The sequence below is a fragment of the Phycisphaeraceae bacterium genome (genome assembly GCA_020851465.1).
GTDB lineage: Bacteria > Planctomycetota > Phycisphaerae > Phycisphaerales > Phycisphaeraceae > JADZCR01.
In genome coordinates this window covers 1-57671 of sequence record JADZCR010000014.1, presented here as the reverse complement: position 1 = coordinate 57671, position 57671 = coordinate 1, and the positions used below count along the sequence as shown (strand labels likewise).

Here is a 57671-nt window from a genome sequence, read left to right as displayed (position 1 = left end):
GGCGGACGAATTTCTCGGAGCGCCGCCGCCGGTGCCGACGCGCGAGCGGATCTTCCGTCCATCACTACCATGCACCCGACATGACAGACACGAGCGATGATGTTCCCACCTTTGATTCACCGACGGACGCAACTGCCGGCCACGTGGCGGTGCTGCCGGCGGAGGTGCTCGACCTGCTGCAACCGCGCCCCGGTCAGGTGATGCTCGACTGCACGCTGGGGCGGGCCGGCCATGCGTCGCTGATCGCGCCTCGTCTGGAGCCGGGCGGACGGTACATCGGGCTGGATGTCGATCCGGTCAATCTGGAATATGCAAGGCAGGTGTTGAAGTCGTCGCCGGTGCGGGTCGATCTGGTCAAGTCCAATTTCGCCCACGCCCGTGAAGCACTCGACGCGCTGGAGATCGGGCGCGTGGACCTGGTGCTGGCGGACTTGGGCTTTGCCTCGAACCAGATGGCGGACCCGGCGCGGGGATTTTCCTTCAACCTCGACGGCCCGCTCGACATGCGGCTCGACCCGGAGCTGACACAGACCGCGGCTGATCTGGTGAACAACCTCAGCGAGCGCGAACTGGCGGATTTGATCTACCAATACGGCGAAGAGAGGCTGAGTCGAAAAATCGCACGAAAAGTTGTGGAAGAACGTGATCGTTCTCCGATTCTGACTACACAGGCCCTGGCGCAGGTCGTGCGCCGCGCGTATCCGCCCCTGCCCGGAAAAAAATCGGGACGATTCGGGCGGTCACGCATTGATCCGGCGACGCGGACTTTCATGGCGTTGCGGATCGCGGTGAACGAGGAGCTGGGGGCACTGGAGCGACTGCTCGGCGCTCTGCCGGAGCTGGTCAGGCCGGGTGGGCGGGTGGCGATCATCAGCTTCCATTCACTGGAAGATCGACTGGTCAAACACGCCTTTGCCGACCTCGACCGGACAGGTCGGGCGCGGAAGCTGACGCGGAAGCCGCAGACCGCCGGTGACGCTGAACGCGACACCAACCCGCGCAGCCGCTCGGCGAAGCTGCGCGGGATCGAATGGGCCGGAGATATTTAGATCACATCGGTGAGCAACGCTCACCTCAATCAGGACAGGCAAATGGCACGCGAAACCAAGGTGGGTCTTCTGGTCGGCATGGTCATCATTCTCGTGATCGGGATCATCGTCAGTGACCACCTCTCGGTCGTGCATCATCAGGTCGCCGCGCCGATGGAAGGCTTCGGCAACATCGCGCAGAACAGCGTGGAAGGCCAGCCGAACACGCCGACGACGCCTGTCGCTCAAGGCGATCAGCCGAGCCTCGGCCAGCCGATGCCCGCCAATCGTGTCGTTCCCGTGCCGATGCCCGGCGAGACGATCAACGCCATCGACCGCACCACGCCGCAGGATCAGAACAACCAGCCCACCACGCCGCGCCTTGCCGATGCCAATGAACCGCCCGCCCCGCTGGCGGTTCACGTCGTCAAGCACGGCGACACGATCTATCGAATCGTCCGCACGTACTACAAAAACGACGTCGCCTGGACGGCCAGTGCCAAACTCATCGAAGACGCTAACCGCGGCTCCATCGGCCCCAAGGGTCAACTCCGCGACGGTACCAAACTCGTCATCCCCAAGCCGGCGGTCCCCGATGAACTCAAAAAGACCGGCCTGCTCGTGGATGCTGACCCCAATACGTCCAGCGGGACCGATGGCACCGCCCCCGTGAAACTCGTGGAGGTCCGAAAAGGTCAGACGCTTCGATCCATCGCGCAGGACCGCCTCGGCGACTCGCGCCGCGCCGGTGAACTGCTCCGGCTGAACTCCGATCAGTTGCACAAGGAAAGCGATCTGCGCCCCGGCATGGTGATCCGCCTGCCTGCGACGACAGGCGCAGCGAGCAACGGCCAGCCGGTTTCAACCGTGCTGACGCCGACGATTGAAAACTCGTCCGCGCAGACGACGATCAAGACCACCGACAACGCACCCGCCCGCACCTACACCGTCAAGTCCGGCGACACGCTCGTGAGCATCGCCGCCCGGCAACTCGGCAGTGCCGCCAAGGCCGACGACATCTACCGCCTCAACCGGAAAACGCTGGCCAACAAGAACCAGCTCAAAGTCGGTCAAGTCTTGATCCTTTCCAGCGCGTCAAGCCGATAACAAGCAAACGAAGCTCTCCGCCGGCACGCCCGCCGGAGGAAGCAGCGTGATGTTCCGGCAGCTTCCGCCGTCGCGGTGCGCGCATCGCCCGTCGGAACTGCGGTGTTTTTCCCGTGCGAGGTTTCCATGTTTCTCAAGGGGCTGGCGATCATCGTGTTCATCGTCGGCATCGCGGTGGTGCTCCTGGGCATGCGTCAGGAGCGGCTGACCTCGATGCACGAGATGGCGCAACTGCACGCGAAGATGAACCGCTCACGTCAGGCAATGTGGGACATGCAGGTGCGTGTGGCGGGCAAGACCAGTCCGGAAGCACTCGCCGAGGCGGTTCAACGCGCCAAGCTCCAGTTGGAGCCGGCGACACCTGGCGCGGCAGCGGCACTGGCGCGACCCGCGAATGTGCGCCACGTGCAGGTCCAGAACGATTGACGTGATCTGCAACGCGCCGATTCGTGCGGGAATGGTCCGCATCGAGCCGGCGACATCGCTTGAGTTCAGATGACAACCCGGCCGGCAAACCGGCCGCACCGATAGCCGAGGCCGTCATGGATGATTCGCAGAATTCCACGCTCCCCCACCGCCGCTGGCCTAATCACGACAGCCCCACGATCCGTCCCGAAGACGGCGCGCGCCGCGTCCTGATCGTCGGCTACGTCATCATCGGACTCGTCACGGCGGGACTGCTCGGCGTGCTCGGACGTGTCGTGCAACTCCAGACACAGCCGGATACGAACATCGCGGCACTCAAGGACACGCAGACCAGCACCGTGCCCATCCTGGCGCGGCGCGCCAGCCTCACCGACCGGCGCGGTCGGGTGCTCACCTCCAGCCGGATCAAGCAGCGACTCTACGTGGACCCGTTTGAAATCGAAGACCCCGGCACCTTTTCCGAGCGCGTCGCCTCGCAGCTTGGCTACGATCCCGCATGGATCGAGCAGACCGTCAATCAACGGCTCGACCGTCGCTACGTCGTCCTCGATCGTTACATGAGCGATGACCGCGCCGACAAGATGGCGGGCTTCAAACTCCGCGGGCTGGGCGTCGAGCCGCACGTTATCCGTGATTATCCGCAGGGAAAGCTCGGCGGCGCGCTGCTGGGATATGTCAACGCTGACGGCGTGGGCATCGAAGGCCTCGAAAAACTTTTCGACAAGGAACTCCGAGGCAAACCCGGCAGCATCACCTATCTGCGGGACGCTCGGCGGACGCCGATCTACATCGACCAGCGCGACTACAAGCAGCCGGCGGACGGAAAATCGGTTCGGCTCAGCCTCGACCTGATGATCCAGTCATACGCGGAGACAGAACTGACCAAAGCCTGCCAGGATTTCGGCGCCGCATCAGGTGAGATGGTGGTGATGGATCCGCGCACCGGCGAGATTCTCGCGATGGCGAACTATCCGTCGGTGGATCTGAATGAGTTTGGAAAGACCAAGCCGGAAAACCGCCGCAACCGCTGCGTGACGGACACCTACGAACCCGGCTCGACGTTCAAGCCGTTCATCTGGGCCGGCGCTCTGGAGGCGGGAGTGTTTTCACCCTCCGAGATTTATGACTGCACGACTTCCGGCGCGTATCGCTTTGCCAGCGGTCGTAACCTGCACGACGCGCACCCGGTGGGCACAGTGACCGCGGAGAAGGTGCTGATCATGTCGAGCAACATCGGCATGGGAAAAATCGGCACCGAACTGGGTAACGCAGCGACGCGCCAGGCGATGAAGCGTTTCGGGTTTGGTGATCCGACCGGGGCGAGACTGCCCGGCGAGGTTTCCGGCCGCGTCTGGCCCTTGAGCCGCTGGAGCAAATACTCGATCACTTCGGTCTCGATGGGTCAGGAAGTGTCGGTGACCGCGTTGCAGATGGCGCGAGCGTTCAGTGTGTTCGCCAATGGCGGCCTGCTGCCGACGCCGACGATCCGCGCGATCGATCCGACGGATTCAGCACATCCGCCGATCATGGAACGAGTGCTCAAGCCGGCGACCGCAGCGCGGACCCGCGAGGTGCTGCGTCGCGTCGTGACGGAAGGCACCGGCAAGAAGGCCAACAGCGACCTGTACCCGATCTTCGGCAAGACGGGCACCGCCCAGATCGCCGGCCCGCGCGGCGGATACATCCCCGACGCTTACAACGCTTCCTTCGTCTGCGGTGCGCCGGTCGATCATCCGCGCGTTGTCGTCCTCTGCGTCATTCATCATCCTGATCGCAGAAAAGGGCACTTCGGCGGCACGGTCGCGGCTCCTGCCGCCAAGCGTGTCGTGGAACAGTCGCTCATCTATCTGGGTGTCCCGCCTGTCCCCGCACAGGATGTCGAGCATACGACGCAACTGGCTGCGTGGGATTGAATCGGCTCGCAACGCGCCTGAGGAGATTCGACGCATCTTGCATCTTCACGCTGCGCAATTACGCTGTCGGTTTCCTCGCTCAAGGATGACCGCGTGCTGCGTACACCTTTTTATCAATTTCACGTTGACCACGGCGCGAAGTTCGTGGACTTCCACGGCTGGGAGATGCCGATGCTCTACTCCTCGATCCACGAGGAGCACAAGCAGGTGCGTACCGCCGGCGGGCTTTTTGACGTATCACACATGGGCCGGTTGAAGATTTCCGGCCGACACGCGCGCCGCCTGCTGGAGCGCATCCTGACCCGCCGCATCAGCGACATGGCTGAGCAGACCTGCCGTTACAGCCTCATCTGCAACGAGTCGGGCGGCATCATCGACGATGTGATCCTCTACCGTTTCAGCGAGCACTGGCTGCTGGTGTGCAACTCCTCCAATCGCCAGCGGGTGCTCGATCACTTCAACGCCCACATCGGCGATCTGGTCGTCAAGATCGAAGACCAGACAACCTCGACGGCAATGGTCGCCCTCCAGGGACCTAAGGTCATGGACCACATCGGCCGCTTCTCCCGCGAGGTGCCCACGCTCAAACGCTTCGCCTTCTGCGTCAAAAACGTGCTCATCCTCAAAATGACCATCAGCCGAACCGGCTACACGGGTGAAGACGGCGTCGAAGTGATCCTGCCCGGCTCAATGGCGGCCATGGCAATCAAGCTGCTGGTCAAGGAAAAATCCGACGACCCCAGCGGCGCGGTGCTCAAACCCGCGGGGCTCGGCGCACGCGATACCCTCCGCATGGAAGCGGGCATGCCTCTCTACGGCCACGAGCTTGATGACCAGACCGACCCGCTCTCGGCGGGGCTGGCCTTTGCCGTCACCCTCAACAAGGATCAGGATGAAAATGGCGAAAGGTTCATCGGGCAGGATGCGCTCAAGCAAATTGCCGCCCAGGGACCACGGAAAAACCTCGTCGGCTTGAAACTCGACGGTCGGCGCACCGCAAGACAGGGCATGGCGGTGCTCAAGGGCGATCAGACTGTCGGCACGATCACCAGCGGCTGCATCTCGCCGACGCTGGGTTATCCGATCGCGATGGCGTTTGTGGCAGCGGGAACCGAGGGGGAGTTGAACGTGAATCTCGGCTCGGAACGCGCATCCGCTCAGATCGTAAAGCTGCCCTTCTACTCACACACGCGAAAGGCATAGCGACCATTCACGTGAGCCAGTACGAAGCAAGCGGTAGCGCTTAAGAAAAAAATGCAGGCATCAAGCGATGCGGCGGGCGGGGACGACGGCGCCGGCGTTTCCGCCGCGACGACGCGGGCGAGCCGGGCCGTCAAAAGGCTTGTCGCTGGCGAGGCGTTCGTTGAGCTTGCGGAGCGCATCGATCTCGATCTGGCGTACGCGCTCGCGCGTCAGGCCGATCTCCTGACCGATCTGCTTGAGTGTCAGCGGTTCACGGCCGTCTAGACCGAAGCGGAGTCGAAGCACGATCGCCTCACGGGAATCGATCGCATCGAGCAGCCGCTGAATGGTGTTGAGGTCATCGCGGTTGAGAGCCTGTTCCTGCGGAGAGGGCGTGCGCGTGTCGCTGAGCATTTCGGACAGCAGGGGTCCGTCGTCCTGCGTCACGCTTCCGGTCTGTGCGGGCCGCTGAAAAGCGCGGACTGCTTTACGGATGATGCGCACTTTCTTGGGCGGCAGTTCCATGACTTCAGCCAGTTCCTGAATGGACGGCTGACGACCGAGTTTTTCCTGTAATTCCGAGCTGGCGCGTTTCCATCGCGCGATCAACTCGACCATGTATGCGGGGATGTGGATCGGCTGGACGGCATTGATCAATGCGCGTTTGATCGCCTGCTTGATCCACCACGAAGCGTAGGTGCTGAAGCGGGCCCCCTGCTCAGGATCAAACGCCTCGACCGCACGGAGCAGGCCGATGTTGCCCTCCTCGATCAGGTCGGTCAGAGGCAGGCCGCGATTGTTGTAGCGTTTGGCGATGTTCACCACGAGGCGCAGATTGGAGCGGATCATCGTGTCGCGCGCACAGGGGCAATTTTCGTGCATGATCTTCCAGCAGAGCTCCCGCTCCTGCTCAGCGCTGAGCAGAGGCGAGGCATCGATCTGCCTGAGATAGATCTCCAATCCGTTTTTCACTGCCGATGCGGACATCGACCACTCCCGTTATCCGGCGCAAAAAGGGCCTGAACCGGCCCGCGAGCACCGATACTCCTCCGACTTATCGTCGGCGGTTTGATCGCTTCGCTTAATCCCTGCCCAACACTCTCCCTCGCATCCTGGAAACGGCGGTTTACCCCGACGCTCAGGCTGCCGAACCCGATCCGGACTGATGCGCCTCCCACGCCACCGCGGCAGCCCCGATAAAACCCGCATCGTTACCCAACTGCGCGGGCACGATCTGCATTTTGGTGGGCACCATCTTCCACGAGTGGTCCGTAAACGCGGCCCGCACGCGGTCGAAAAGATATGGCCCGGCCAGAATCATGCCTCCCGCAAAAACGATCATTTGTGGATCGAGCACTCGACATATCGAAACACACGCAATACCCAGCAGCGTCGTCGTCTCCTCGATGACACGGACTGCCAGTGCGTCTCCTTCTTTCGCAGCCTCAAAGATTTCCTTCGTAGTTATTTTATCCACGCCCTGGGAGAAAATCGCGGATAATTTTGATTTCTCGCCGGCAGTGAGCGCCTCGACGGCACGCCGGGCAGTGGAGCTGGCGGACGCATAGGCTTCCAGGCATCCGCGCTGACCGCAGGCACAAAGGCGACCGTTGGGTACAACGATTAAATGCCCCATTTCACCGGCCAGATCGTACGCACCGTGCAGCACTTTGCCGTCGATCACGATCCCGCTGCCGACGCCCGTACCCAGCGTGAGCATGACGAGATTGCGAATACTCGGATCACGACCCGCACCGGCCCAGAACTCACCAAAGCCCGCAGCGTTGGCGTCGTTTTCGAGGATGGCCGGCCTGCCGGTCTGCCGCGCAATATCCGGCGCAAGTAAAACGTTTCGCAAGGCGGGAATATTCGGGGCGGCAATGACTTTGCCCTCTTTGAGATTGAGCATCCCCGGCGAACCGATCCCGATGTAATCGATTTGCCCCAGCGACAGACCCGCCAGTCGGACTGCCTCGTGGGCGGCGGCGACCAGCCCTCCGGTCAGGACTGCCGGATCATTCGTCACCGGCGTGACGCAGGAACCCTTGGATATGATCCTGGCTTTGTCGTCAACCACCCCGTACTTGATATTGGTGCCACCCAGATCAAGACCGATGTAATAACCCATGGTTCACTCGCCGGCACCAGGCTTCGCGGGAGCGCGCGACCAGCCGGGCGCAAAACGGAGGGATTGTAATCGAAACGCCGGAAAATCAAGGTCAACCGAATCGCAATCGCTCCCCGCAGCCTGACGAAGTTGCCGCCACTGATCCATCGGGTTCAACCACGACAGACCGTCGCGAGAGGCACGCGCCGCGGCCTTTACACGCCGCAGATGCGCGGAACGTGGTGTTTCATCAGGGCGCGCTGGGTGATTGGATACTCGTCTTCCCGCTGTTGCGTGCGCTGGATGGTCAAACGTCGGTAGTCACAGCCGGTGACAAAGCGCGACTGGCAGCACGACTGATTCACGGCATCGAGCCGATCGATGTCGAGTCGTCGGACATGACACGTCTGCATGTCGAGGATGGCTGGAAACAGATCAGCGAAGAACGCAAGCGATGGTTCAAGAACATCAACGGCTGGATTGTCAGCTACCTCAGCGACGGCCGCGACCGCTGGGCGGAGAATGTACGACAGCTTGCGCCAACCGCTCGACTGGCGTTTGTCCAGCCGCGACCGCCTGCTGATTGGGATGAACACATCACACGCGCTCATGCGGTCCAGCTCGCGGCGCAGGGATTGCGACTGCGTGAAGTCGTCCTGCCGCCACGCAGCAATCCGCGCGGCCTGGTCGTCATTCATCCCGGCAGCGGCGGTGCAACCAAGTGCTGGCCGCGCCAAAATTACGAGCGGGTCATGGAAATGCTGCGTGATCAGCGCATTCCGTCACAGGCGATCTGCGGCGAAGTGGAACTGGAAACCTGGCCTGCCGATCTGCGACGACACTGGGAAAAAACCTGGAACCTGCGTTGCCTCACCACGCTCGGAGAACTCGCGGATATGACCGCTGAGGCGCGACTGTTTCTCGGCAATGATTCCGGCCCGACACATCTGGCCGCACAGATCGGCGTTCCGACACTCGCTCTGTTCGGCCCCACGTCGGCGACACAGTGGTCCCCGCTGGGGCCTGCGGTTGTCACACTCGCTCCGCCTTCACCACAGGCGATGGAGTGGCATGGCGTCCCGCAGGTCTTCGCTGCGCTGGAGTCAATGCTCGCCGATTGATCTCCGTGTTCATTCTGGCTCGGCGCACTGATCACGGATATCATGTCTTATCCGTATGAAAATCCTCCTCGCCAATCCCCGCGGTTTCTGCGCCGGCGTCAACATGGCGATCCAGTGCGTCGATGAGGCGCTCAAGATCGTCGGCTCGCCGCTTTACGTCTATCACGAAATCGTCCACAACCGGCACGTCGTCGAGCGCTTCGTCAAGCTCGGCGTGATCTTCGTTGACTCGATTGATGAGGTGCCGGCCAATCAGACCGTCGTCTTCAGCGCACACGGCGTCAGCCCCGAAGTCCGCCGCTTAGCACGACAACGCGGCTGCACCATGATCGACGCCACCTGCCCGCTGGTCACCAAGGTCCACATGGAGGCGATCCGCTACGCGAGGCAGGGATTCAAAATCCTGCTCATCGGTCACGCTGGTCACGATGAAGTCGTCGGAACCGTCGGCGAAGCACCCGATGCGATCACCATCGTGCAGTCACCCGCCGACGTGGAAAAACTGCCTTTTTCCGCTGATGAAAAGCTCGTCTATCTGACGCAGACGACGCTGAGCATGGATGACGCGAACGTCATCATCAACGCCATCCGCAAACGCTATCCCAACATCAAAGCTCCTCCGGGCGAGGACATCTGCTACGCGACGACGAATCGGCAGCGCGCGGTGCGCGACGTGGCGACCGAGGCGAACCTCGTGCTGGTTGTCGGTTCGCGGAACAGCTCCAACTCCATCCGCCTGACGGAAATCTCACAGAACTCCGGTACGCCCGCCTACCTCGTGGACGACAAGAGCGAGATCGACCACCAGTGGTTCAGGAATGTCGATACCGTGCTCGTCACCGCCGGCGCGTCGGCACCGGAACACCTCGTCAAAGAGATCATCGAAGACCTCAAGTCGCGCTACGGCGGCGAGGTCGAGGAACGGCACGTCATCGACGAGGATGAGCACTTTGAATTACCGCTGAGCCTGCGCGTGCTGCGCGACGGTCCCCGCTCCGATACCGCTCTTTCCCGGTGACGAACGCGGCTGCGGGCTACTTCAACTCATTGACCGTTTCCGGCTTCAACATCTTTTTGAGGATGTCGAAGTTGAAGATCTTTTCGTTGAACTTGCTGCTGCGATTGGTCATGCGCGAGAGGTAGAGCGTCATCGAGCCGTCGCGGTCGGTCATGGTGATTTCAAATCGTGTGTTCATCGTGGGAAATGCACCGGGCGGCGCGTTTTCGATCTCCACTCGATCGGGCGCGGACAGCCGGGCAATGACTCGGCTGTAACCGCGAGCGTCGAGCAGATCAATGCGGCTGGGCAGCGCGGTTCGAGGATCGACGACCATCCGCATTCGTCCGGGGAAGTCGATGAGCCAGCTCCGCGCATCACCTTTGCCGATCCACTCGACGGTCGCATCGCCGGCTGTCAGCGGAAGCGGCGTCACTCCCAGAATGCGCACGAGGTCCAGGGGGTGAATCGGCAGCGGCGTCTCCGGTGAACGACCATAATCCGTGTGTCGGCCGACATAGGCGGTCCGAGGATCCTGAAGATCAAAAAGCCAGTAACGCTCCTGGTCCGCGCCGGCCCATAAAAGCGTGACGCCTGCTTTGTTGATCTCAAAAGCCATGCGTGACGGCGGAAGCAGGATGACATGAACATCGCCCTGCTCCCAGCGTCGCTGACCTCGATCGGTCCACTTAAGCTCAACCGTCCCGGCGGTCCAGAGCTTGTCGAGTCGAGTGATGTTCTTGTTGTAGCGCGCCGCCACGTCAGCGTAAGTCAACGACGGCTGCGTCTGAGCCGGACGAGTCGTCGCTGCTTTTGTTCCGCTCGGTCGCGTCGTACTCGCCGGCTGAGTGGCAGGCGGTAGCTGGCAACCCGCCATCGCAGACAGCAGCAGGGTGACTACGGTCGCCATCCGAAAAACGATTTGTGTCGCCGCCTTCCGCTCGCCGCTTGTGGTGCGACGGGTGACCTCGGATGATCTTGCAGCACCGGCTGATGGACGTGAGCTATTTCCGCTCGACTTTTCCCGTGAAAAGCAGCGGGGAGATGTAACGCGACCATCTCTGAGCGGTGCGGGCTTCAAAGCTCAGCCTCGAGTATCTCGCCCAACTGTTCCGTCACCTGCTGGATCTGCGCTTCGTCGAGTTGCGGATTGAGGACGCGCAGCGGTTCGGAGTCGCCCCGTGTCAGCACGCGCCACCACTCGCGGGGCGGCTGCGGCTGGCCATCCACCGCGGGAGGAGTCTCCCGATCGGTGCCGTCATATTTGAGAAGTTTTTTCCGCATCAGGATCAGTGCCAGCACAAAGCGGAACGCCAGACGCTGCGGCTGATCGGCGTCGGCGAGGCGGCGGAACAGATTCAAGAGCACTTCATCATCGACGAAGAGTTTTTTCTTTTGATTGGCTGCTGGAACGGTGGACCGCCAGTAGCTGAACATATTTTCCGGTCGATTCCCGCTCTCCCAGGCTTCCATGGAAATATCGAGCCGCTTGAAGCCCAGCCCCGCCGCCGTCGGCTTGTTGCCCGCGCTTGCTCCGTCGGGGATGGGTGCGCTCAGGTCGGTCTCGATCAATGCAGCCATGTAAAGCTCACCGACTTCGAGTTTCCGACCGCTCAGCGCGCAGTGGCCGGTTGGCCGTTCGATGTCGTAAGTTGGCGCGTTGAACTGGGTCATGGTCAAAGACTCGCAGAAGCCGCTGGAGATATTTTCAGTTGCCGAGCCGCGGCGATGGCGGTCTGGTCGATCAGCGTCGCAATCGTCATGGGGCCGACCCCGCCGGGTACCGGAGTGATCAAAGAGGCCCGCGCTGCCGCCGAGTCGAAATCGACATCGCCGATGTTGCCTTCACTGTACCCGGCATCGATGACGACTGAGCCTTGCTTGATCCATTCACCTTGAACAAAGCGTGCCCGCCCCACCGCCGCGACGACGATATCGCCCTGGCGGACGATCTCCGGCAGATTTCTGGTTTTCGAGTGACAGATGGTGACGGTCGCGTCCCTGGCCAGAAGCATCATGGCCATCGGTTTGCCGAGGATCGGGCTGCGGCCGATCACCACCGCCTGTTTACCCGCAGGGTTGATCTGATACGCATCGAGCAGTCGCATGATTCCCGCCGGCGTGCATGAGCCGTAGCCGCCGGTCGGCAGGCCGAAGGAGATCACACCGAAACTCTGAATCGTGACGCCATCGACATCCTTTTCACCGGGGATCGCCTCGAAGGCGGCGCGTTCGTCGATGTGGTGCGGCACGGGATGCTGCAGGAGGATGCCATGGACCGATCGACTGGAACCCAGCTCACGGATTTTGGCGATCAATTCCGCAGTCGTGGTGCTGCTGGGCATCTCGACGCGCAGCGATTTCATTCCCACGGCTTCGCAGCGCTTGCCCTTCATTTTCACATACGTCGCCGACGCCGGATCATCGCCGACAAGAATCGTCGCCAGACACGGCGTGACGCCGGATGCGGCAATGATTTCCTTGACGCGCAGAGCGCAGCGATCGAGCACCTGCTGGGCGACGGCTTTACCGTCCATGATTTTTGCGGTCGCAATAGACATGCGGGAATTATACGGGATGCGAAATATCTAGGACGGATTTCGACGCTCCGACTCCATCCGTTCGGCGTCCCCTTAAAATCACGCCATGCAAGCCATCATTCTTTCCATCGGCGATGAACTGGTTCTGGGTCAGACCGTGGACACCAACAGCGCGTACCTCAGCGCGGAGCTGGTCGCGCGCGGCATCGGCACGCGATATCACCAGACCATCGCCGACGATCGGGCAGCCATCCGGCAAGCGATCATCGAAGCATCAAAGGCGGCGAAGCTGGTCATCATCTCCGGCGGTCTTGGCCCCACCGACGACGACCTCACACGCGATGCACTGGCGGACGCGATGGGCGTCAACCTCGTCATCCATCTTCCCAGCGTCGAAGTGATCCGCGCGATGTTTATTCGGCGCAGCCGCGAAATGCCCGAACGAAATAAAGTTCAGGCGATGCACCCGGTCGGATCGGAAGTGATCCCCAACTCCTGCGGCACGGCGCCGGGCATCAAGGCTCATCTCAACGGCGCAACCATCTACGTCACGCCCGGCGTACCCAGCGAAATGCTGGCGATGTGGCGACTCTCCATCGGCCCGGATATCGACAAACTTACCCCCGGAAACAACCTCGGAAGTAACCCCGGAAGCAACTCCGGGAATCCCACCGATAATCTTTCGGCAAATCCATCCTCGCGGCGCAATGTCATCCTCACCACGAAGATCAACACGTTCGGCAAGGGTGAAAGCGCTGTGGCGGAAAAGCTCGGCTCGTTGATGGATCGCAAACGTAATCCCGTGGTCGGCACGACCGTCGCAGGCGGCGTCGTCTCGGTGCGTGTGCGGAGCGAATTCCCGGAACACAATCAGGCCCGCGCTGCGATGGACGAGACGATCGCACTCATCGAGAAACAGCTCGGCCCGATCATTTACGGACGCGATGAAACGACGATTCAGGAAACCGTGGTCGCCATGCTGCGCGAGGCACGGCTGCTGCTCGTCACCGCGGAGAGCTGCACCGGCGGCTCGCTGGGCAAGATGATCACCGATGTGTCGGGGTCGAGTGAGATTTATCTCGGCGGATGGGTGACGTACGCCAACGCGATGAAGACATCGCAACTAGGTGTGCCGACGGAGCTGATCGACCTGCACGGCGCGGTGAGTGAACCGGTTGCGCGGGCGATGGCGGAAGGAGCGTTGACGCGCGGTAAGGCGAGTCTGGCACTTTCCGTCACCGGCATTGCCGGCCCGGAAGGAGGAACGATCCACAAACCCGTGGGCACGGTCTTCATCGGGCTGGCGTCAAAGACGAAAGCGACGAGCGTCTTTCGTCTGGACCTCGGCGGCGACCGCGATGCTGTCCGTGACCGCGCTGCCAAGTCTGCGCTGCAATTGCTTCGTTTCGATCTGATGGGCGTGTCGCTGGATGCCCTGGGGTTCGGCAGAATCGTCTCCTGACGGGTGTCGCACCAGCGCGAGGGCGGATCGTCTTTGCTGACTCTCTATACTTTCACGATCATGACTGAGGACGCCATCACATCCGATCCCCTGCCGCCGGGAAAGATCGACATCCATAGCCACCTTCTGCCGGGGATTGATGACGGCTGTCGTGATCTCGACGATTCAGTGGCGTGCGTGGAGCGATTGATCGCCCAGGGCTATGTGGGCACGATCTGCACGCCGCACTTCTGGAGCGCGCAGTTTCCGCTGATTACCACGGAGAGCATCCGCGATCTGACCGAGAGTCTTCAGATTCACCTGAACGCCCGCGGGCTGGACTACCGACTCTGGACTGGCGGCGAAGTGCGGCTGCATAAAAACTTCGTTTCCGAAATGAAGCGTCGTGAGCTGCCAACGCTGGCGGGCAGCCGTTGTCTGCTCGTCGATTTCTGGGGTGACAAGTGGGAGAAGTGGGTGACGCCGACTTTCGAGAAACTGCTCAGCGAAGGCTACCAGCCGATTCTCGCGCATCCTGAGCGGCTCCGCTGCACGACGGAGGTGGGCAAGTGTCTCGATGAGCTGACAAACATGGGCGTGTGGCTTCAGGGTAATTTCCGCTGCATGACCGGCGAGGAGGGTTCGCAGGCTGACGCACTGGTGCGGCAATTTCTGCGCGAGGGGCGGTATCAGTTCATGGCCCTGGACATGCACCAGCCGGAGACGCTGCAAGGCCGACTCGACGGTGCGGAGTTCGTGCTTGCTGAGTTTGGCTCAGACACGCTTGAACGACTGACCGCAACCGCGCCGCGTCAGAAAATCCTGCGCGTGACCTGACGACTCAGACAGCCGCGATCAATGCAACGGGCGCGATCCTCAGCGCAGCCGCCTCGGTGCGAGCTGGTTTCTCAATCAAACCAGCCTTTTTTCCCGACCAGCTTGAGTACCTGAAACTCCCACACGCTGTTGAATCCAGCGACGGTCGGCACCTGGCTGTAATACTTCTGGTGGCCGTAGTCGATTTTGTCGTTGACATCGGACCAGGCCATGACACCCAACAGCGTGTCGCCGACCCGCGGACCATGGCGCATGTTGGGAAGCTGGGACCAGGGAATGGCAATCTCGATGGAGTACCCGGGCTTCTGCTCTGTGTGATCAGCGTCAGGGCTGGAAGAATCGGGTGACAGCTTCGTCGCGACCTTGATGCCTTCGATGTCTTCGCTTGGGTCGGGTTCCCCAAACCAGCCGCGCGACTTTTTCATAATCAGCCGATCGAGGATTTCATTTTTCGGCGTGACGTTGATTTCCCAGTAAGCAGGAAAACGCGGATCGGGTACGAGAAACAACTCCACGCAGTCGTAGAGGAACGTGTTCTTTTCGTTGTCCAGAGCTTCGTTACCCATGATCTGAGCGTCGGGCACGTCGAACGCAGCGTAGAGATTCCGGCTGTCCCACATCAGCCGACAGGTGGCGACGGAATCCGTGGTCGGTTCCGTGTGGGGAAAGATATAAGCAAGCGGGACGACATTCGCCCCTTTCCATTCCTTGGGGTCGATCCGGCCGTCGATGGTGATCTCTTTACGACGCTGGACGATCTCGTAGGGTTTTGCTTCGGGACTGCGGTCGATTTTTTCGAGCATGGAGACGACCCGGCCATAGGACGCGCGGGAGGCGGCGAGCTGTGCATCCGTCGCGGGCAGGTGACCCTTGAGACGCTGGAGCGCCATCTCGCCGGTGTTCTCCTTGGTGAACCCGATCCAGCCCTGGGCATCGGGTGAGTTGTCGCGGGTGAGGTTGATGACTTCGCGTCCCCGGCCTGTGTCGAGCTTTTGCTTGAGGGCCTCGAACTTCGCCGCCAGCGCAAGGTCCGCCGGAGTCGGGTCGGCAGCCAAGGCTGAACCCGCGAAGGCCAGGGCAATGAGAACGGGTGTGATGAACAGCGGTCTGAACATGCTGAAGCTCCTGAGAATGGACGCCACGATATCACGGCTGAGAAACCCCGCACCCCAAGACTTTCTGCGAGGCAGAAAAAGTTAATTTTAATTTGAAAATTGAGTTCGACTTGCCTATAATAGTTCACTGGATGAAATACGTCGGCGGCTGGCCGCCCTCTTCACGTCACGGAGCCTCGCATGAAAAGCCACCAAACAACACCTGTCGGAGCAGCCGTGTTTGATGCGACTCAACGGCCAGACCGTCTTGAACCTGCCCGCGGAGTATTCGCCTACCTAACGCTTTTCCTGTCAATCGCTTACCGACTTTTCGGACGAGATTTGCCGGGATTTTCGCGGCAATTCCTACCGGGACATGCTGCGAGGTGCTGTCTGGGTGAACCGCTCCAGCCGCGTTCGGACGCCGCAGCACGGCAGGGTGAAATCCCGCCGAAGGGAACCTTTCCATTCGCCTGGCGTCTGAGTCATTCAGAGAAAACGGGAGGCCTTGTCATGCTCAGCTTGCGTCACCTTTTCATCGCGGTCGTGATCGGTTTACTGGCAGCGTCCGCGGCTCTGGCGGATGGCCTGATCGTCATCATCGACCCGCCGCCTCCGGTCGATGTCGTCCGGCCGATCCATCCCGTCTTTGCTCCCCTGCACATCCGCAAGCACCTCGTCGAGGTGAAGATCGACGATCAGGTTGCGGTGACTTCGGTCGATCAGGTTTTTTACAACCCCAGCCAGCAGCGACTCGAAGGCACATACATTTTCCCGCTGCCTGAGGGTGGGCAGATCGATCAGTTCACCATGGACATCAACGGCCAGCAGGTCAAAGCTGAGCTGCTCGACGCGACCAAGGCTCGCAGCATCTACGAAGAGATCGTCCGCAAGACGCGCGATCCCGCACTGATGGAATATGCAGGCCGCGGTCTGTTCAAGGTGCGCGTCTTCCCCATCGAGCCGCTGAGCGAAAAGCGGATCACGCTCAAATACACACAGGTTCTCAAGAGCGACAACGGGCTGATATCCTACACCTACCCGCTCAACACCGAGAAGTTTTCACCTGAGCCGATCCCCCAGGTGGCGATCAAGTGCGAGGTGACGACCAAGCAGGCGCTCAAGTCGATCCACTCGCCCAGCCACCAGGTCGAGATCAAAAGACACGGGGAACACTCCGCGACGATCGGATTTGAAGCCCGTGATGTCCGGCCGGACACCGACTTTCAACTCCTCTTTGCCCCGCTGCGCGAGAAGGGTGATATCGCAGTGAACCTGCTGAGTTTTGCAGGCCCGGAAGGAATGGCACGGGCCGGCCAGATGCCGGGAGGCGGCGGATATTTCATGCTGCTGGCTTCGCCGGGCGCGTTGGCGGAGAAGGCGAAAGTGTCAGCCAAGGACGTGGTGTTCGTCGTCGATACCTCCGGGTCGATGTCGGGCGAAAAGATCAAACAAGCGCAGAAGGCTCTCTTATATTGCGTCAACAGCCTCAACACGGGCGATCGCTTTGAGGTGATCCGATTCGCGACCGAGGCTGAGCCGCTTTTCAAGGCCCTGCTTCCGGTCAACGACACCAACCGCGCCACAGCACGCGCGTTCATCGACACCTTCTCCGCCAGCGGCGGCACCGCCATCGATGATGCGCTCAAGGCGGCAGCGGAGGCGATTCTGTCAAAAGGCGCGAAAGACGCTGACGACACCAGCCGGCCTCGTTACATCATCTTCCTCACCGACGGCCAGCCGACCATCGGCGAACGCGACGAGGACGCCATCACCAACCATCTGACCAAACTCGTCGGAGACAAAACCGTGCGCGTGTTCTGCTTCGGTGTCGGCAACGACATCAACACGCATCTGCTCGACAAGATCACTCAACAGACCCGCGCTTCGAGCCAGTATGTCCTCCCCAGCGAAGACATCGAGGTGAAAGTTTCCAACTTCTACGCACGGATCAACCAGCCCGTACTCACCGGTCTGACGCTTTCTTTCGGTGACAAAATCCGCACCAGCAAAACTTATCCGGCTGCCTTGCCCGATCTTTTTGTGGGCGATCAACTCGTACTCTTTGGTCAATACACCGGCAGCGGGCCGACGACCGTGACGCTCGAAGGATTCGTCAATGGCGAAAAGAAAAAGTTCGTCTCCGAAGCGACCTTTACGGATAAGTCCGCTGAGTACGGCTTCATTCCGCGACTCTGGGCGACCAGACGCATCGGCTATCTCCTGGAAGAAATCCGGCTTCATGGCGAAACCAAAGAGCTGCGCGACGAAACGGTTGAGCTGGCGCGCAAGTATGGGATCGTCACCCCTTACACGTCGTACCTGATCATCGAGGACGAGCAGCAGCGCAACATCCCGGCTGCACAGCGGGTTTCCTCCGCGGTGCGGAAGGACGAGGCGGAAAAACTCGGCCGGATGTATCAGGAGTTCCGCACGGAGCGCAGCGGCAATGCGATGCCGGGCGTTGCACAGGACGCGGGCGGCGGCGGCATCCCCATGCCGGCAGGCGGGGTCAAAGCCTCGGAAGCAACCCAATCCATGCGCAACGTCGATGCCCTGGTTTACACCATGCCGACCGATCGTGATCGACCCGGCGCATCGCGACCGACGGGCGGGACGGATGCGGCCGGAGCGGTGCGCGTCCGCTACATTCGCGGGCGGGCGTTTTACCGCAACGGAGATATGTGGATCGACGAAAACGTCCAACAGCAGGAAAACATCAAGCCGATCATCGTGAAGTTCGGCAGTGAGGACTATTTCAAACTCCTCAACGATCATCCCGACACGGCAGCGTGGCTCTCCGTCGGCACGAAAATGCAACTCGTGATCGGCGACAAGGTTTATGAGGTCGTCGATGAACGCTGACGACTTCTAAGGTACTCCGGCCTGCTGATCGGCACGCCATTCATCGCACGAGGTCATGTCATGCCTCGCGGTGAGATTGCGGTTTTCAGTGCGAGCCTTTCTGATTTAACTCACGTAAAATTTTGTTCAACCGGACAGACTCACTCACGGTAAGCTGAAGTATTGAGATGCGGTCCGCCGGATAGTCGGCCGTTTATTCGCACCACATCAGGAGCAGCAGCCTATGTTTTGCAGACACGGTACCTTGACCCTGGTCGTCAGCTTTTTTCTGGTGGTCTGGGGCGGCGATGTGCTGCGGGCGGACTTGACGCCGCCGGGCAGCACCAAAACTAAACAAGAAATGCGGGACATCATCAAGGGGGAGGAGGACTTCGTCGCATCCCTGCGTGCAAAGGAAATCGACACGGCAGGCATCGCGGAGCAACTGCTCAACCGAGGCGTGTCGTACGGCCTGGATGGAGATACCATCCGCGCTTACATCGACTACACGATGCTGATCGAGATGAAGGACGCCCCCGCCCAACAGGTCGCCCTCGCGCTGCTTGTGCGCGGCACAGCTTTCAGCGAAAGCGGTGATGACACCCGCGCGATCGCGGACTTTTCACGGGTGATCGACATGGAGGACGCGCCGGTCGAAACAGTCGGACAGGCACTCTTTAACCGAGGCACGGCGTACCGCAAAGCGGCAGACCATCAACGCGCGATCGCGGACTTCGCCAAGGTGATCGGCATCAAGGATTTTTCGATCCGACAGGTTATTGATGCGCTGATCTACCGCGGCCTGTCGTATGAGCAGTTGAAGGACACCACCAACGCCGTCGCCGATTTCACGCGGGTGATCGACATGGGATATGCTCCGGTGGAAAAGCTCGCTGTCGCCTATCTGAGCCGCGGAGTGTCGTTTGACCACGGGGGCGATGCTGCCAGCGCGATTGCCGACTACACGCGCGCGATCGAGTTGAAGAATGCGCAGGTCGAGGTCGTCGCCGAGGCCTTGGTTCATCGCGGCACGGCTTACCGCAAGGGAGGCGATAAGACCCGCGCTATGGCTGACTACGCACAGGCTATCGAATTGAGCAATGCTCCGGCTGCGTGGGTCGCACAGGCACTGGTCGCGCGCGGCCTGTTGTATGAGGAGGAGAAAGACCCCACCCGCGCGACGGCTGATTACACGAAGGTGATCGAAATGCCGGATGTACCCGCCAACGTGAAACAGGAAGCGCAGTCGTCACTCGATAAGCTCAAGCCACCAGCCGCCACCAGCCAACCCGCAGCAAAGTAACTCCCAAGTAAGCGACTAAAAAAGCGGCGAGGAAGTAAGGTGAATACTCGACCTTACTCCGATCATTTGCGTCCGCAACGTCGCGGGTTGCATCAGCTTGCCACGTCATCGTTTGTCATTTCAACCGTAACTCACCCAACAGACATTCAAGCAATGTTCAAGGTTTTAACTCCTTGCACGCATGTCAGGTGTTCAGCCGAATATCGCTTGCATATGCCTAAATTGACTGGAGTTATGTAGCTATGTTGACGTGCGATGTTTGTTAGTGTTAATATGATACCACGTAGCCTGGTCATAACCTTAAAGCTGGAAGGGGCAACAATGTCAATGCGTTTTATTGAGAAGATTGCTCTGCCGTCCGCGGCTGTACTGTTCCTGGCTGCGATCGCGCAAGGGCAGATGGCAGCCCCTGTAAACCATCCCGGCGCGAGCATCACGGCGCCTACCTCCAGCATCCTGCTGACGCCATCGGATATCACCACGCTCCAGACCTGGTGGAACACTCCGGCAGCAGGCTTTCAGACCACGGTGAAAAGCAACGTGGTGAGCTACGCCAATCAGACCCCCGCCAACTCCGCGCCGAACAACCTCTCCACTTCGGAAACGATGTCGCGCATTCTTCAGGCCAAGGCTCTCCGCTGGGCGATCACCGGCGGAGGGAATACGTCCTCGGCTGACTTCATCGCGGTCCGCGATGCGCTGACCAATTACGCCAAGGTCACCGGCGGCAGCGGAATCACCGGGGCACTCTCATCACGCGGCTTTTATCAGGCGTTCGACCTGATTAACTCCGGGCTTACCTCCTCGGAACGCTCCGCAATCATCTCACGACTCAACAGCAACGTACTCTCCGGCATGGGCTCGCCCACCTCCGGCGGTAATCAGGAATTTCTCAACCGCGGGATGCGCGCTTTCTACGCCCAGCTTGCCGGCAACGAGAGCAACCTCGACACCGCCATGGGGCAGGTCCGCAACGCCTTCACCAACAGCGTCACCAACGACGGGTTCCAGACCGAGGGTGACCGCTACATGAATTACTTTCTGGCTAATCTCAGTACGTTCATGGTTGGTTACGTGAACAACGGCGCGGATGCGACGGGTGCGGCACAGTACAAGAACGCAGCGGTGCAGATGGCTACTTACGGGCTGGCTATCCGCATGCCCAACGGCACATCGCCGAGCTTCCACAACAGCGACAACATGCCGCTGGCGATCCATGAGTTATCGCGTCTGATCGACTCGACCCAGCCGGACGGGAAAAACCTCAAGGCTGCCGTCGTCTGGAACGCGGAGCAGTTGAACGGCCACGACTGGACAAGCTGGGCCAACGCCACGAACAACAACTGGACGATCACCGACTTCATGGTGTTGACGGACTATGCCGACGGCGCGGCCGCTCCCAACTGGTCGCCGACATATCTCTCCGACGGCCAGTCGAAGATCGCCGTATTCAAAAACGACTGGGGCAAGACGAGCAACTACCTGGCGATCACCGGCGGAACGGACGGCGGCAGCTTCACTCATCAGGACACTGCGGCCATCACGCTCGTCGCCAACGGCACACAGGTGCTCGTCGAACCCGGCTACGCCCGCTACAACGGTGTTCCATTCGGCGGTAGTTACTTCGGCGGCGACAGCGCGATGCCCAACACACCGGCGCACAGCGGCGGGGGCAACAACCTCTGGACCAATTACGCCATCGAGCACAACGTGCTCCTGGCACGCACGAACGGCACCTCCACCTGGGGAATGGGTAACAACGCCGACAGTCAAGGCATCACCGGCACCAACACCACCATGACCAACCGGCTCGACGCCCAGGAACGTGGGTCGTTCAAGGGCGTGATGGACTTCTCCACCGTCAGGACCACCTACGGGGGCGCCGGTAATGACGGCGGCGGCATGCAGGAGCGACGGTCCATCGGCATGGTCAACGAGTCCGCCACCGATCACGGCTATATGGTGATGACTGACGCCTTCCGCACCACCAGCACCAACAAGGACTTCGCCCTCAACCTCATCGGCAAGTCCACCGCGGCCAACACGCAGATCATGGCCGACACTTCGACGTACAAAAAAATCCGCTGGTCAGTGGACACCTACCTGGGTACGACCAGCAACAACGTCTCCATCCCCAACGGCTATCCGTATAACCAGCCGGTCAGCGGCCAGGTCATCGCCCACATCGTCGCCAGCACCGCGATGGATGCGGTCGCGCAGGACTCGACGTGGATGGTCGAAAACTACGGCTCGTTCATCCAGACGCAGCGGATGCGAATCTCGACGACCAACCAGAACCGCGGCACATTCCTGACGCTGTTTGAAACCGGAGCGGCGGGCTTCACCAGCAAGTGGACCGTCACGCCGATGTCCGGCACGGACTACGCAGCGGCGCGGATCGTCTCGACCGACGGCTGGAACGACTGGCACATTTCGCAGACGAACAACTCCAACGTGCTGACGACTGCTGCGGGAGTGCAGGTATCCATCGACAGCGGCGCGCTTTCCTCCGACGCGCAGTACGCCTATCTCCGCCGCGACGGTTCCTCGCTCAACAGCCTGATGATCTCACGCGGCACCAACGTGTTCAGCGATGGATTGCAGATCATCGGCTGGAATAACGTCGTGACCGCTTCGCTGCTCCTGGACACCGGCGGCAGCGAGTACCGCGGCTCGCTCTCGGCGGACGACCTGACGAGCGACTCGGTCCTGACGCTCTACTCCAGCAACCTGGGATTCCCGGCGTTTTCCATCACCTCGGCGACACTCAACGGCACGCCGATGGCGTTCACCAATGACGGCGCGACCAGTTCGGTGACGATGGCGGGTAACGGCGGCGGTGACTTCGTCATCTACTTTGCCGTGCCTGAGCCGGCATCGTTCACCCTCGCCTCACTGGGCGGCCTGCTCCTGCTGCAACGTCGCCGCTCCCGCAGGTGAACCCCGCGCTTCGCCGCAGAGCTTTTGGCATCGCGTGACACGACAGAAGTGCGACAAACGGCTTGCAAAAACGCTCAATGCCCCCGGCAGGAGTCGAACCTGCGACCCGCAGATTAGAAATCTGCTGCTCTATCCAACTGAGCTACGAGGGCTGCGATCCTTATTGTACGTCAGAGTGAACTCATCGCCGCAGCGATCACGTTCTCCAGCGTATGATGCTCATCATCAGAACGGCGCGGCGTGCGGCCGTCCAGGAAAAAACCATGAATCGCTCCCTGCGCATCATCCTCATCACGTTCGCCCTCATGCTCGCCGGCGGGCTGTTGGGCGTACTGCTGGCCGGCATGGTACCGGTGAGCTGGTCGCAGCAGTCCGACTCCGCACCGATCCCGCCCGAACAGGTGCTCGTCAGTTACCGCTACTGGGGCGTCCTCGTCGGCTCGCTGGTCGGCCTGCTGGCCGCGGCGATTTTCTTTTTCGTCCGCGCTCGCGGCAAGAAAGACACCGCCTATCAGACGCTCTGAACATCCCGATCACGCGACGGCTGCATCCGTTGACCACCCGGAGATTATCGACTACCCTCGACAAGCGACTTCTCGGACAGCACTGCTTGTCGAGCTGCGGCTGCAAGGATGGGTTTTCCCGAACGGATTTTGTCCGACGCTGCCGCACGATCGCGGTCTATCCGGAGGTTATTCAGTGGTACCTTGTTCCAAATCCACTGCGCCCGTAGCGTAGAGGATAGCGCAGCGGTTTCCTAAACCGCAGGTCGATGGTTCGAATCCATCCGGGCGCGCTTGAGTCCGCCATCTCTGTTCATGCCGTACCGCATCCGCGCGGGCGGCGGCATCCTTCCATACAGGAAAACGGTGATGCGTTACACCAAAGCCGAAGCGGTGCAGACTTTCACTCAGGTTGAGCGTGACGAGGTGACCGATGAGCCGGCGGAAGCATACAACGCGATGAAAGGCGACTGGAACGGCCAGCCGTGGAATCCGCCGGCCCGGATGCAGCCGGGCGTTTACGCCTGGGGCGAGGCGCACCTGTTGCTGGCCTACCTCATCCAGTACGAGGCCACGGGTGACCTGCGCTATCTGTCCACGATGGTGCGCCGCTTCCGCACGCTGCTGAATCTGCGCGATGACAAGGTCGGCCGCCTCGATGAAGTCCGCGGCAGGATGATGCCCGGCTGGGGTTCCGTGCGGTTTTCCGTCGGCACGCCATACGAGGGCAAGTACACCAGTTGGACGGTCCACGTGGGCATGATCCTCTATCCGGTCGCCCGTCTCGTGCATCTGGCGACAAAGGACAAGGCTCTGGCGTCCCGCTTTGCCGACGACCTCGCGGAGTTCCGTACCGCCATCACCGAGTCGCTCGACGCCTACGAGGATCAATGGCACGAGCGGGCCTGTCCGCCCGGAAGCCGTACCGGCGGAGCAGGCGAGATCGAGGGCTGGTACACCGAGCCGATCCTCGGCGATGCGCCGCTGCCCACCAACCAGATGAACACCTTTGGCCGTGTAATCCTGGAGATGGGACTGGCCGGCGGCAAGAGCCGTTACCTCGATCGCGCCGAAAAACTCGCGCGGTTTTTCAAAAACCGGATGGTGCTCCGCCCCGATGGGGCCGTCCAGTGGATTTATCGGCCCGGCATCGAACTCCCCTGCTCCGACGAGTCGATCAGGGCTGAGGACTTCAGCCACGCCGGCATGAATGTCACCTTCGTCGTCCGCTGTTATCACGCCGGAGTCGTCTTCAACCGCACCGACATGGAGCAGATCATCCGCACGCTCAAGACGGTCATCTATCGCGGTAACGGGCAATACGCCGACTTCATCGACGGTACGGGCGCTACCAACCAGTACGCCGACGCGGTCGCCTTCTGGGGTGAGCTGGCAGCCATCGACCGCAGCGTCATCGACCTTATCGCCGAGCGTCGTCGGCTCTCGCCCATTCAAGGCGGCCCCTGTGCGATGTTGGCGGCGGCATTACTGGCGCTGTTCTCCTGAATCCGCCGTCCCTCGCTTGTCTCCCTGCTCCGCGACGGGATGCGACTTTCGCTAAAATAAAATCTCACGCCTGGACAGCTATGATCCCGTCGGCATGAGCGACCGGGAGAAGATGCTGACTCCTCCGAACCCCATGAACCAGACCGCAACCAACGCGATGTACCCTTGCGACCGTGCAGCCCGGTTCACGCCGTGGCTGTGCATCCTTGCGACGCTGGCGGTGGCGTTGATTGACCGCTTCACGCCGAATCTCAATCTCTCGATCCTCTACTCGGTCCCACTGGTGCTCTATGTATTGCTCAGCGACCGGCCGGTCCCCTGGTGGGTGGTGCTGACTGTGGTGCTGCTGACCTTTGCCGGCTATTTCACCAAGCCGCCCGACGGCGTCGATCCGTCGGACTGGCGGGGCCGGCTGATGCACCTGCGCATGATTAACCGCGCGATGGTCGCCGTCGTCGCCGTGATTCTCGGTTTACTCTCCGGGCATTTTGCCGACCTGCGCCGGGCGATCGACCCGGCGCCGCGCAGCGCCAGCGTGGACATCGACGATGAAGTCACCCGGCTGCTCCAGCATTTTCTGGTGATGCTGGCGAGTGTGATCGTGATGGCGGGGATCTTCATCAGCGACATCCTCGTCCCGCCGCGGATCAACATGCCGATCCTCTACGCCGTGCCGATCATCCTGAGTTTCCGCGCGATGAGTCGGCGGCTGCTGTGGCAGCTCACGCCTTTCGCGCTGCTGCTGCCGTTCGTGAGTTATTTCTGGGATTTTCACACGATCGCACCGGACCGGCGGGTCTGGTCGCTGGTCAACCGCCTGATCGCCTCCGGTGCCGTGCTGCTGATCGCGCTGGCGCTGGACTGGTGGCTGCGCGTCAGGCGTCGTCGGACAGCCCCCAGCCGGATCAGTGAGTCCTGACCCCCTGCTGCGCGCGATCTCAGCGAGCCGTCCAGCTCCGACTCAATACGCTGCCCAGGTGTAATAGCTGTGAACACGCGGGATCACCATCTCCGCGGTTTTCCATGTGACGTGTCCGTCGGCATAGAGCACGTTCTCACCTGCCGCGGTCCAGCGATCCGTTCCTCTCGGATGGCTGGGAGGAATCGGCGAGAAGTACGCAATCTCACTGGAATAGAAATACTCGATGATGATGTTGCCCATCCCCGGAAAGCGCGCCAGGTCCTGCATGATCATCGCTTTGCTCGCCTGACGCGGGATGTTGCGTTTGGGTACCGGCCGGTAGTCGTCCGGCTCGCTGGCGCTGTCATAAATCCAGCCGTACCAGCCGGCATTCTGCCCGAAGCCGCCGACATAAAAATAGTTGAGCGTCAGAGGGCCGGCCCAGAAGCTCGGCGGAGGCCAGAACTGCGCCTTGAACGCCCCGCTGGGGCACGAGAGGCTCGGCCACTGGCCCTTGCCGTCATAGGCAAAACCGTAGTCGCTCAGCAGCTTGTCATGCCCCAGGTTGCGCCAGAGCATGAAGTGGTTGATGCTGCCCCAGTTGCCGGGGATGTACCACTCCTGATTGTCCTGCGCGTCGCTGTCCAGAGAGAGCATGGACTGGCGGAGGTTGTTACCGCAGAGCGTCCGCCGTCCTTGTTCCTTCGCCGCCGCCAGTGCCGGCAGGAGCAGCGCGATCAACATCGCAATGATGGAAACCACCACGAGCAACTCGATCAGACTGAAAGCATGACGCTGCCGCATGACGTGATCTCCCGCAGCCCGGAACGACGAGATGCTTACCCTTTCATCCTATCGGTTGAGCAAGCCGCCGGGCAAGTCTAAGTTTTTCCGCGTTCGTGATGCGAAACTCAGCCGGGTCGTTCCGTCACCGGAACCAGGCGGCGAACAAAATCACAATTTGACAAGCCGCGCCTCAAGCGGCTGCGCTGACTGCGGGGACGGTTAAAGGGCAAATCTCATACCCGGTTAAGCTCATCACTGACAAGGGCTTGTCACCTACCCATCCTGATATTTTTCGTTAGGTTTCTATTTGGTTACAAGATTTGCACTTACGAAATTTTCAAATTCGTCATTTTTCTCTTGCATCACAGATTTTTTCGGGTAAGTTTCATTTCGTTACAAACACCGAGTTAATTCTGAGCCATGTGCGCTCAGCGGTGAAGGCCTCATCCCATATCATCCGGGAACAGGAGAAACGCATCATGCTGAACAGAAAACGAATGCTTTTGACAGCTGCGTTGGCTGTCGTCGGCGTCTCAGGCTACGCATCCGCGATCACGTGGACCGGCAGCAGCGGACAGACGATCGATTTTCTTCAGGACTTCTCCGCCGATCCGGGCAAAGCCACCGGCAGCGTCAGCGGCAGCGACTACGACATGGTCTTCACCGGCGATTCCAGCGTCGCCCTGACCAACTACGCAAACTCCAGCACCACCGCTGGCGGCGCCGCATTCTGGACCACCCTCAACGCCAACAGCGCTCCGTGGTTTGAGTTGACCTTCGTCGACAACAAGAACGATGTCGATGACAGTTGGTCGGGTCTCGAAATGTTCATCAACGGCCCGGGCAGCGGCTCCTCTGGCGCACGAGGCAAAATCGGCGCGACCTTCCCCGAAGATGCCGTTGGTAACTCCCGCTGGCGCACCGAGGATAACCCCGGTTCCAACAACGTGACCGGCTTTGGTAATACCTCCAAGCCCATCCCGGACGGCGCGACGGTCAACGGGTTCTTCGCCGAACTCAAGTACAGCAGCGGCGGCACTCGCAGCACCCCCAGCTACGCGGTCACCGCGGGTGACAACAACTCGACCACCAGCTCGCCCAGCTATGGCACCGGCGTTCTGGCGGGCATCGCCAATAACACCGCGGCTGATCTCGAACAGCGTGTCGCCGGCGACCTGATCACCGTCCGCTTCGGCCAGTACAGCAACGGTCAGGTTGAGTTCACCGTGCTCCGTAACAACGTCCTGATGGACCAGTGGACCAACGATTTCTGGGTCAACGCGGGCATCGGCTTCGCCCCGTTCTATCAGGTCGAATGGCGTGTCCTGGGCGGCCAAAGCGGTGAAACCTACGAGTTCAAAGACCTCCGCTACGGCAACGACTATCCCAATGTTCCCGCGATTCCCGAACCCGCCAGCATGGCACTGCTGGCCCTCGGCACGGGTCTGGCTCTCTTCCGCCGTTCACGCGGCTGAGCTTGTCTGACACACTCAAAAGGCCACGGGTGGAAACATCCGTGGCTTTTTTTTGATTGCTTTACGTCTGATCGCAGATTTATAATAGAGAAGTCATTGGCACCAAATGACCGACTCAATGACCGACTCAATGACCGACTCATGGTTCAGGCGTCGATCTGAACCTGACACAAAGAAAAGGGGCCGTGAGTGAATTCTCATCGCAACGCCCGTCGCATCGGTTTTACGCTCATCGAGGTGCTCGTCGTCATCTCCATCATTGCGTTGCTGCTGTCGATCCTGCTGCCGACACTCCGCCGCGCCAAAGATGCAGCCCGCATCGTGCTCTGCAAAACACAGCTCCAGCAATGGGGCCGGTCGTATCACAGCTATGCGGCGGACTTCCGGGAATTTGTCGGCGGGGCGACCTCCGAGCTGCGCGACTGCTACACGAGCATTTACGGCGGGATGGGCTGGTATCAAAACTCGCCCTGGGGCCAATCCACCAACGAGCTGTTCCGCTACGGCGTGATCAAAAAAATCACCGAGTGCCCCAGCCGCAGTGCCAGCGGCTACACCACCACCACCGGCGATGGCGACATCCAGCGCGACGTTCACCAGTCGCTCGATAAAACTTTCCAGTTCGGCTATGTGGACTATTACATCCTGGCTGGCTTTGGCTCAGGTTCAGAACCCGGCAATCCGCTCAACTGGTCATGGAACGGCGGAAATCCCACATGGAATGAGTCCTACGCCCTGGAATGCTGGGGTTTTTACAACGGCTACTGGCAGGAATGGAACTCCACCTCCGGCCCACCCACCCGCGGGCCGGTCACCAGTCTGCGACAGAACAAGTCGCTCAAGACCCCGATGCTCATCGATCGTTCTTTCTATCCCAACAGTGCCTCGTGGTACAACAGCAGCTTTGACTGCGGCGGCATCTCCAACCACGTGGGCAAAGGGCCGCGCACCACGGCGGGGACGGTGCCGCTGGCGGACGGCGCCAACGTCCTCCTGCTCGACTCGAGCGTCCAGTGGACCAAGTACAGCCTGACCAATCGCCTGGACTGGAACGCGACGACCAACCCGGAAGGTAATTACTTTTACTGCCGCGATTATTACAGCAACATCTACCTCGGCGCGAATATGGCGAGGTATTGATGATTGGTTGACGGCGGCGGCTGAGAAGGCAGGCAGCCTCACAGGGCAGAGTCACGGCAGTCGTTAGCCCACCTGTTGCTTTGGCTCGTTCTGGTGTTCATCTCTGTCCCCTTCGGGGTATCGACACTCAGCGCGATTGCTTGCGGTGCACTTTGTCGAACTGCGCGCTTCAGGCGGTTTCGTGGTGACGACGGCGGCGGTGCCCCGACTCGCAAAAGGCGGATTTTGAGCTGGGCTTAGTTCAACGCCATGTTAACCAAGTCTGCAAATATAAGATATTCAGGTGTTTATCTGACAAATAGTGCGAATTTAAAATCAATTATTATTTCAAAATAGATCGAATTTTTCTTGTATTTTAGTCGGATGGTGTTAGTTTTAACTTAGCACTCCGGGTGTTCCGGAGAGCGGGAACCATTTCAAGGCGGGAACCGCCTGACGATCATTATGCGGGGAAAAGGAGAACCTACATGAGCAAGCGATGGGTTTCATGTGCGCTGGCGGCAACCGTGTCCGTCATCGCGGCGCAAGCGGCATCGGCGGCGACGTTTGGCACCGGCCTGGGCGCGTTGACCGGCAAGACCTTCACTTTCCTGGAGGATGACCTCTCATACGGCCTGACCACAGCTACGGTCGGCGGAACCAACCTCAACCTCCAGACGGATGGCGGCGGGGGCGGAGCCAGCGTCTATATGCACGGCGGAATGGGCGGTGACAACGCGGTGCTCTTCGGCACCGGCGCGGGCAGTATCAACGAATTCCAGCAGCCGTGGGTACGCTTCTCGTTCACCGAAGACACCAGCGATCCGGGTTTCCCTGATCGGCAGATCTCGTTGTTCATCAACGGCCCCGGCAGCGAGAGCGGCGGCGCACGTCTGCTGGCGGGAATGTATTTCCAATCTGCCTACGTCGGCACGATGCGACGCACCGCAGCACCGAATGAAGCCAACGTCGCGCCTCCGGGCGGGCCTTACTCCCGCGTCAACGGCGAAACCGTGACGATCACCATGGGTGAGCGGCCTGACGGCACGATCGACTTCGTATTCGATTCCCCGACGTTGGGCGGCCCGGTGATGGTTACCTCGCCCTACTTCCTCACTTCACCCGGCTCGTTCTTCAGATGGTATCAGTTCGAGTTCCTCTTCCGACGCAACAGCGATGTCGGATTCAACATCGACTTCCCTCTTTTTGAGTTCGGCAATAACTGGCTCACCGAGGGCGCTATTCCCGAACCGGCGAGCCTCGGCCTGCTGGGTGCGGGCGGCCTGATGATCCTCAGCCGACGCCGCAAGGCCTGAGAACATCGACGCAGTAAAATCTCACGACAACCGCTCCGCGACGGTTCGCAGCCGCCGCGGAGTTTTTTTAGGTGTACCGCTGACCGCCGAACGCGACGAAAATGCCGCTTGTCCTTGTGAGCCGGAGGTATCGGGGTTTGCCGTCTCAGACATAAGACAGCCATAGGAAAAGCATGTCTCGACCCATCGCGTCTCAAGCGGCTGCGCTCGATGCGGTGACTCGATCGACAAGCCTCTGTTTTTTGGACAGGTTCTTAGAGGTCCGAGGGGTCGGCCGCATCACTTAATCATGCGGATGGTCATCGGGTAGCGGTAGGAGACGCATTCGTTGGCCTTGATCGCAGCGATGATGGTGAAGACCACATCCACGATACCCACCGCGATCAGCAGGAACACCCCCACGCAGACGAACATCAACGGAATGCAGATGAGCGCTGCGATGATCATGGTGATCTGGAAGTTGAGCGATTCCTTGCCCTGCTCATTCACGAAGGGGAATTCCTCGCGTTTGATGAGCCAGACGACCAGCGGGCCGAGGATTTGCCCCAGCGGGACACCGACAAAACCGCTGAACGCAGCCAGATGGGTGAACATCGCCCAGGTACGTTCCTCGGAGGAGTATTTGCTCTTCTGAGGCGCCGGTTCGGCTGGCGTGCCGCCTGCTGCCGATGCGCCGCCAGCGGCAGAATCCGGAGCCGGACCCGCTTGCGGATCAGCCGGAGTGCTGCCTTCCGGGGGCGGCGGTGAGTTGGGGGATTGGGTCATGGAGAATGGTCCTCACGAAGCCTTACCGGCGGACGGCCCCTGATACTGCGCGCTGCCGAAGCCGAGGATCGGATAGAAGATGAACGAGAGGAACCCAAGCCCCAGACCGAAACCGACACCTTTACCGAAAGACTTGGCGATGTCGATGGAGACGATGATGAGCGCGATGAGGCTGACGAGCGGGATGAGGAAGAGGACGATCCACCAGAGCGGCCGGCCGGCAATTTCCAGCAGGACGATGATGTTGTAGATCGGGACGATCGCCGCCCAGCCGGGCTTACCTGCCTTGACGAAGGTTTTCCAAAATCCAGCGATAACCAGAACGATGATGCCGATGTAAACCAACATAATCATGCAACCAACCGCGCCGTTCGCCAGTAGAGCTTGCATAGGGTTCCTCGCTTAGGGATTGGGATATGAATGCGACGCGAAATGTTTTTACCCGATGGGTGAACGGTTCGCAATGGGTCGCATGAAAATTGTGAATAATTGCCTGACTTTTCCAACCGCGCGATCATGCGGATCGCGCCTTCGTAAGATAAAGCCGTCGCTGATCGTTGCAGGTCAGAGCAACTCCTGACCGTACTTTTCACCCACCATGGCGTGGAGCTTCTTGATGTCTTCTGCACGGTCAGCGCGGCAGACGAGCGTAGCCTTGGGTGTGTGGATGACGATCAGGTCTTCGCAGCCGATCGCTGTCACCAGATGATCCGCCTCGCTGGAAGCGACAAGGGTGCGCCGGGTGTCGATGAGCACCTGTCGGCCCCCGCCCAGCGCGTTGTCCTGTGCGTCGTGCGGGCAGGTCTGGGCAAAGGCCGGCCATGAACCGACATCGAGCCAGGAGAGAGGCATGGGTACAGCCGCGACTCTCACGCTGCCGGTGGTGTCTTTCGACGCCGGCTCCATGATGGCGAAGTCCACGCTGATTTTTTTGAGCCTGGGATAAATCTGCGTCAGCAGCGCGTCGCGTGAGTCGGTGCGCCATGCGGCGCCGAGCTGTGTCAGGCCGTCGTAATTTTCCGGCGCGAATCGCTTGATGCACTCCATGAGAGTTGCGGCCCGCCAGACGAACATCCCGCTGTTCCAGAGATATCTGCCCGACCCGGCATCGACATAACGCTGAGCGGTGGCGGCATCGGGCTTTTCCTTGAACTGCACGACGACGCTGGCGTCGGGATTGATCGCCTCGGCCAGCTCCAGATAGCCGTACCCGGTCGCCGGATGGGTGGGCTTGATCCCGAAGGTCACCAGCACGTTGGGCTGCGACTGCGCCAGCGCGTAGCCGCGTTCGACGATTTTTCGGAACTCCTCCGCAGGCTCGATGATGTGGTCCGCGGTGAAGACGGCGATGACGGCATCGGGGTCATCATGCCCGATGACTGCTGCGCCCAGACCGACGGCGTTGAGCGTGTCACGTCCGGTCGGCTCGCCGTAAAAGCGTCCCGCCGGTTCGCCGCCGTGAAGCAATTTCACAATCAGATCGCGGTGCGTCTGAGCGGCACAGATGTGGATGCGCTCCGGGGGGATCAGACCGGCGAGGCGATCCATGGCGATTTCCAGGAGGCTCTTGCCGTTGATGAAGGGAATGAGCTGCTTGGGAAGACTGGCGCGGCTCATGGGCCAGAGTCGGGTGCCTGAGCCGCCGGCGATGATAAGGGCGTGACGCATGGCGACACTGTAAACCAGAGCATGACATTTCGCATCAGGGGGCAGCGGCCTCAGGCGTGCGGCACCATCGCGGCGACCGCCTCCGCCAGCGAGCGGTAGTCGCTCGCGCCGCCGGAGTTGTACGCATACTCGAAAATGCTCTTACCAAAGCTGGGACACTCGGCGAGCTTGATGTTGCGACGGATCGGCGGCTTGAGGACCACGGCATCGCGCCAGGGCACATCCATCTGTCGGGCTGCTTGAAGGAACGATCCCAGGTCTGCGAGCACCTCGCCGGCCAGCACGGTCTGGCCCTCGTACATGCAGAGGATGATGCCCGTCACCCGCAGCGCGGGGTTGACGGATTGTTTCACCAGCGAGACGGTTTCGAGGAGCTTGGACAAACCCTGTAACGCCAGAAAATGCGCCTGCATGGGCACGAAGACCTCATCGGCGAGCGTCAGTGCGTTGAGTGTCAGCAGGCCAAGGCTCGGCGGACAGTCGATGAGCACAAAGTCATAGGCAGCGGGCTGGCTCGCCGCCTGTCCCGCAGTCGGAGCGGAGGCCGCAACAGCACCGGCGGTTTTACCGACCGGCGCTTTTGAGTTCTTCGCTCCATGAATCAACGCGGCGCATTTTTCGCGCAGGACACGTTGGGCCTGACCGGAAGCCGTCAGTGCCGCCATCTCGGACTCGACTCCCGCCAGATTCACTTCGGCGGGCAGGACGGCCATGTTTTCGCCGACATTTTGCGCGATGGATTCGGCGGTGACGGCAGGATCAGTGAGCAGGTGATAGATCGAGCGCTCCAACGCATCGGGGTCCACCCCCAGATGGAGTGTCAGATGCGCCTGGGGATCGAGATCAATAAACAGGACGCGATGGCCAGCATTCGCCAGAGCGGCACCGAGATTGACGGTGGTGGTGGTTTTGCCGACGCCGCCCTTCTGATTCATGAGGGCGATGATGCGCGGTCGCGCCGCATCACGGGTCGCCGCGGTGTGCGGGGTGGCGGCGGGCGTGACGCTGCCGACGGATTGTGTTGCAGCGGCCTGAGTCAAAGTGATTGGCGCCTCCATGCGTTGAGAGCGTGATTGAGAAGCTCTTTCCGAACGACCCGCGACCATTTACGAAGCGGAGCTTCAACCCTCGTCGATAACCGACCGCTCCTTAACAGCCACGGCTCATCAGACTCGGAACTTTCCAATCAACCTCTGAGAAAAGTATAACGACAACCGGGACCGCCGCGTCAGTCTTTTTGGCGGCGCATCCGGGTGCGGTACGCGCGCGGGCTTTCACTCAGCCGCCAGTGTCGCAGCAGGCGCAGAAGGGAACCCGTAAAGCGTGGGCGTTCCAGAGGAGAGAGAGACCGTCGAGGGTACTCAGCGACGGCGACGTTTAAGTGATGCGGCAGCACCGAGACCCAGAATGAAAAGGCTGGCCGGTTCGGGGACGGGGTTTTCGTCGAAGTTAAGGTCGTCGATACCGATGGCACCCCAGTTGTTCGTGCCGGAGAAGTTCACTTCGAGGACGAGCGGGCCGCCGTAGTGGAATCCGGTCATGCCGGTGTTGACGGTGACATCGCTATAGATGGGGAGGTTGCTGAGAGTGCCGGAGTAGAGCACGGTGCCGCCGGTGGAATTGGCACGGAGCCACCAGTTGACGGTAGCGGGGCCGCCGCCGCCGTAGCTGGAGAATGTTTCGACCAGGAAGGAATTGACTTTCGCGCCGTAGGCGTTGCCGGCGCTGCTGAAGGTCCAATAGAACGAGTAACCGTCTTTGAGGTCAAGGTAGTCGAGCAGATCGGGCCATACTGGACTCTGCTTGTAGGTCAAGTGGCCGAGGCCGGCACCAGTGCTGTGGGAGTAGTCAACGACGAGGTTAGGCGTGAAGGCGTTGCCCTGGAGATAGTTGTAGGTCGAGCCGCCGCCGCCGGGGGTGGAGAGAGAGTTGACGTTATCGCCATATCCGGCATGGACGCCTTCGAAGCTTTGGTTGTTCACGTTGGGCGTGATTTCAAAGTTGAGAATGGTCGCGTGAGCAAGCGGCGCAGCGAATGTGAGAGCACCAGCAACAAGGATTGCGGCGGCGAAGGTCCGAAGCGAAAGACGATTGACGGGCATGGGTCCCTCTCCTTTGACCTGTGATATGTTCCAACAAGCTGCGGCTGTTGCTGCCCTCCTGTAGTGCAGCAACAGGTATTACAGCTTCAAGGATTGAATTTAACTCATCACTGATTTAAAAGCAAGATAAGACTGCTAAAAAACTCTATAATCTTCTCGAGCCAAAGCCATATTTACGTCATAAAGCCAGTAGTTAAAAGATCTTGAGACATGGTTGTTCGGACCTGACAGATCGGCGATAACAGAAGAATTGAGCCGCTTCGTCAGGTTTTTTGGCGGCGCATCCGGGTGCGGTACGCGCGCGGGCTTTCGCCTGCCCAACGGGTGAACAGTCGCGTGAAGTAATTGGCGCGGGGAATCCCCACCAGTCGGGCAATTTCGGTCACCGACTTATCGCTGCCGACCAGCAGCCGCTTGGCCTGCTCGACGCGATAGCGGCTCAGGTACTGCATCGGCGGCACACCCACCTCGGCGTGGAACAGCCGGACGAAAGAAAAGAGGCTCCGACCCGCGACTCCAGTGATGTCCTTAAGCGTCTTAGGCTCGTGGTAGTTCCGCGTCATGTAGTCGATCCCCCGGCGCACGATCGGAGAGACCAGGCCCGTTTTTCCGGTCAGGGATACCAGCCAGCCGGCCCGCGCCCGGACGGTGAAACAGTGGCCCAGCACCGTCAAGAGTGCAGCGGCGGCGCGAGGCTCGTACCCCGGCTTCGGACGGCGGATGATCTGCGCCAACGCTGAAAAATGACGCTGAAACTCCGCGCGATGGATCGGGGCGAAAATCGGATCCTGATCGGCGCGCAGCTCGGCGAACATGGCGGGCATCTCTCTGCCGTTGCAGAGCAGCCACCAGTTTTCCGCTGGGCCGCGTTGCGAGTTGCCGTATTCAGTCAGCCGCTGAAGATCCATCAGGCAAATCGCACCGGCACGGAGGATCACCTCGCGGCCGTCGATACGGTGCCACATCTCGCCGCGGCGGAGATAGTGGAGCAGATAGCCGTCACGGTTGACGTGGCGCGAGACGAAATCGCGCGGGGTGGTGGAGACCCCCATGGAGAGCACATTGGTCCAGAAACGCTGGGCGGGCAGGCTGGGGTAGTTGTAGTACTCGACACCCAGCCTCACCTTGCCGCCACGCCACATGAATCCCATGTTTTCATTCTATCTTTGTGCTCTCTTTTGAGCAATTTTGGGAATGTTTCGGGCAAAAGAATTTTGTGCAAAATCCGCAGCGGCTGCGGCTTTCCGAAGTATTCTTGAGTGCATCCTGTCGCATTGTGCAACCGGATTGTTGATTGAATCACCATTCTGACCCCAACTTTTTGCAGGAGGATTTATGAAAGCGAAGCTCGTTCTATTGGCTGGTCTGGCGACCCTGGTTTCCCCCCTGGCGACTCAGGCCTACATCGTTAACGACAGCAGCTCATTCGACGTGGCGTACGGATATACCGACACGTCAGGCGGATGGAATGCGCTGGAAACCTCGTCCACCAACACCCCCGTCACCGCCACCAACGGCGTACCCTTCACCGTCGGCAACTTCAGCATTACCGTGACCGCCACCGGAAGCTTCTTCGCCACCGTCGGCGTACAGTTCCCCGGCCGCGTCCTGACAAACTACGACGGCGCCAACTTCCCGAATGAAAGCAAGACGGCATACAACAACGAGTTCACCGTGTCGGTGACCTACAACGGCCCGGCTGGTCCCTTTGGTACAACCCCCGGCAGCGAACAGGTAAACCTGGCGATCAGCTCCATCTCCATCTACGGGCTGAAAATTCCTTCCCTGGGCACCTTTTCGGTCAACTGGGATGAAACCACCTCCGGTCACACCGGCAGCGGTCCGAGCGTAGCTCTTGTCGAAAGCGGAGCGTCAAACATCGCAGCGAACTACACCAACATCGCCTGGACGACTGCCACGGACCTGAGCGCGCTTGGCTCAACCGGCACCACGGTCACTCGTTACTTTGAGATTCCGCCCGGTTCCGGCGGAACCAGCGGCCAGCAGTCATATGCTTCCTACGACGGCTTTGTCATTCAAGGCATCGCGAACTTCAGCTATGACATCCCTGAGCCGGCCAGTTTGGGCCTTCTCGCACTGGGTGCAGCGGCGATTCTCGGCAGAAAGCGGTCCTGATAAGGCGAGCGTTTCTTTGACTCGCTCCATCGTGTTTCAACCCATACGACGAAGCTCAACTTTGATTTCAATGGAGGATTTATGAAAGCGAAACTCGTTCTATTGGCTGGTCTGGCAACCCTGGTTTCCCCCTTGGCGACTCAGGCCTACATCGTCAACAACAGCAGTTCGTTCGATGTAGCGTATGGTGCCACCTCTTCGGGGTGGAACGCTACGGAAACGTCAAGCTCCAACACCCCCACTGGGGCCGTAAACGGCACGCCGTTTACGCTCGGTGATTTCAGCATCACCGTCACCGCCAGCGGCGCCACCCCTTTCAGTTCCCAAGCGGTAACGTTCTTCAACCGCGTCCTTGCCGGCGATCTGGGTGGCGCTGACATGTACAACAACACGTTCAGCGTGACCGTGACCTACAACGGCCCGGCTGGCCCATTGGGCACAACCCCCGGCAGCGAGCAGGTGACTCTGAGCATCGACAGCATCTCCATTTACGGAATGCGGTACACCGCATTCGGTCCCGCGACGACGATGAACTGGGAGGAGACGACCGCCGGCCACACCGGAACCGGCCCGACCGTCACCGTTCAGAACAGCACAGCCGAAACTAATCCGGCTGCTTTTACAAACATCGCCTGGACGACTGCTACGGATCTGACCGCGCTTGGCTCGACAGGCACCACGATCACCCGCGCGTTCCAGATCCCGCCGGGGGCTGCGGGCAGCCCTGGCGACCCATCGTTCAACCCCTTCGACGGCTTTGTCGTTCAAGGCACCGCGAACTTCAGCTATGACATCCCTGAGCCGGCCAGTTTGGGCCTTCTCGCACTGGGTGCAGCGGCACTTCTCGGCAGAAGGCGGTCCTGATAAGGTGAGCGTTTCTTTGACTCGTTCCATCGTGTTTCTTCAACCCCATACGACGAAGCTCAACTTTGATTTCAATGGAGGATTTATGAAAGCGAAACTCGTTCTATTGGCTGGTCTGGCGACCCTGGTTTCCCCCTTGGCGACTCAGGCCTACATCGTCAACAACAGCAGTTCGTTCGATGTAGCCATGGGATACGCCGTCTCACCTAATACCTGGAAAACGACTGAGTCCGCAGCCACCAACACTCCGAACACCGCTGTGAATGCCACCCCCTTCACGGTGGGCGATTTCAACATCACCATCACCGCCACAGGCTCTGGGTTCAGCAGCAACGGTCCATACTTTCCAAGCCGCGTGATGACCGATGGCGACGGCAACGGCCTCGCCGCTTACAACAACGAGTTCACGATCTCCATCACCTACAACGGCCCGGCTGGCCCCTTTGGTACAACCCCCGGCAGCGAGCAGGTGACTCTGGCGATCGACTCGATCTCCATCTACGCTCTGAAATATCCCGGTTATGGACAAAGCACGATCAATTGGGACGAGACCACCGTCGGCCACACCGGCAGCGGGCCGGGGGTCGCCATCCTGGAGAGCAATGCTCTTACCCTTGCTTCTAATTACACCAATGTCGCCTGGACGACTGCTACGGACCTGACCGCACTTGGCTCAACCGGCACCACGATCACGCGGTACTTTGAGATTCCGCCTGGTGCCACCGGTGGCACTACCGACCAGTCGTACGCCGCGTTCGACGGCTTTGTCGTTCAAGGCACCGCGAACTTCAGCTATGACATCCCTGAGCCGGCCAGTTTGGGCCTTCTCGCACTGGGTGCAGCGGCACTTCTCGGCAGAAGGCGGTTCTGACGCCTAGGATTTCAGGTGTAACCGCTGATAAAGCAGGCATCCTGATCGTTTCGTTGGTCGATAAGGTTTATATCAGCGGGAAGAAAAGCGGTTGAATGAAAGATCCTAAAGGGTCTGAAATGATGTCGAATCAACGAGAATTTAGTTCGAGCAGCGATGAGATCATGAGTGCAACAGCGGAGGTTTTACGCACGAAGATGCCGCGAGATGCGGCAAGTCACCGCGTGCAACCTCACGGATCACGGGGCAGTGCGTTTACGCTTGTCGAACTGCTCGTCGTCATTTCCATCATTGCGCTGCTCATTGCGCTGCTGCTGCCTGCTCTGGCACAGGCACGCGAAGTGGCACACCGCGCCAAGTGTCTCTCCAACACTCGACAGATCGGCATCGCGACTCAGGCTTACTTCAACGACTACAAGCAGCACTTTCCTCCTGACACCACCGGCTGGACCACAGCGGTGCTCATGCCCTATCTGGGCCTGGACTCACTTAACTCGCACACTCATGTCTTTTATTGCCCAAGTGCTGAAGGCAAGCCGGAGGACTTCACCTATGGCAACGGATGGGCGGGCTATGACTACGGCGGAGCCTATGGCAGCGCCTACCGCCGTGAGTGCTACGGCTACAACCGCTCGCCGCTTACCCGGGTGGACTACGGCATTCCGATGATGGTGTATTATCTTGATCGAATCCCGGTGCCGTCGGCGACGTTCTGGGCAGCGGATTGCAGCGGCGCGGAATACCGTGCCGGCTACGTACACTACATCCCCGGCTACCGGCATGGCGGCTCACCTCCGCCGTCATACAACTCGATGATCGAAAAACCAAACGGAGTGGGGTTCAACTCGTCATTTCTGGATGGACATAGCGCATTCGTACAATGGCCTACCTTTTGGACGTGGTACAACGCAGGCAGCCCCACTGCCCAGCCGTACGCTTGGTATTGAAACGCCAACAGAGCCGCAGACTACGCCGCATATAGGACCGGAGACTTTGCCTCCGGTTCTGAGATGCTGACTTGGCAATTGTGCGCGGTTCCTTTATCCTACCCGGCCCAATAAAGCCTCAAACCACCCGGAAACCACGGAACCCCCGGAAAACGCTGACATGAATCAAGGCACGATCACGCAAGTCATCGGTTCGACTTTCGACGCACGATTCCCGGAGAACGCCCTGCCGGAGATTTACAATGCCCTGCACATCAAGAGCACGCACAACGGCATGGAAATCGACCTGACCGGCGAGGTCGCCAAGCACCTTGGCGGCGGACAGGTGCGAGCGGTTGCGCTGGGCTCTACCGACGGTTTGACCCGTGGTATGGCGGTTACAGACACCGGTGCGCCAGTGAAGGTACCGGTGGGTGAGCCGGTGCTTGGTCGGGTGTTCAACCTGCTGGGCAAGCCGGTGGACAAAAAAGGCCCGGTGGCGGCGACGGAGTTCCGATCCATTCACGCGATGCCGCCTGAGTTCACCTCACTCAACCCCAAGACTCAAGTACTCGAAACAGGCATCAAGGTCATCGACCTGCTCTGCCCGTTTGTCCGTGGCGGCAAGATCGGGCTTTTCGGCGGTGCAGGCGTCGGCAAGACCGTCATCATTCAGGAGATGATCGCACGTATCGCCCGTGAGCACGGCGGCTACTCCGTGTTTGCCGGCGTCGGTGAGCGTACGCGCGAAGGTAACGACCTCTGGCTGGAAATGAAGGAAGCGCAATACACCGACGCCTCCGGCAAGACGGCACACGTGCTCGACCGTGTGGCGATGGTGTTCGGCCAGATGAACGAGCCGCCCGGAGCACGACTCCGCGTCGCGCTGACCGCGCTGACGATGTGTGAAGAGTTCCGTGACAAGTCCGGCAAGGAAACGCTGCTGTTCGTGGATAACGTCTTCCGTTTCACGCAGGCCGGTTCAGAGGTGTCGGCACTCCTCGGTCGTATGCCCAGTGCCGTCGGTTATCAGCCGACGCTGAGCACGGAAATGGGTGAGCTTCAGGAGCGGATCACCTCGACCGAAAAGGGCGCGATCACGAGCGTGCAGGCGATTTACGTTCCGGCGGACGACCTGACCGACCCGGCTCCCGCCACCACATTCAGCCACTTGGACGCCTTCGTGACACTCTCGCGCGGTATTGCGGAAAAGGGTATTTTCCCCGCTGTCGATCCGCTGGCATCGACCAGCCGTATTCTCGATCCGGGCATCATCGGTCAGGACCACTACGACGTTTCCCGCCGCGTGCAGACGATTCTGCAACGGTACAAGGGGCTGCAGGACATCATTGCCATTCTCGGTGTTGATGAATTGTCGGAAGAGGACAAACTCATCGTCCGCCGCGCCCGCAAGATCGAACGATTCCTCTCGCAGCCGTTCTTCGTGGCGGAAGTCTTCACGGGTTTCCCCGGCGTTTACACGCCGCTGAAGGAGTCGATCGACAGCTTCCGCCGCATCTGCAACGGCGAGGGCGACGACATTCCCGAAGGCGCATTCATGTACGTCGGAACGCTCGACGACGCCAAGAAGAAAGCCGAGCGCCTGGCCAAGGGTTGATCCGCGGCCATTCAATCGTGATTTTTATTCAAGCCCGGGCGCATGCGCCTGGGCTTTTTTGTGTTTTCTGTCAAGCATAAAGGCGGACACCCGCTAGAATCTTCCGCGTTTCCCCCTAGCTTGAATGGATCAAACATGAATCTTCGAGAGACCGGACGTCAGCGCGGACGCGCCATTGCCGAAAGTTTGAAGAATGGCGGCTTTGCCGACCAGATGACCTACGACCTGACGTGGAATCGCCGGCTGTTCCCCACGCTCGGTGCGGACTTTGATTATGCCGGCGCGGTGATGGAATGGGATCGCAAGCGGCTGGCTGCAGTACCTGACGCGACGAAGTTTCCTGAAACTCGCGGATTGGTGGATCGCCATCTCGGCGAGCGTGAGGGTTTCTGCGAGGGCACGGGCTTTACCCCGGCGCAGGCGGCATGGTACTTCAGCTCGTACCACTACCTGTGGAAACATGTCAACGCACACCATCTGGCGCGTTACGACCTGGCTGATCCCCCGCGTCAATGCACCAACGTCTTCTTTCCGCAATCGCGGGAAGGGGGCGTCGTCATCAGTGATAACCGCGACGACGTCATGCGGCCGTTCCTGGAACCTCATATCCGTGACTGGAAACCGGGTGCTGCGGATAAAGACTCGTCAGTTTACTGGGTGCAGGGCGGCGTCTCGTCGTCGGTACTCCTGGATGAAGAGCCGAAGGAAATTTTCCCCGCCAACCCGCACGACCTGATGCCTCCGGAGTGTCTCAACGACATCAAACAGATCGTGGCGTTCATGGATCGTTACAAGGAATTCTGGGGGCCTGGTAATCAACTCTGGGTGGATAAGCAATTGCGTGGCGTGATGGTGGAAAAGGCCAACGTCCGGGTCGCTTATCGCTGGCCGACAGAGAACGGCGCGATCTGCATCACCGCATGCAGCTACATTGATCCTGAACTCAACGCCTTTAAGCGATCACGGCTCAAGGAAGTGATGAGGCTTAAAGGTGAGAACGAAAAAACGTGTTGCGACTGGGTGTACGCTGCCGGCTCTGATGAGCGACAGCACCGCCTGCTGGCACTGACAAACGCAGAAGCCAAGCGAGGTGCGACGATCTGGGGCGCGCTGGCGGTCGTCGCCGACACCGCAGTGCCGTTCCCCGCCCGCGTCTGTCTGGCCGGAGAGAAAGGAATTCCCGAAAAAGAACCGCAGGCCAACTGGTCGCTCACCCAGCACGCTTCGGTCATCACCGGGCCGAATCGTCGCATCCTCTATCGCTCCATCCAGAGCTTTTCAAATCCACGACCCGTTTACGAGTTGACACCCAAGCTGCGGCTGGGCAAAGGCGTGACGATGCAACCGGCGTGGCAGGCCGATGTCGATGCAGGTCGCTGCGAACTGGTGGAATAAATCCAGACGTGATGTGGAGCCATCACCCTATCGAGTGGTGAGGTAGCGAATCACCGCCGCCGCGGCACATGCTGCGGTTTCAATGCGAAGGATGTGAGAACCCAGCGACCAGGCTGCCGCTCCGCTGCTGACGGCTGCTTTTCGCTCGTCGTCTGTCCAGCCGCCTTCGGGACCGATGAGTACGAGCACGCGCTGCGCTTGCTTGAGTCGTGATTCGAGTTCCTCCCCGCCTCCACCACCCGGTGCTGCGATGAGTTTCACGTCATAGTCCTCGCGCAACAGTTTTTCCATTTCGCCGGGAGAGGCGATCTCCATCAGGTAATCACGGCCACACTGTTTGGCTGACTCAATCGAGGCACGGCTGAACTTGTCCAGCTTTGTCTGCCGCGGATCGACTACTGCTCGCTCAGCTCGCAACGGTATCAGACGATCGACCCCTAGTTGACTGAGTTGGCTGACCATCTCATCAGCGCGCGGCCCCTTGGGTATCGTGACCGCCACATCCAGACGCGGACAGATCCGCGGTGAGTGCGTCGCCCTGAGCAGACGGATCGTTGCCCCACCCGACCAGGAGAGCAACTCCCCTGTCGCTCGGTAGCCGTGACCATCGAAGAGCTCGATTTTTTCGCCGATCTCCATGCGCAACACCCGCCGAGCGTGGTGTGACTCGTCAGCGTCGAGCTGCACCGTCATGTCCGATAATGGGCCTGAAGACGTCGAGGAAGCCAGATTGGGACAGTAAAATCGGTGCATCGATTCGCGATTCATTTCCTGGGATGCGGCGTGGTGTACGAATCGACGCGGGCCGTTTCGGGTTCGCCCGCCAAGTTGATTCGGGGGAGCGCGGCTGACGGATTTGCCCCTTGAGTCACCTTCATAAGGGGTCGATAAAACCTTTCAGTCGCTGTGAGTTTATGACAATCTCGCACGTTACGGCAAGGCGAGTTTGAAACTGGATAGAGGTCCGTGCCGTCGGGGCGTCGAGTTCAGGAGACGCTGTGGAGGAAAAACCCAAACAGACCGCGGCTGACGAGACGGGAGCACTCGACGAGCAGATTGATTCGCTGCTGTCCGGTGACAGCGATACCGCTGCGCCTGACGATGCCACTGCCCCTACGCTCAACGAGCAACTCGATGTGATGATGTCCGCCGACCACACACAGCAAATGGATCCGCAGCGAGCCGTCTCGGCTGATGGTGCAGGTACTGCCGCCGATACCGCCCGAGCGGAGAGTGAATTGGCCGGCGACGATCTGGCAAAACAAATCCAGGAACTACTCGACACCGCCAAGGAAACGGCCGATGGTTCGTCTTCCAAACCTGCGGGAACTGCTACGACGGCAATGATGAGTGATGCCACTGATACATCCACCGAGACTTCCGGCGAATCCGCTGAAACAGAAGCGGTGGTGCAGAAGATCGACGAAGTGCTGGCTGAAAATGCTGATGACGCGATCGCTGATGATTTCGAGACGGTCGCCCAGGTCACAGGCCAGACGACGGATGTTGACCAGTTGAATGCAACCGAAGCCCCGCAGTGGCAGGAGCGATCCGCCGACACGGAGGAAGCAGAACCTGACCTTGAAGGCGCATTCGCCAGCCCGGAAGACCTGCTCAACAGCGAAGCGGCAATGCCCGCGGCCACGGCGAGCTTCTCCGCCACAGCCGCCTCCGTAGCGCGGGAACTCGACGAGCAACCCGAAAAGCACTCCAAGCCCGTCAAAGCACCCAAACCGCCGAAAGTCAGCAAACCGCGAGACCCCAACGCCCCCAGTCTGCTGCGACGGGTGCTGATGATCGTCAACGCGCCGCTGCTTCACGCCAGCAAACCCGTGCGGGATGGCGTGGGCTGGGTGGCACTGCTGACAATCTTCAACGGCTCGATGTTGTTGATGGCCAGAACAGTTTTCCACGTCACCGGCGAGCCGAACCCCAATGCTCCATTAGTGGAAGACCACGGAGCCGGCGGGGGCGGACACGGTGAAAAAGCTGAAACCGGCGAGTCATCCGGCCACGGCGAGACGGATAGCCACGGGGCCAAATCCAAAGTCAAGCCCAAATCAACACCCAAAGCTCCTGTCCGAAAAGTCGCCCGTAAATCCGCAAAAGCGGAAACAGGCGAACACGCCGACGCAGGCGGGCATTGAACGCTCCATGAGACTGAGTTGTTGATCCGTGAATTCGGCGCGTGCGCCAATCCGGCGGGTTAATCGCATCACGACATCAAAGCTTCATTGACTCAGCTTCCGCGAGGAAGCCTTTGAAGAGCCGATAGTGCTCTTCTTCGTCGCCTTTGAGGCCGGTGACGATATCCTGCGTCACAGGATCCACACCATCGCAGAGATCGATGATCTTCTGGTACTGTTCGATTGCGCCTTTTTCGGCTTCGAGCACGCCGAGAATCACCGCTTTGACATCAAGATTGTCGGCAGGCGGCTGGAGCGATTTCTGACAAAAGTTAAGCTCCAGTGAACCGGGGATTCGGCCTTCAAGCACCTTGATGCGGTTGGCAACGATGGTGGCATGTGTCGATTCATCGGCGACCTCCGCGAGGAGATTGTCCTTGATGTGCTTGGCACGGATGCCGTCGAGATGCACGGAATTGGCACGGTAGTTGATGACCGTTTCAAGTTCCATGCCGTAACTCTTCTGGAGTTCCGCCACGATTTCTTTGCGCTTTTTGTCCTGCATCTGGTTTCTCCTGGTGAAAGTTGAACCGCAAGCGCGGCTCACAGCGTCATGGCTGACACCGTCTGAAGCCCTTGTTACTTCGCGAATTCGTCCGCGAAGCGTTTTTCCCGCAACATCTGATCGCTGGGCACCATTATGATGCAATCCCACGGGCACACCTGGGCGCACAACGTACACCCGATGCACCGCGGCAGATCGATCGAGCAGTTCTGAAGCACCCATTGGTGCTCCGGTCCCGGAAGGGTGTCGATGCAATCCACCGGACAAACTGAGACGCAGGCCTCGCACCCCGTGCAGAGGTCTTCGTCAAGCAGAGCCAGTACTTTGGGCGGCTTCTTGGCCATGGGTCCGACATTCTAGGGTAAGAAAAGGTTCAGGGTAAAGTGACTCAGATTTTCTCTTGAAGATCGGGATGATAACTCATCCCAATCACATGATTTTCCCATCGGTTTCCTTTTACATTTGCCTTCGCTGCGGAGACGCATACAGTTTCAGCCAAACCTTATTTCAAAAACCAAGGATCACAACATGCCCGTAACCCCACCCATCGCACCTGATAAAGCCTCCGAAGCCATCCAGAGCATTTACGAACGCATCAAGGAGACCATCGGTAACGGCCAGGTTCCTGTCGGATACCAGATGATGGCGCACTCCGAGGCGTATCTCTCCGACAGTTACAACAACTACAAAAAGTTTGTCCACCATCAGAATCCGGGAAAACTGCTTGACGGCAAACAGCGCGCAGCGTTGGCACTGGCGACCAGTTCAGCGATGAATTGCGTCCACTGTGTACGGGCGCACGCCAAAGATGTGGTCGCGGCCGGCTGGACGGAGGTTCAGGCTGCGGAAATACTCGCGGTCACAGCAACCTGCACGATGTACAACACGTACTTCAAATTCAAGGATCTGGCAGGTGATCCCGCATTTGAGCATCTTTCGCCGGGACTGCGGGCGTTCACGTTTCAGAAAACCAGCCTCGAAGAAACCATGGTCGAGTTGATCAATGTCGTGGTGAGCAACATCAACAACTGCAAGAAATGTACCGCCAGCCACGTCGCGCGACTGCTGGAGCTGGGCGTCACCCATGAGACGATCGACGAGGCGATCAAGGTCAGTGCGACGATGGCGTCGTTCAACACGTATCACCGGACGCAGTAATCAGCGGTTACGCGCCACGGCAGAATCGCTGTTAAAATCCTCGTCTTGCTGACCCACCGAATTATTCCCTGCCTCGATGTCAAAGCCGGCCGCGTCGTCAAGGGCGTCAACTTCGTGCAGCTCCGAGATGCGGGCGATCCCGTGGAGATAGCGCGGCAGTACGATGCAGCCGGTGCGGATGAGCTGGTGTTTCTCGATATCACCGCCAGCCATGAAGACCGCGGAATCATGCTCGACGTGGTCCGCCAGGTAGCGGAGCAATGCTTCATGCCGTTTACGGTCGGCGGAGGAATCCGCACGATCGATGATGTAACCGCGCTGATCCAGGCAGGCGCGGAAAAGGTGAGCATCAACACGGCTGCGGTGGTGAATCCCGACATCATCACGCAAACCGCGCGTCGATTTGGTCGATGTGCGACGGTGGTGAACATCGACCCCAAGCGCGTGCCGTTTGATGAGTTCGCCCAGCGGCGGAAAGAGGGAGCAAGACGCAACCCGCAATCGAGTCATGCAAGATCTGATGTTGTCTTTGAAGTTCACACGCACGGAGGCAGGAGGCCGACGGGACTTGATGCCGTTACCTGGGCAAAGGAAGTGGTGGAACGCGGTGCCGGAGAGATCGTCCTGACGAGTATGGACGCCGACGGCACCAAGGCGGGCTATGACCTGGAGATGACGGCGGCGGTGGCGGCGGCGGTCGATGTGCCGGTCGTCGCATCGGGCGGCTGTGGCGGCCCGGAACACATGGCCCGCATTCTCGCTCCCATCGAGGCAGGAGGAGGCGGTGCTGATGCGGCGCTGGCGGCCAGCATCTTTCACTACGGCGAATACACCATTGGTCAGACGAAGGCATATTTGGCCGAACGCGGATTACCGGTAAGAATGACATAAATTGGGCGGGACCATCACCGGTTCCGGCATGCGGACGGGTTGTAACCGCCCATGAAATCAGCGGGCAACGCCTACTCTACCGAGGTGACATTTGACCACGCAGAGTGCCTCCATCAGCGTCGAGCATGTAACCCAGCGCAAAAGTCCGTCTGATACTCCGCTGCGCAAGTTCTTCAAAGCTGCGGTGGATAACGAAGCGTCCGACCTGCTGCTGCGCGGCGGGCTTTCTCCCAAGCTGCGCATTCGTGGTTCACTTAAAAACCTCGATGCGGTCATTGATCCTGTGGATTTTGAGACCTGGGTGGAAGCCTCGCTGACCGATTTGCAATGGAAGCATTACAGCGAGGCTGGTTCGCTTGATATTGGCTTCGATTTTGACCTTGGTGACAAAGGCAATCATCGCTTTCGTGTGAATCTGTTCCGAACACGCGGTCGCTCCGCGATTGCGGCAAGACGTGTATCCAACAAGATTCTCAGCTTTGATCAGCTCTATCTACCTTCATCGATGGAGACCATCTCGCAGAAGACACAGGGGTTGGTTCTCATCGCGGGCATCACGGGCAGCGGCAAGAGTACGACGCTCGCCTCGATGGTAGATTACATCAACGCCAACCGCGCCTGCCACATCCTCACCATTGAGGATCCGATCGAATATCTCTTCAAGGATCAGAAGGCCATCGTTAATCAGCGAGAGGTCGGCATCGACGTGCCGTCGTTCTCCGTCGGCCTGCGGGCGATGGTGCGGGAAAATCCTGACGTCGTGCTCATTGGTGAAATGCGCGACAAAGAAACATTCGAGGCTGCGCTTCAGGCGGCTGAGACCGGCCACCTGGTTTTCGGAACGATCCACGCATCGAGTGCGCCGCAAGCGTTCGGCCGAATCTATGATCTCTTTCCAGCTGAGGAACGCGACGCCATCCGCAACATGCTGGCGTACCAGATGGAAGCTTTCGTTTATCAGAAGCTGTTGCCGACGATCCGAGAGGATATTCAACGCATCCCGGCGGTGGAGGTTTTACTTCAGAGCCCGCCCACGCGGAAGTTCATCCTTGAAAAGCGGGAGCACGAACTGGGCGCGGTCATCAAGGGGCAGAAGGAAGCGGGGATGCAGACCTTTGCCGATAGCCTTGTGGACCTCGTGGAAAAGCAATACATTCACCCACGCACGGCACAGGCGGCGGCGTTCAACCCTGAGGAAATCAAGATGCGACTTAAGGGCATCGTGACGTAACGCGGAGTCGATCGACGATGATCGTGCCAAATCCGCCATCGTCTCCTCAGTATTTCAAACATCACTGATCCTCAGCGCAGGCAACCAAGCGGCAAACCCATGATGATGAAGCGATGGACATGGCTGGCAATTCTGGTGTTGGCGACGGCGGCCTGGGCGCAGACCTCGGTTACCGAAGTCCTCACCGCAGCAGATCCGACCGGTACGACCAGTAACGCCACCCCTGCCACTGCCGGCTCGCCTAAAGAAATTGCAGCGGCATTTTTCAAGGCTGTTGCGGAAAAAGATTGGCCGTCCGTTGAGCGGCTTTCCACCGCGGATTCATTTCGGCAATTCAAAAACCAATGGGAAACTGAACTACCAGCCCACAGCGCGGGGCCTCAGAGCGAAGTCATCCAGAGCAAGCTGTCGCTGGTTTACGGATCAGCAACCGCCGACGATCCGCTCAAGCCCGCGGAAGCACAGGGTGTTTACGCCCTGCTGATGCAGACTCCTAATGGCTGGAAGGTCGCAACGGCGGCACGAGGCGACTCAGCAGCAGCACGCGCAGCGTTTGCGGACTTCATCAAGGCTCACTCTGAGCTGGGATCGCTGCCGCCGGAGCCTGCAAGGGACGACGCCTCAGCCGCAGGGCCGGGTAAAGCCGACGCGATCACAGCTCCCGCAGGCCCTTCCACAGAGTCGGTCATGCTCCTGAGTCTCTTCAAGCCGATTACCTTCCTGATTATTCTGGCACTCTGGGGTTTTGTCGCCGGACGGGTGGACAAGGATCTGGCTAATTTTCACTTCCCACGCGAACCGTGGAACGGAGCGATCATCGGATCGGCTGTCATCGCTTTTTTCCTCTGGCTGCTCCTGCCTTACTTCTGGCTTGGCCTGCCTGTCGCGCTCATCATTCTCGCAGGCACCATCACCGGCTACGCTTTCTACCGAAACCCCCGCGTCCCTGAAAATAAACAGTGGACGCTCACAATGAACTTTCTCACCGAGCGGCTGGAGAAACGATCACAGGACCAGGCCCAATCTGCCGCGACGGTCAAGGTGGTCGGTGCGGATGGGAAGGCGATGCCCGTACCGCAACCCGATGACCCCACGGGACCGGCGCACGAAGCGGTGGAGACGTTGCTCGACTTCGCCTTGTCCCGACGCGCCGACCGGATCGAGTTGATGGCCGACGCCCAGCAGACCTCGCAGGCCGTCATGATCGACGGGGTACGCTACAACCAACCAAATCTTCAGACTGCACTCGGGTTGGGTGTTATCGACTACCTCAAAAGTGCGGCAAAGCTCGATCTGTCAGACCGCCGGCGAAAGCAGGTCGGCCGCGTCATGTTTGAGGATGAAGCCAACCATCGCCATCCGTTCATCCTGCACACGATGGGTTCTACCAAGGGCCTGATCCTGACACTTCAGCAGGACAAGACCTCCGCGCCTGCTCTGCCGGCCAATCAGCTCGGCCTGTTGGAACTCCAGCGTCAACAACTCGTGGCGTGTCTCGACCAGCCCGGTCGTGTGGTCATCGTCAGCAGCCCGCCCGGACAGGGACAGACCACGACGCTTTACAGTCTCATGGGGCGACACGACCCGTACACGCAAAGCGTCATCGCACTCGAGGAAAGTCTTGAATACGAGCTTGAAGGCGTCACACACGACAAGCTCGGCCCGGGCGCGGATGCAGACACGATCAATCAAAAGCTCAAAGCATCAATGCTCCGCGAAGCGCAGGTGGTCATGCTGAGCAAGATCGCCGACGTTAATACCGCGAAGATGATGGTGGATTACTCCGAAACCACGCGGTTCTACACCGGCATCCGTGCAGAGGACTCGACGACAGCCCTCAAGCTATGGGTTAAGACGCTCGGTGATACGAAGTCCGCAGCCAAGGGCATTCAGGCTATTATCGCGCAGCGACTGATCCGCCGACTGTGCAAGACTTGCCGCATACCGTACAAGCCTGATGCCGAGGTTCTGCGCAAACTTAACCTCACGCCTGACAAGGTTGGCCAGTTCTATAAGCATTCCGGGCAAGTCATGATCAAGGAAGAAGCGAAGCCGTGTCCCGACTGTCTGGGTCTGGGATTCAAGGGTCGCACCGGATTGTTCGAGGTGATGGTCTTTGACGACGAAGCGCGTCAACTGCTTGCGGCTGGCCATCTTGATCCGCTCCGATCCTATCTGCGTAAACAGAAAATGCTCTGGCTACAGGAAGCAGCACTGATGAAAGTCGTCGAAGGCGAAACGAGCATCGGCGAAGTGACCCGCATCATGGGAGGAGGAAAGTAGCCCATGAATACCGTCATCAACCTCCTCGTCATGGCGTTCATCCTGTTCATGGCCTACTGGTGGGGCCGGCAGGGATTATTCAGTGCGTTTCTGCATTTCATAATTACTGTTGCCTGCGGGGCAATCGCGCTGGCGCTGTGGGAGCCTATCTCGCAGGGCATCCTGCTGATGCGCATGCCTCAGTTCGCCTGGGGAGTCGGGCTGCTCGCGCCATTCGTGCTCGCTCTGCTGATCGTACGAACCGTAATTGACAAGGTGGTCCACTACAACCTGTATTTCAGCACCCTGACCAACTGGATCGGCGGCAGCATCTTCGGTTTTCTCTCCGGATGCCTTACCGTTGGGCTGACCATCATCGGCCTGGGCTTTCTCGCGTTGCCGGCTGATCTGATGGGTTACCAGCCGTATTACGTTGATGCGTCCGGCCAGGTCATGGAAAACTCCGGCGGTCGTCTGTGGTTCTCCGTCGAAAAGAGCACCGATGCGTTTTACTCGATGCTCTCGCGCGGCAGTTTCTACGCAGGCCAGCCGATGGACCTCTACGCACCGAGCATCTCCACCCAAGCCGGTATGTTTCGATTGCGGTACGACCCCAACAGCGCGGTGGCGGTCGCGCCGGGAGAAGTAGTCCCGATGGCGGTCTATGTGGTTCCCACGCCGCTCAAAGGTGCTGATGCAACCGTGACCAGACTCATCGGAAACTGGGCCCGACAGCCAAACTCCAAGCTGGTAGTTGTCGAAACTAAATGGGTACCGCTGGAAGACCAGAAGGCCCGCGCGTTCGATACCAATCTGCTCCGGCTCTATCCTCCGGCCATCCGGTTGTTAACCGTTGAAACAGGCAAAAATCCCGAAGATTCCACGACTGGATGGGTCGCTCCCGTCGGCGCGACAAAGGTGGACCCCGGCACGGGTGAACGGTTATACGTCCCCTTCAGTGACAACAAGGCGTTCCTGTCGGCTGATGCTCGCGGCGGGACATTTGCCTTTGTCTTCCAACTCCCGCAGGATCAGGAGCCAAAGTTCCTTTTCACCCGCAGACTGCGGCTTTCTCTGCCTGAGGCGTCGAGCGACATGCACCGCGTGGCACGGGCTTTGGGCAAGAGTACCGCCACATCGCTGGTCGGTGAAAATAACGACAGCGTCACAGGCAGAGTCGGAATGCGCGAAGGTACAGTTTCGGGATCACAGGCACTGGGTATCGAGATTAACAACGCTCTGCCCTACGTCATCAGCCGTAATAAAGTCACCTCGTTTGAGGTGGATGCCAATGGATTCCTCACACGAGGTATCGGCGAAGCAGGTAAAACCGAAGGGACCGTCTCCAAACAAGTTGCCATAGAACGCGTCCACACGGATCCGACGGTTCGCACCGTGCGAGTCCGACTGGGTAAAGACAAGGCGCAGTCACTCATGGGTGCCGCACACGTCGCGGCGGCGAGCGTCCAAGGCGTCTGGCTCCAGGACGTGCAGGGCAATAAGTATCTGCCGCAGGGTTTCGCCTGGGCGCGAGCTGATGGTTCGCAGCAGATTCACTACGAACCGGAAAGCCCCATCCAGTCGGCACGCCAAATCCCCACTAATCAGATGGGGCCTGACGACATCATGTACCTCTATTTCGCCATCCCCAAGGGAGTGAAGATCGCCACTTTCCACGCAAGCCAGAGCATGAAGCAGGCAGCGGAACTCGACGTCAAGTAGCAGTCATCAATCGCAACGAGCCGATAGAGTTGGGACGATTATCACCAGCCGCTTTTCGTCGGTAACGGTCAGGAATGGAGTCTTCCGTTGAACCTTCAGGGTAAGAAGGCCCTCGTCATGGGCCTCGGTCGCTTTGGCGGAGGCGTCGGCGTCACACGCTTCCTCGCAGCACGAGGTGCGCAAGTCACTGTCACCGATACGGCACCGGCTGATGATCTCAAGGAGAGCGTAGCCAGACTCAGCGATGTACGCGGCGTCTCGTTTCATCTGGGCGAGCATCGCACGGAGGATTTCACCACGGCGGATCTCGTCGTGGTAAATCCCGCTGTCCCGCCTGACAATCCCTACGTCGCCGCCGCCCGCGCCACCGGTGTCGCGCTGACAAGCGAAATTCGATTGCTTGTCAGACATCTACCCAACCGACTTCACACCATCGGCATCACCGGCAGTGCTGGAAAATCAACGACGACGGCAATGATCGGCCACATTCTGCGCCATACGTCAGCGGGAGATCACTCGTTTAATGTTCATGTCGGCGGCAATATTGGCGGATCGCTGCTCGGAGTCATCGACACGATCAAACCGAACGATTGGGTTGTACTCGAACTTTCGAGCTTTATGCTGGAGGGGCTGCGCGAGGAGAAGTGGTCTCCGCATATTGCTGTCATCACCAACTTGCAACCGAATCACCTCGACTGGCACGGTTCTTTTGAGGCATATCAGCACGCCAAGCAGGCACTGCTTGACTATCAGCGCGAGGCGGACGATGACATTACCATCGGCGGACCGGGGATACATAACGTGTTCACGCCGCGAGTGTCTAACTTTTCGTTTTTTGAGCGGGACGACCTGGCCCTGAGTCCGCCAATCGAACTGATCATCCCCGGCGAGCACAACCAGCTCAACGCCAGGCTGGCTGCTGCGGTCGTGAAAGCTGCCATTCATCAACCGGAGTGGGAGAGTTGGAAGTCTCTCGCCGACTTCGGCGGGCTTACCCACCGCATGCAATTCGTTGCGGAGCACTCAGGCGTGCGCTATTTCAACGACTCCAAAGCGACCACTCCCGACGCCACCGAACTGGCGATCAAAAGCTTCCCGCGAGGCAAAGTCCACCTCATCCTGGGCGGATATGACAAGGGAATCGACCTGTTGCCTTTAGCGCGACTGGCTGCCCGGCATTGCCATGCCATCTACACCATCGGAAAAACGGGCGACACCATCGCTGCCGCTGCGGAGGCCGAAGGTCACGACGCGACGGCGACACACGGACCAAGTGTGGGAGTCACCGGCTGCGGCGGCGCAATGTGGGGTGACGACAGTGCCGCCGTAATTCGCTGCGGTACGCTCGATCGAGCCATGGCGGAAATCGCCGACCGTGTCAGGCAAGGCGACGTGGTGCTTCTCTCCACCGCATGTGCCAGTTGGGATCAATTTGTGAATTTCGAGTCGCGCGGAGCAGCGTTTGTCGAGGCGGTGCTGAAATACACGGGGGAAGGCTCAAAATCGCCGGGCGTATAAATGTGTTTTGACTTCTCCCCCGTGCGGCCGAAAAACGCGGCGTATCGAATCGGGCTTACAGCAAGGCCGCTACTGCTCAAGCACTTTCCCCAGTTGGTCGGCGTGGGCCTGCAGCCATTTCACTTTCCGCTCTACCATCAGAAGGAACCCGATCCCTTCCATCCTCGCAAACGATCCCGTAGCCGCGACGGGGATCACGCTTTCGGCAATCAGTGCTTCGAGCATCAGCCACGGCACGGTGCGCAGCTCGGCTCGTGAAAGGACGTTGACGCTGTCATACGCCCGCAGGAACCGCTTAAATCGAGATTCATCGATGTAATCAGGCCATTGCGCCGGGTCATCACCGCCGCCGATGATGGAAAATTGCAGCGCGCCGTTGGCCGCGTCGATGATCCGCTGCTGAATTCTCGCTGCGTCATAGTCAATCACCGCAACCACACGCGATCCGCGGAAGAGCATGTTGCCGGGGTGCCAGTCGCTGTGAACGATCTGCATCGGCCAGTCGGTCAACCCCATTTCGTTGACCTTCATCGCGGCTGCGTTGTAGCTGCTGTGCAGAAACTTGACGACCTGCGCCACCCGATCCGAAGCATCGACGCTGCGCGGTTCGATTTTTGAAAGCGTCGTTGGAATCGCTTCCATCGAAGACGCCACCGAACGTGACGCATGATAGGAGCCTTGCGCCGGCTCATATTCCGGCTGGTATGAGGCCAGCAGTTTGTGGAAGAGCGCAAGCGTCTTGCCTGAATCAGCGGTGGCTTCGAGGGAGTTGTCGTAGCTCGTGCCTTTGATGTATTCAAACACCTCGTAAATGCATCCCTTCCACTGGAGCATTGAGTTGTTGTCTTTTTTTGTGCCGATCAGATGAGGCAGCGGGAACTGCTTGCTGGCAAGGTAGCTTTGAAGCTGATGACAGAACGCGACCTTGAACGGGTCATCTTTTCCGCGTGCCCGCCTCTTGAGAAGAAAGAATCCTTTCTCCGTCCGGAGGATCAGCTTGGGTGCTTTGCGTGAGCCCTTGGGAAACTCCTGAATCGCTTCGATCGTGCCCAGATCGTAATGCGAAAGAACGATCGCAAGCTCATCAGTAGCAAAACGGTCCCGACCGCTGCCCATTTGACCCGACACACCTGACGAAACGGCTGATCCCAGTGCGGACTGGCCAATCGGCGCGCCGGTCCCGGATAAGCTGCCGGTAAGGTTGGGGGTGGGGACTTGGGACATGCACGGTTCCGTGGACCGGAGAAGTCAGACGATTCTAGATAGCGTGGCTACGAGTGTCAGAAACCTTAGTCGGGTATTTTTCAAAACGATCAATCGACCACGCAGGCTGTTATCAGAACTATCGACCATCTATAAAACCAGCTTTTCCTCGAATGGTCGAATCGTGCCCTTTGTTCACCCGTGTTAATCGGTCAGCCGACGGAAAAGTCGCGGGTTTACTCCACGTTCTGGACCTGTTCCTTGATCCGGTCGATGGCTCCTTTCACCTCAACAATAGCACGCGCGATCACCGCATCATTGCTCTTGCTCGCGATGGTGTTGGCTTCACGACGCAATTCCTGCGTGAGGAAGTCGAGCGTCCGCCCAGCAGGTTCGCCGTCCGGCGCAGCGGCGATCCGCTCGATTTGTTCAAGGTGCCCGCTCAATCGGGTTACTTCTTCCGAGATATCCGCTCGTTCCGCAAAAATGGCGACTTCACGGATTAAATCTTTTTCGTCGATTCGTAATTCTGCCCGTGCCAGCAGGTGATCGATCCTCGCGCGCAGCCGCTGATGGTACTCCTCCACCACCTGCGGCGCACGGTCCTTGACCATCGCAAGCCGCTCTTGAATGAAAACACGGTGTTTGGTGAGATCATCGGCGATAGCTAATCCCTCGCGGGAACGCATGACCGTGAGCCTGTCACATGCCTGTCCTGTCAGACTCAGCACGACCGGCCGCGCTCGTTCGAGAATCGCAGCTTCATCTTCGGGAACCAGAACGCCCGGAAGTGCCAGCAATGCGGTTAAGTCGATATGGACCGCATGATCCTTATCACCGCCGATTTTTGTATGAATTGTCTCGAGGTGATCGAGGTAGTCGAGCAAAGCCGCGTCGTTAATCCGATGCGTTGTCGCGCCCTCAGCAGCACGCATTTTGACGACCAGCGTGATTGACCCGCGATTAAGCCGCTGGCGAAGCAATGACTCAAGCTCAGCCTCCAGACCCGAAATAATGTCAGGCAGCCGAATCGTGGCTTTGAAATATCGATTGTTGAGACTGCGCACCTCGGCGAGGTAATGCACTCCCGCCGCCTGCTCCGAGGCATCGCCAAATCCGGTCATTGAACGGATCAAGGGGCCTTCTCCGGAGCCAGCGGTGATTGCGGAGCGGTGTGCGAGGTATCTGACTCAGCTGGAGCTGTCGTCGGCGGCAAAGGGGACTCCGGAATTTCCGCCGTGTCCTTGGGTAATGGAGCTGGTTGTGTGGCGGAAGGCGGCGTCGCCGAGTCAACGCTTTCTTTTTCGAGCGGTGAATTAGGCGATGGGATCGACCACGTCAGGCCGATGGCCAACAGGATAAAGGCTGTGAAGCAGGCAACGGTGAACCACGTAAGAAAATCTCCGGTGCGTGATCCGAATGCGGACTGCGCCCCACCCGCCCCGCCGAACGCCCCGCTAAGGCCGCCCCCGCGAGGCTTTTGAATCAGAATCACGCCTGAGAGCAGCAGGCTCACCAAGACAAACAGTACCAGCAGAATCGTGACAAGAACCGACGCGAGCATCAGCATATGAAGCAAACCTTTCGTGGGACACGTGTCCCCAATATTAAAGAGCCATTGTCTCGCCTATGAGTCCTTACGACCAGTCGTATACAAACTCCATATCACGGCCCCGACTACGATCAATCCCAACACGCCGCCTATCAGGATGATCAGCATCATGAAGCCGACTCCTGTCGTACTGACTCGAAACGTGCAGTCTATTTCACCGCAGCTTTGACGATCGCCAGAAAGTCCTCTGACTTGAGTGACGCTCCGCCGATCAAGCCGCCATCAATATCCGATTGAGAAAAAAGTTCTTTGGCGTTCGCCGGTTTCACCGATCCGCCGTACTGAATACGCATCCCGGCAGCGATGGCCGCCGCCTCCGCTCGATTATGACCGTCGCCTGCCAATAAACTGAACTCCACACATCGACGAATACGGTCGTGTGCTTCCTGTGCGTCAGCGGGAGTCGCGTTCTTACCGGTGCCGATCGCCCATACCGGCTCGTAAGCGATTGTCACCCGGCTGAGTTGCTCACGTTTCACCCCAGCCAGACCCAAAAGCACCTGTCCTCGATTGACATCATGGGTCTGTCCTGCTTCGCGCTGTTCGAGCTTT

51 protein-coding genes and 2 tRNA genes are annotated in these 57671 nt (G+C 59.6%); 32 read left to right on the top strand and 21 right to left on the bottom strand.

What is annotated here, in order from left to right:
• Window positions 1-80: 80 nt before the first annotated feature.
• The 5 genes from rsmH (at window position 81) to gcvT (ending at window position 5677) form a co-directional block, all read left to right on the top strand.
• Window positions 81-1049 (top strand): 16S rRNA (cytosine(1402)-N(4))-methyltransferase RsmH, encoded by a 969-nt coding sequence (rsmH, locus tag IT444_12285; protein ID MCC7193549.1) that lies wholly within the window; start codon window positions 81-83, stop codon window positions 1047-1049.
• A 42-nt stretch (window positions 1050-1091) separates the two neighbouring features.
• Window positions 1092-2135, top strand: a complete 1044-nt coding sequence (locus IT444_12280) for a LysM peptidoglycan-binding domain-containing protein (GenBank protein ID MCC7193548.1) — start codon at window positions 1092-1094, stop codon at window positions 2133-2135.
• A gap of 126 nt (window positions 2136-2261) precedes the next feature.
• Window positions 2262-2561 carry a hypothetical protein gene (locus IT444_12275; protein MCC7193547.1) on the top strand — a complete coding sequence of 100 codons (300 nt, stop codon included), beginning with the start codon at window positions 2262-2264 and terminating at the stop codon, window positions 2559-2561.
• Window positions 2562-2677: 116 nt separating this feature from the next.
• Window positions 2678-4474: a penicillin-binding protein 2 gene (locus IT444_12270; GenBank protein ID MCC7193546.1), complete on the top strand. Its 1797-nt coding sequence runs from the start codon at window positions 2678-2680 to the stop codon at window positions 4472-4474.
• A gap of 93 nt (window positions 4475-4567) precedes the next feature.
• A complete protein-coding gene (gene gcvT / locus IT444_12265) occupies window positions 4568-5677 on the top strand; it encodes a glycine cleavage system aminomethyltransferase GcvT (GenBank protein MCC7193545.1) in 1110 nt (369 codons plus the stop codon).
• A 60-nt stretch (window positions 5678-5737) separates the two neighbouring features.
• Here gcvT and IT444_12260 read toward each other — a convergent pair whose 3' ends face one another.
• Together IT444_12260 and IT444_12255 are read right to left on the bottom strand one after the other, a co-directional pair.
• The gene (locus IT444_12260) at window positions 5738-6643 is read right to left on the bottom strand and encodes an RNA polymerase sigma factor RpoD/SigA (GenBank protein ID MCC7193544.1); all 906 of its coding nucleotides are present in this window, start codon (window positions 6641-6643) and stop codon (window positions 5738-5740) included.
• Window positions 6644-6794: 151 nt separating this feature from the next.
• On the bottom strand, window positions 6795-7784 hold the full coding sequence (locus IT444_12255; GenBank protein ID MCC7193543.1) for an ROK family protein: 990 nt from the start codon (window positions 7782-7784) through the stop codon (window positions 6795-6797).
• Between the two features lie 221 nt (window positions 7785-8005).
• On the opposite strand from IT444_12255, the gene IT444_12250 reads away from it, so the two are divergent.
• The gene (locus tag IT444_12250) at window positions 8006-8884 is read left to right on the top strand and encodes a glycosyltransferase family 9 protein (protein MCC7193542.1); all 879 of its coding nucleotides are present in this window, start codon (window positions 8006-8008) and stop codon (window positions 8882-8884) included.
• Window positions 8885-8939: 55 nt separating this feature from the next.
• Entirely contained in the window at window positions 8940-9902 is a 963-nt protein-coding gene (gene ispH, locus IT444_12245; GenBank protein ID MCC7193541.1) for a 4-hydroxy-3-methylbut-2-enyl diphosphate reductase, read from the top strand.
• 16 nt (window positions 9903-9918) lie between these two features.
• Here the strand turns inward: ispH and IT444_12240 are convergent, their stop codons facing one another.
• The 3 genes from IT444_12240 to IT444_12230 form a co-directional block, all read right to left on the bottom strand.
• A complete protein-coding gene (locus IT444_12240) occupies window positions 9919-10791 on the bottom strand; it encodes a hypothetical protein (protein MCC7193540.1) in 873 nt (290 codons plus the stop codon).
• A gap of 167 nt (window positions 10792-10958) precedes the next feature.
• Window positions 10959-11555: a hypothetical protein gene (locus tag IT444_12235; protein ID MCC7193539.1), complete on the bottom strand. Its 597-nt coding sequence runs from the start codon at window positions 11553-11555 to the stop codon at window positions 10959-10961.
• 2 nt (window positions 11556-11557) lie between these two features.
• Window positions 11558-12442, bottom strand: a complete 885-nt coding sequence (locus IT444_12230; protein ID MCC7193538.1) for a bifunctional 5,10-methylene-tetrahydrofolate dehydrogenase/5,10-methylene-tetrahydrofolate cyclohydrolase — start codon at window positions 12440-12442, stop codon at window positions 11558-11560.
• Between the two features lie 85 nt (window positions 12443-12527).
• On the opposite strand from IT444_12230, the gene IT444_12225 reads away from it, so the two are divergent.
• Together IT444_12225 and IT444_12220 are read left to right on the top strand one after the other, a co-directional pair.
• A complete protein-coding gene (locus IT444_12225) occupies window positions 12528-13883 on the top strand; it encodes a nicotinamide-nucleotide amidohydrolase family protein (GenBank protein MCC7193537.1) in 1356 nt (451 codons plus the stop codon).
• 60 nt (window positions 13884-13943) lie between these two features.
• Window positions 13944-14699 (top strand): hypothetical protein, encoded by a 756-nt coding sequence (locus tag IT444_12220; protein MCC7193536.1) that lies wholly within the window; start codon window positions 13944-13946, stop codon window positions 14697-14699.
• 71 nt (window positions 14700-14770) lie between these two features.
• On the opposite strand, the gene IT444_12215 is transcribed toward IT444_12220, so the two are convergent.
• Window positions 14771-15814: a carbohydrate-binding family 9-like protein gene (locus IT444_12215; protein ID MCC7193535.1), complete on the bottom strand. Its 1044-nt coding sequence runs from the start codon at window positions 15812-15814 to the stop codon at window positions 14771-14773.
• A gap of 180 nt (window positions 15815-15994) precedes the next feature.
• Here IT444_12215 and IT444_12210 point away from each other — a divergent pair, with 180 nt between their 5' ends.
• The 3 genes from IT444_12210 (at window position 15995) to IT444_12200 (ending at window position 22880) form a co-directional block, all read left to right on the top strand.
• The gene (locus tag IT444_12210) at window positions 15995-18658 is read left to right on the top strand and encodes a VWA domain-containing protein (protein ID MCC7193534.1); all 2664 of its coding nucleotides are present in this window, start codon (window positions 15995-15997) and stop codon (window positions 18656-18658) included.
• 223 nt (window positions 18659-18881) lie between these two features.
• Window positions 18882-19940, top strand: coding sequence for a tetratricopeptide repeat protein (locus IT444_12205; protein ID MCC7193533.1), 1059 nt, complete (start codon window positions 18882-18884; stop codon window positions 19938-19940).
• Window positions 19941-20261: 321 nt separating this feature from the next.
• Entirely contained in the window at window positions 20262-22880 is a 2619-nt protein-coding gene (locus IT444_12200; GenBank protein ID MCC7193532.1) for a hypothetical protein, read from the top strand.
• Window positions 22881-22958: 78 nt separating this feature from the next.
• Here the strand turns inward: IT444_12200 and IT444_12195 are convergent.
• Window positions 22959-23032, bottom strand: a tRNA-Arg gene (locus IT444_12195).
• 111 nt (window positions 23033-23143) lie between these two features.
• Between IT444_12195 and IT444_12190 the strand changes: the two genes are divergently transcribed.
• The 4 genes from IT444_12190 (at window position 23144) to IT444_12175 (ending at window position 25808) form a co-directional block, all read left to right on the top strand.
• Window positions 23144-23404 carry a hypothetical protein gene (locus tag IT444_12190; protein ID MCC7193531.1) on the top strand — a complete coding sequence of 87 codons (261 nt, stop codon included), beginning with the start codon at window positions 23144-23146 and terminating at the stop codon, window positions 23402-23404.
• Between the two features lie 199 nt (window positions 23405-23603).
• A tRNA-Arg gene (locus IT444_12185) sits at window positions 23604-23676 on the top strand.
• Between the two features lie 76 nt (window positions 23677-23752).
• Entirely contained in the window at window positions 23753-24889 is a 1137-nt protein-coding gene (locus IT444_12180; protein ID MCC7193530.1) for a hypothetical protein, read from the top strand.
• A gap of 94 nt (window positions 24890-24983) precedes the next feature.
• A complete protein-coding gene (locus tag IT444_12175; protein ID MCC7193529.1) occupies window positions 24984-25808 on the top strand; it encodes a hypothetical protein in 825 nt (274 codons plus the stop codon).
• Between the two features lie 42 nt (window positions 25809-25850).
• Here IT444_12175 and IT444_12170 read toward each other — a convergent pair whose 3' ends face one another.
• Window positions 25851-26594 (bottom strand): prepilin-type N-terminal cleavage/methylation domain-containing protein, encoded by a 744-nt coding sequence (locus tag IT444_12170; GenBank protein MCC7193528.1) that lies wholly within the window; start codon window positions 26592-26594, stop codon window positions 25851-25853.
• Window positions 26595-27055: 461 nt separating this feature from the next.
• On the opposite strand from IT444_12170, the gene IT444_12165 reads away from it, so the two are divergent.
• The 3 genes from IT444_12165 to IT444_12155 all read left to right on the top strand — a co-directional run bounded on the left by IT444_12165 (window position 27056) and on the right by IT444_12155 (window position 30486).
• Window positions 27056-28051, top strand: a complete 996-nt coding sequence (locus IT444_12165) for a PEP-CTERM sorting domain-containing protein (GenBank protein MCC7193527.1) — start codon at window positions 27056-27058, stop codon at window positions 28049-28051.
• A gap of 189 nt (window positions 28052-28240) precedes the next feature.
• Window positions 28241-29191 carry a prepilin-type N-terminal cleavage/methylation domain-containing protein gene (locus IT444_12160; GenBank protein ID MCC7193526.1) on the top strand — a complete coding sequence of 317 codons (951 nt, stop codon included), beginning with the start codon at window positions 28241-28243 and terminating at the stop codon, window positions 29189-29191.
• 467 nt (window positions 29192-29658) lie between these two features.
• The gene (locus IT444_12155) at window positions 29659-30486 is read left to right on the top strand and encodes a PEP-CTERM sorting domain-containing protein (GenBank protein MCC7193525.1); all 828 of its coding nucleotides are present in this window, start codon (window positions 29659-29661) and stop codon (window positions 30484-30486) included.
• Window positions 30487-30765: 279 nt separating this feature from the next.
• On the opposite strand, the gene IT444_12150 is transcribed toward IT444_12155, so the two are convergent.
• From IT444_12150 to IT444_12125, 6 genes are all read right to left on the bottom strand, one after another.
• Window positions 30766-31251 carry a DUF4870 domain-containing protein gene (locus IT444_12150; GenBank protein MCC7193524.1) on the bottom strand — a complete coding sequence of 162 codons (486 nt, stop codon included), beginning with the start codon at window positions 31249-31251 and terminating at the stop codon, window positions 30766-30768.
• 12 nt (window positions 31252-31263) lie between these two features.
• Complete coding sequence (locus IT444_12145) at window positions 31264-31641, bottom strand: hypothetical protein (GenBank protein MCC7193523.1); 378 nt, start codon at window positions 31639-31641, stop codon at window positions 31264-31266.
• A gap of 174 nt (window positions 31642-31815) precedes the next feature.
• Complete coding sequence (locus IT444_12140; GenBank protein ID MCC7193522.1) at window positions 31816-32919, bottom strand: NTP transferase domain-containing protein; 1104 nt, start codon at window positions 32917-32919, stop codon at window positions 31816-31818.
• Between the two features lie 50 nt (window positions 32920-32969).
• On the bottom strand, window positions 32970-33977 hold the full coding sequence (locus IT444_12135) for a ParA family protein (GenBank protein MCC7193521.1): 1008 nt from the start codon (window positions 33975-33977) through the stop codon (window positions 32970-32972).
• A 303-nt stretch (window positions 33978-34280) separates the two neighbouring features.
• The gene (locus tag IT444_12130; protein ID MCC7193520.1) at window positions 34281-35021 is read right to left on the bottom strand and encodes a PEP-CTERM sorting domain-containing protein; all 741 of its coding nucleotides are present in this window, start codon (window positions 35019-35021) and stop codon (window positions 34281-34283) included.
• Window positions 35022-35284: 263 nt separating this feature from the next.
• On the bottom strand, window positions 35285-36172 hold the full coding sequence (locus IT444_12125; protein ID MCC7193519.1) for a helix-turn-helix transcriptional regulator: 888 nt from the start codon (window positions 36170-36172) through the stop codon (window positions 35285-35287).
• Window positions 36173-36356: 184 nt separating this feature from the next.
• Here IT444_12125 and IT444_12120 point away from each other — a divergent pair, with 184 nt between their 5' ends.
• From IT444_12120 to IT444_12095, 6 genes are all read left to right on the top strand, one after another.
• Window positions 36357-37157: a PEP-CTERM sorting domain-containing protein gene (locus IT444_12120; GenBank protein ID MCC7193518.1), complete on the top strand. Its 801-nt coding sequence runs from the start codon at window positions 36357-36359 to the stop codon at window positions 37155-37157.
• Between the two features lie 81 nt (window positions 37158-37238).
• Complete coding sequence (locus IT444_12115; protein ID MCC7193517.1) at window positions 37239-38021, top strand: PEP-CTERM sorting domain-containing protein; 783 nt, start codon at window positions 37239-37241, stop codon at window positions 38019-38021.
• Between the two features lie 85 nt (window positions 38022-38106).
• A complete protein-coding gene (locus IT444_12110; GenBank protein ID MCC7193516.1) occupies window positions 38107-38892 on the top strand; it encodes a PEP-CTERM sorting domain-containing protein in 786 nt (261 codons plus the stop codon).
• A 197-nt stretch (window positions 38893-39089) separates the two neighbouring features.
• Window positions 39090-39839: a DUF1559 domain-containing protein gene (locus IT444_12105; protein MCC7193515.1), complete on the top strand. Its 750-nt coding sequence runs from the start codon at window positions 39090-39092 to the stop codon at window positions 39837-39839.
• A 160-nt stretch (window positions 39840-39999) separates the two neighbouring features.
• Window positions 40000-41436, top strand: coding sequence for a F0F1 ATP synthase subunit beta (atpD, locus tag IT444_12100; GenBank protein ID MCC7193514.1), 1437 nt, complete (start codon window positions 40000-40002; stop codon window positions 41434-41436).
• 135 nt (window positions 41437-41571) lie between these two features.
• Window positions 41572-42831 carry a hypothetical protein gene (locus IT444_12095; GenBank protein ID MCC7193513.1) on the top strand — a complete coding sequence of 420 codons (1260 nt, stop codon included), beginning with the start codon at window positions 41572-41574 and terminating at the stop codon, window positions 42829-42831.
• A gap of 27 nt (window positions 42832-42858) precedes the next feature.
• Here IT444_12095 and IT444_12090 read toward each other — a convergent pair whose 3' ends face one another.
• Window positions 42859-43524 (bottom strand): 16S rRNA (uracil(1498)-N(3))-methyltransferase, encoded by a 666-nt coding sequence (locus IT444_12090; protein MCC7193512.1) that lies wholly within the window; start codon window positions 43522-43524, stop codon window positions 42859-42861.
• A 305-nt stretch (window positions 43525-43829) separates the two neighbouring features.
• Here IT444_12090 and IT444_12085 point away from each other — a divergent pair, with 305 nt between their 5' ends.
• Entirely contained in the window at window positions 43830-44978 is a 1149-nt protein-coding gene (locus tag IT444_12085) for a hypothetical protein (protein ID MCC7193511.1), read from the top strand.
• Window positions 44979-45054: 76 nt separating this feature from the next.
• Here IT444_12085 and IT444_12080 read toward each other — a convergent pair whose 3' ends face one another.
• The gene (locus tag IT444_12080; protein MCC7193510.1) at window positions 45055-45522 is read right to left on the bottom strand and encodes a hypothetical protein; all 468 of its coding nucleotides are present in this window, start codon (window positions 45520-45522) and stop codon (window positions 45055-45057) included.
• 74 nt (window positions 45523-45596) lie between these two features.
• Window positions 45597-45866 (bottom strand): 4Fe-4S binding protein, encoded by a 270-nt coding sequence (locus IT444_12075; GenBank protein MCC7193509.1) that lies wholly within the window; start codon window positions 45864-45866, stop codon window positions 45597-45599.
• Between the two features lie 184 nt (window positions 45867-46050).
• On the opposite strand from IT444_12075, the gene IT444_12070 reads away from it, so the two are divergent.
• The 6 genes from IT444_12070 (at window position 46051) to murD (ending at window position 54304) form a co-directional block, all read left to right on the top strand.
• Window positions 46051-46680, top strand: a complete 630-nt coding sequence (locus IT444_12070; GenBank protein MCC7193508.1) for a carboxymuconolactone decarboxylase family protein — start codon at window positions 46051-46053, stop codon at window positions 46678-46680.
• Between the two features lie 45 nt (window positions 46681-46725).
• Window positions 46726-47571: an imidazole glycerol phosphate synthase subunit HisF gene (gene hisF / locus IT444_12065; protein MCC7193507.1), complete on the top strand. Its 846-nt coding sequence runs from the start codon at window positions 46726-46728 to the stop codon at window positions 47569-47571.
• Between the two features lie 91 nt (window positions 47572-47662).
• The gene (locus IT444_12060; protein MCC7193506.1) at window positions 47663-48802 is read left to right on the top strand and encodes a PilT/PilU family type 4a pilus ATPase; all 1140 of its coding nucleotides are present in this window, start codon (window positions 47663-47665) and stop codon (window positions 48800-48802) included.
• A 99-nt stretch (window positions 48803-48901) separates the two neighbouring features.
• The gene (tadA, locus tag IT444_12055; GenBank protein MCC7193505.1) at window positions 48902-51085 is read left to right on the top strand and encodes a Flp pilus assembly complex ATPase component TadA; all 2184 of its coding nucleotides are present in this window, start codon (window positions 48902-48904) and stop codon (window positions 51083-51085) included.
• 3 nt (window positions 51086-51088) lie between these two features.
• On the top strand, window positions 51089-52786 hold the full coding sequence (locus IT444_12050; protein ID MCC7193504.1) for a CvpA family protein: 1698 nt from the start codon (window positions 51089-51091) through the stop codon (window positions 52784-52786).
• A gap of 87 nt (window positions 52787-52873) precedes the next feature.
• Window positions 52874-54304 carry a UDP-N-acetylmuramoyl-L-alanine--D-glutamate ligase gene (murD, locus tag IT444_12045; GenBank protein ID MCC7193503.1) on the top strand — a complete coding sequence of 477 codons (1431 nt, stop codon included), beginning with the start codon at window positions 52874-52876 and terminating at the stop codon, window positions 54302-54304.
• 69 nt (window positions 54305-54373) lie between these two features.
• On the opposite strand, the gene IT444_12040 is transcribed toward murD, so the two are convergent.
• From IT444_12040 to IT444_12025, 4 genes are all read right to left on the bottom strand, one after another.
• The gene (locus IT444_12040) at window positions 54374-55528 is read right to left on the bottom strand and encodes a phosphotransferase (GenBank protein MCC7193502.1); all 1155 of its coding nucleotides are present in this window, start codon (window positions 55526-55528) and stop codon (window positions 54374-54376) included.
• Between the two features lie 215 nt (window positions 55529-55743).
• On the bottom strand, window positions 55744-56643 hold the full coding sequence (locus IT444_12035; GenBank protein ID MCC7193501.1) for a YicC family protein: 900 nt from the start codon (window positions 56641-56643) through the stop codon (window positions 55744-55746).
• Window positions 56640-57077: a preprotein translocase subunit SecG gene (gene secG, locus IT444_12030; GenBank protein MCC7193500.1), complete on the bottom strand. Its 438-nt coding sequence runs from the start codon at window positions 57075-57077 to the stop codon at window positions 56640-56642. Before secG ends, IT444_12035 begins: the two co-directional genes overlap by 4 nt.
• A 191-nt stretch (window positions 57078-57268) precedes the next feature.
• On the bottom strand, window positions 57269-57671 hold a 403-nt coding region (locus IT444_12025; GenBank protein MCC7193499.1), incomplete at its 5' end, for a triosephosphate isomerase.

Excerpts from the sequence above, each read along its gene's own strand:
- rsmH (MCC7193549.1), top strand. The coding sequence starts at position 81 with ATGACAGACACGAGCGATGATGTTCCCACCTTTGATTCACCGACGGAC.
- IT444_12280 (MCC7193548.1), top strand. The coding sequence starts at position 1,092 with ATGGCACGCGAAACCAAGGTGGGTCTTCTGGTCGGCATGGTCATCATT.
- IT444_12275 (MCC7193547.1), top strand. The coding sequence starts at position 2,262 with ATGTTTCTCAAGGGGCTGGCGATCATCGTGTTCATCGTCGGCATCGCG.
- IT444_12270 (MCC7193546.1), top strand. The coding sequence starts at position 2,678 with ATGGATGATTCGCAGAATTCCACGCTCCCCCACCGCCGCTGGCCTAAT.
- IT444_12260 (MCC7193544.1), bottom strand. The coding sequence starts at position 6,643 with ATGTCCGCATCGGCAGTGAAAAACGGATTGGAGATCTATCTCAGGCAG.
- IT444_12255 (MCC7193543.1), bottom strand. The coding sequence starts at position 7,784 with ATGGGTTATTACATCGGTCTTGATCTGGGTGGCACCAATATCAAGTAC.
- ispH (MCC7193541.1), top strand. The coding sequence starts at position 8,940 with ATGAAAATCCTCCTCGCCAATCCCCGCGGTTTCTGCGCCGGCGTCAAC.
- IT444_12240 (MCC7193540.1), bottom strand. The coding sequence starts at position 10,791 with ATGGCGACCGTAGTCACCCTGCTGCTGTCTGCGATGGCGGGTTGCCAG.
- IT444_12235 (MCC7193539.1), bottom strand. The coding sequence starts at position 11,555 with ATGACCCAGTTCAACGCGCCAACTTACGACATCGAACGGCCAACCGGC.
- IT444_12230 (MCC7193538.1), bottom strand. The coding sequence starts at position 12,442 with ATGTCTATTGCGACCGCAAAAATCATGGACGGTAAAGCCGTCGCCCAG.
- IT444_12225 (MCC7193537.1), top strand. The coding sequence starts at position 12,528 with ATGCAAGCCATCATTCTTTCCATCGGCGATGAACTGGTTCTGGGTCAG.
- IT444_12220 (MCC7193536.1), top strand. The coding sequence starts at position 13,944 with ATGACTGAGGACGCCATCACATCCGATCCCCTGCCGCCGGGAAAGATC.
- IT444_12215 (MCC7193535.1), bottom strand. The coding sequence starts at position 15,814 with ATGTTCAGACCGCTGTTCATCACACCCGTTCTCATTGCCCTGGCCTTC.
- IT444_12210 (MCC7193534.1), top strand. The coding sequence starts at position 15,995 with ATGAAAAGCCACCAAACAACACCTGTCGGAGCAGCCGTGTTTGATGCG.
- IT444_12205 (MCC7193533.1), top strand. The coding sequence starts at position 18,882 with ATGTTTTGCAGACACGGTACCTTGACCCTGGTCGTCAGCTTTTTTCTG.
- IT444_12200 (MCC7193532.1), top strand. The coding sequence starts at position 20,262 with ATGTCAATGCGTTTTATTGAGAAGATTGCTCTGCCGTCCGCGGCTGTA.
- IT444_12190 (MCC7193531.1), top strand. The coding sequence starts at position 23,144 with ATGAATCGCTCCCTGCGCATCATCCTCATCACGTTCGCCCTCATGCTC.
- IT444_12180 (MCC7193530.1), top strand. The coding sequence starts at position 23,753 with ATGCGTTACACCAAAGCCGAAGCGGTGCAGACTTTCACTCAGGTTGAG.
- IT444_12175 (MCC7193529.1), top strand. The coding sequence starts at position 24,984 with ATGAGCGACCGGGAGAAGATGCTGACTCCTCCGAACCCCATGAACCAG.
- IT444_12170 (MCC7193528.1), bottom strand. The coding sequence starts at position 26,594 with ATGCGGCAGCGTCATGCTTTCAGTCTGATCGAGTTGCTCGTGGTGGTT.
- IT444_12165 (MCC7193527.1), top strand. The coding sequence starts at position 27,056 with ATGCTGAACAGAAAACGAATGCTTTTGACAGCTGCGTTGGCTGTCGTC.
- IT444_12155 (MCC7193525.1), top strand. The coding sequence starts at position 29,659 with ATGAGCAAGCGATGGGTTTCATGTGCGCTGGCGGCAACCGTGTCCGTC.
- IT444_12150 (MCC7193524.1), bottom strand. The coding sequence starts at position 31,251 with ATGACCCAATCCCCCAACTCACCGCCGCCCCCGGAAGGCAGCACTCCG.
- IT444_12145 (MCC7193523.1), bottom strand. The coding sequence starts at position 31,641 with ATGCAAGCTCTACTGGCGAACGGCGCGGTTGGTTGCATGATTATGTTG.
- IT444_12140 (MCC7193522.1), bottom strand. The coding sequence starts at position 32,919 with ATGCGTCACGCCCTTATCATCGCCGGCGGCTCAGGCACCCGACTCTGG.
- IT444_12135 (MCC7193521.1), bottom strand. The coding sequence starts at position 33,977 with ATGGAGGCGCCAATCACTTTGACTCAGGCCGCTGCAACACAATCCGTC.
- IT444_12130 (MCC7193520.1), bottom strand. The coding sequence starts at position 35,021 with ATGCCCGTCAATCGTCTTTCGCTTCGGACCTTCGCCGCCGCAATCCTT.
- IT444_12125 (MCC7193519.1), bottom strand. The coding sequence starts at position 36,172 with ATGGGATTCATGTGGCGTGGCGGCAAGGTGAGGCTGGGTGTCGAGTAC.
- IT444_12120 (MCC7193518.1), top strand. The coding sequence starts at position 36,357 with ATGAAAGCGAAGCTCGTTCTATTGGCTGGTCTGGCGACCCTGGTTTCC.
- IT444_12115 (MCC7193517.1), top strand. The coding sequence starts at position 37,239 with ATGAAAGCGAAACTCGTTCTATTGGCTGGTCTGGCAACCCTGGTTTCC.
- IT444_12110 (MCC7193516.1), top strand. The coding sequence starts at position 38,107 with ATGAAAGCGAAACTCGTTCTATTGGCTGGTCTGGCGACCCTGGTTTCC.
- IT444_12105 (MCC7193515.1), top strand. The coding sequence starts at position 39,090 with ATGCCGCGAGATGCGGCAAGTCACCGCGTGCAACCTCACGGATCACGG.
- atpD (MCC7193514.1), top strand. The coding sequence starts at position 40,000 with ATGAATCAAGGCACGATCACGCAAGTCATCGGTTCGACTTTCGACGCA.
- IT444_12095 (MCC7193513.1), top strand. The coding sequence starts at position 41,572 with ATGAATCTTCGAGAGACCGGACGTCAGCGCGGACGCGCCATTGCCGAA.
- IT444_12090 (MCC7193512.1), bottom strand. The coding sequence starts at position 43,524 with ATGACGGTGCAGCTCGACGCTGACGAGTCACACCACGCTCGGCGGGTG.
- IT444_12080 (MCC7193510.1), bottom strand. The coding sequence starts at position 45,522 with ATGCAGGACAAAAAGCGCAAAGAAATCGTGGCGGAACTCCAGAAGAGT.
- IT444_12075 (MCC7193509.1), bottom strand. The coding sequence starts at position 45,866 with ATGGCCAAGAAGCCGCCCAAAGTACTGGCTCTGCTTGACGAAGACCTC.
- IT444_12070 (MCC7193508.1), top strand. The coding sequence starts at position 46,051 with ATGCCCGTAACCCCACCCATCGCACCTGATAAAGCCTCCGAAGCCATC.
- tadA (MCC7193505.1), top strand. The coding sequence starts at position 48,902 with ATGATGATGAAGCGATGGACATGGCTGGCAATTCTGGTGTTGGCGACG.
- IT444_12050 (MCC7193504.1), top strand. The coding sequence starts at position 51,089 with ATGAATACCGTCATCAACCTCCTCGTCATGGCGTTCATCCTGTTCATG.
- IT444_12040 (MCC7193502.1), bottom strand. The coding sequence starts at position 55,528 with ATGTCCCAAGTCCCCACCCCCAACCTTACCGGCAGCTTATCCGGGACC.
- secG (MCC7193500.1), bottom strand. The coding sequence starts at position 57,077 with ATGCTGATGCTCGCGTCGGTTCTTGTCACGATTCTGCTGGTACTGTTT.